General features: G+C 67.0%; 62 protein-coding genes (2 of these 62 cut by a window edge). 34 read left to right on the forward strand and 28 right to left on the reverse strand.

The window, feature by feature from the left end; genetic code table 11:
* The 5 genes in view from EG854_RS03550 to EG854_RS03570 are tightly spaced (at most 28 nt apart) and all read right to left on the reverse strand, a layout consistent with a single transcriptional unit that may run on beyond the window.
* Positions 1-63, reverse strand: the beginning of a protein-coding gene (locus EG854_RS03550) for a sulfite exporter TauE/SafE family protein (protein ID WP_123286357.1). Its footprint begins 732 nt before the window's first position; the window shows 63 of its 795 coding nt (coding positions 1-63); its start codon is at positions 61-63; its stop codon lies beyond the left edge, outside the window.
* A 10-nt stretch (positions 64-73) separates the two neighbouring features.
* Positions 74-481 (reverse strand): protein tyrosine phosphatase family protein, encoded by a 408-nt coding sequence (locus EG854_RS03555; RefSeq protein ID WP_123286358.1) that lies wholly within the window; start codon positions 479-481, stop codon positions 74-76.
* Between the two features lie 28 nt (positions 482-509).
* Positions 510-926, reverse strand: a complete 417-nt coding sequence (locus EG854_RS03560; RefSeq protein WP_123286359.1) for a DUF6691 family protein — start codon at positions 924-926, stop codon at positions 510-512.
* Between the two features lies 1 nt (position 927).
* A complete protein-coding gene (locus EG854_RS03565; RefSeq protein ID WP_123286360.1) occupies positions 928-1356 on the reverse strand; it encodes a YeeE/YedE family protein in 429 nt (142 codons plus the stop codon).
* A gap of 11 nt (positions 1357-1367) precedes the next feature.
* Entirely contained in the window at positions 1368-2309 is a 942-nt protein-coding gene (locus tag EG854_RS03570; RefSeq protein ID WP_123286361.1) for an MBL fold metallo-hydrolase, read from the reverse strand.
* A gap of 75 nt (positions 2310-2384) precedes the next feature.
* Between EG854_RS03570 and EG854_RS03575 the strand changes: the two genes are divergently transcribed.
* The gene (locus EG854_RS03575) at positions 2385-2762 is read left to right on the forward strand and encodes a metalloregulator ArsR/SmtB family transcription factor (RefSeq protein WP_241153114.1); all 378 of its coding nucleotides are present in this window, start codon (positions 2385-2387) and stop codon (positions 2760-2762) included.
* Here the strand turns inward: EG854_RS03575 and EG854_RS13345 are convergent.
* Positions 2750-2875 carry a hypothetical protein gene (locus tag EG854_RS13345; protein ID WP_260155102.1) on the reverse strand — a complete coding sequence of 42 codons (126 nt, stop codon included), beginning with the start codon at positions 2873-2875 and terminating at the stop codon, positions 2750-2752. The two genes, EG854_RS03575 and EG854_RS13345, sit on opposite strands and share 13 nt — an antisense overlap.
* 61 nt (positions 2876-2936) lie before the next feature.
* On the opposite strand from EG854_RS13345, the gene EG854_RS03585 reads away from it, so the two are divergent.
* The 5 genes from EG854_RS03585 to EG854_RS03605 all read left to right on the forward strand — a co-directional run bounded on the left by EG854_RS03585 (position 2937) and on the right by EG854_RS03605 (position 5881).
* A complete protein-coding gene (locus EG854_RS03585) occupies positions 2937-4094 on the forward strand; it encodes a hypothetical protein (protein WP_164461811.1) in 1158 nt (385 codons plus the stop codon).
* A 70-nt stretch (positions 4095-4164) separates the two neighbouring features.
* A complete protein-coding gene (locus tag EG854_RS03590; protein WP_123286363.1) occupies positions 4165-4512 on the forward strand; it encodes an ArsC family reductase in 348 nt (115 codons plus the stop codon).
* Between the two features lie 94 nt (positions 4513-4606).
* Positions 4607-5032: a hypothetical protein gene (locus EG854_RS03595; RefSeq protein ID WP_123286364.1), complete on the forward strand. Its 426-nt coding sequence runs from the start codon at positions 4607-4609 to the stop codon at positions 5030-5032.
* A gap of 20 nt (positions 5033-5052) precedes the next feature.
* Positions 5053-5595 carry an RNA polymerase sigma factor gene (locus EG854_RS03600; protein ID WP_241153115.1) on the forward strand — a complete coding sequence of 181 codons (543 nt, stop codon included), beginning with the start codon at positions 5053-5055 and terminating at the stop codon, positions 5593-5595.
* Positions 5582-5881, forward strand: a complete 300-nt coding sequence (locus EG854_RS03605) for a hypothetical protein (protein ID WP_123286365.1) — start codon at positions 5582-5584, stop codon at positions 5879-5881. The genes EG854_RS03600 and EG854_RS03605 overlap by 14 nt, the downstream gene beginning before the upstream one ends.
* On the opposite strand, the gene EG854_RS03610 is transcribed toward EG854_RS03605, so the two are convergent.
* Positions 5868-6683 (reverse strand): endonuclease/exonuclease/phosphatase family protein, encoded by an 816-nt coding sequence (locus EG854_RS03610; protein WP_123286366.1) that lies wholly within the window; start codon positions 6681-6683, stop codon positions 5868-5870. The two genes, EG854_RS03605 and EG854_RS03610, sit on opposite strands and share 14 nt — an antisense overlap.
* Positions 6684-6821: 138 nt before the next feature.
* On the opposite strand from EG854_RS03610, the gene EG854_RS03615 reads away from it, so the two are divergent.
* The 9 genes from EG854_RS03615 to EG854_RS03655 all read left to right on the forward strand — a co-directional run bounded on the left by EG854_RS03615 (position 6822) and on the right by EG854_RS03655 (position 14319).
* Complete coding sequence (locus EG854_RS03615; protein ID WP_123286367.1) at positions 6822-7223, forward strand: DUF6249 domain-containing protein; 402 nt, start codon at positions 6822-6824, stop codon at positions 7221-7223.
* Between the two features lie 26 nt (positions 7224-7249).
* Entirely contained in the window at positions 7250-7810 is a 561-nt protein-coding gene (locus EG854_RS03620; protein ID WP_123286368.1) for an RNA polymerase sigma factor, read from the forward strand.
* Positions 7800-8219 (forward strand): hypothetical protein, encoded by a 420-nt coding sequence (locus EG854_RS03625; RefSeq protein WP_123286369.1) that lies wholly within the window; start codon positions 7800-7802, stop codon positions 8217-8219. Before EG854_RS03620 ends, EG854_RS03625 begins: the two co-directional genes overlap by 11 nt.
* Positions 8220-8298: 79 nt before the next feature.
* Positions 8299-9135: a 3-methyl-2-oxobutanoate hydroxymethyltransferase gene (gene panB / locus EG854_RS03630; protein WP_123286370.1), complete on the forward strand. Its 837-nt coding sequence runs from the start codon at positions 8299-8301 to the stop codon at positions 9133-9135.
* Positions 9136-9250: 115 nt separating this feature from the next.
* Positions 9251-10030, forward strand: coding sequence for a tetratricopeptide repeat protein (locus EG854_RS03635; RefSeq protein WP_123286371.1), 780 nt, complete (start codon positions 9251-9253; stop codon positions 10028-10030).
* A gap of 23 nt (positions 10031-10053) precedes the next feature.
* Positions 10054-11430, forward strand: a complete 1377-nt coding sequence (locus EG854_RS03640) for a PQQ-binding-like beta-propeller repeat protein (RefSeq protein WP_123286372.1) — start codon at positions 10054-10056, stop codon at positions 11428-11430.
* 40 nt (positions 11431-11470) lie between these two features.
* The gene (gene der / locus EG854_RS03645; protein WP_123286373.1) at positions 11471-13096 is read left to right on the forward strand and encodes a ribosome biogenesis GTPase Der; all 1626 of its coding nucleotides are present in this window, start codon (positions 11471-11473) and stop codon (positions 13094-13096) included.
* A gap of 35 nt (positions 13097-13131) precedes the next feature.
* The gene (locus EG854_RS03650; protein ID WP_123286374.1) at positions 13132-13638 is read left to right on the forward strand and encodes a lysozyme inhibitor LprI family protein; all 507 of its coding nucleotides are present in this window, start codon (positions 13132-13134) and stop codon (positions 13636-13638) included.
* Positions 13639-13644: 6 nt separating this feature from the next.
* Positions 13645-14319, forward strand: coding sequence for a hypothetical protein (locus tag EG854_RS03655; protein ID WP_123286375.1), 675 nt, complete (start codon positions 13645-13647; stop codon positions 14317-14319).
* Here the strand turns inward: EG854_RS03655 and EG854_RS03660 are convergent.
* The 9 genes from EG854_RS03660 to rpsF form a co-directional block, all read right to left on the reverse strand.
* Positions 14291-15031 (reverse strand): SDR family NAD(P)-dependent oxidoreductase, encoded by a 741-nt coding sequence (locus EG854_RS03660; protein WP_123286376.1) that lies wholly within the window; start codon positions 15029-15031, stop codon positions 14291-14293. The genes EG854_RS03655 and EG854_RS03660 overlap by 29 nt on opposite strands.
* 3 nt (positions 15032-15034) lie before the next feature.
* On the reverse strand, positions 15035-16540 hold the full coding sequence (gene purF / locus EG854_RS03665; RefSeq protein ID WP_123286377.1) for an amidophosphoribosyltransferase: 1506 nt from the start codon (positions 16538-16540) through the stop codon (positions 15035-15037).
* 33 nt (positions 16541-16573) lie between these two features.
* The gene (locus EG854_RS03670; RefSeq protein ID WP_123286378.1) at positions 16574-17167 is read right to left on the reverse strand and encodes a CvpA family protein; all 594 of its coding nucleotides are present in this window, start codon (positions 17165-17167) and stop codon (positions 16574-16576) included.
* A gap of 165 nt (positions 17168-17332) precedes the next feature.
* Positions 17333-18709, reverse strand: coding sequence for a DNA repair protein RadA (gene radA, locus EG854_RS03675; protein ID WP_123286379.1), 1377 nt, complete (start codon positions 18707-18709; stop codon positions 17333-17335).
* Positions 18710-18783: 74 nt separating this feature from the next.
* Positions 18784-19818, reverse strand: a complete 1035-nt coding sequence (alr, locus tag EG854_RS03680; RefSeq protein WP_123286380.1) for an alanine racemase — start codon at positions 19816-19818, stop codon at positions 18784-18786.
* A gap of 57 nt (positions 19819-19875) precedes the next feature.
* Positions 19876-21357, reverse strand: a complete 1482-nt coding sequence (locus tag EG854_RS03685; RefSeq protein ID WP_123286381.1) for a replicative DNA helicase — start codon at positions 21355-21357, stop codon at positions 19876-19878.
* 154 nt (positions 21358-21511) lie between these two features.
* Positions 21512-22096 carry a 50S ribosomal protein L9 gene (gene rplI, locus EG854_RS03690; protein WP_123286382.1) on the reverse strand — a complete coding sequence of 195 codons (585 nt, stop codon included), beginning with the start codon at positions 22094-22096 and terminating at the stop codon, positions 21512-21514.
* 1 nt (position 22097) lies between these two features.
* Complete coding sequence (gene rpsR / locus EG854_RS03695) at positions 22098-22385, reverse strand: 30S ribosomal protein S18 (protein ID WP_123286383.1); 288 nt, start codon at positions 22383-22385, stop codon at positions 22098-22100.
* A gap of 11 nt (positions 22386-22396) precedes the next feature.
* A complete protein-coding gene (rpsF, locus tag EG854_RS03700; RefSeq protein ID WP_123286384.1) occupies positions 22397-22771 on the reverse strand; it encodes a 30S ribosomal protein S6 in 375 nt (124 codons plus the stop codon).
* A gap of 258 nt (positions 22772-23029) precedes the next feature.
* On the opposite strand from rpsF, the gene EG854_RS03705 reads away from it, so the two are divergent.
* The 3 genes from EG854_RS03705 (at position 23030) to EG854_RS03715 (ending at position 25949) form a co-directional block, all read left to right on the forward strand.
* Entirely contained in the window at positions 23030-24403 is a 1374-nt protein-coding gene (locus EG854_RS03705; protein ID WP_123286385.1) for a class II 3-deoxy-7-phosphoheptulonate synthase, read from the forward strand.
* A gap of 7 nt (positions 24404-24410) precedes the next feature.
* Positions 24411-24962 (forward strand): prephenate dehydratase domain-containing protein, encoded by a 552-nt coding sequence (locus tag EG854_RS03710; protein WP_123286386.1) that lies wholly within the window; start codon positions 24411-24413, stop codon positions 24960-24962.
* Positions 24963-25199: 237 nt separating this feature from the next.
* The gene (locus EG854_RS03715) at positions 25200-25949 is read left to right on the forward strand and encodes a chorismate mutase (protein ID WP_123286387.1); all 750 of its coding nucleotides are present in this window, start codon (positions 25200-25202) and stop codon (positions 25947-25949) included.
* 8 nt (positions 25950-25957) lie between these two features.
* On the opposite strand, the gene panC is transcribed toward EG854_RS03715, so the two are convergent.
* Positions 25958-26818, reverse strand: a complete 861-nt coding sequence (panC, locus tag EG854_RS03720) for a pantoate--beta-alanine ligase (protein WP_123286388.1) — start codon at positions 26816-26818, stop codon at positions 25958-25960.
* Positions 26819-26949: 131 nt separating this feature from the next.
* Here panC and EG854_RS03725 point away from each other — a divergent pair, with 131 nt between their 5' ends.
* The 3 genes from EG854_RS03725 to EG854_RS13435 all read left to right on the forward strand — a co-directional run bounded on the left by EG854_RS03725 (position 26950) and on the right by EG854_RS13435 (position 28749).
* Positions 26950-27555 carry an SPOR domain-containing protein gene (locus EG854_RS03725; RefSeq protein WP_164461813.1) on the forward strand — a complete coding sequence of 202 codons (606 nt, stop codon included), beginning with the start codon at positions 26950-26952 and terminating at the stop codon, positions 27553-27555.
* Positions 27556-27658: 103 nt separating this feature from the next.
* Positions 27659-28486, forward strand: coding sequence for a division plane positioning ATPase MipZ (locus tag EG854_RS03730; protein WP_123286390.1), 828 nt, complete (start codon positions 27659-27661; stop codon positions 28484-28486).
* Positions 28483-28749: a hypothetical protein gene (locus EG854_RS13435; RefSeq protein ID WP_375782284.1), complete on the forward strand. Its 267-nt coding sequence runs from the start codon at positions 28483-28485 to the stop codon at positions 28747-28749. Before EG854_RS03730 ends, EG854_RS13435 begins: the two co-directional genes overlap by 4 nt.
* Here the strand turns inward: EG854_RS13435 and EG854_RS03740 are convergent.
* The 3 genes from EG854_RS03740 to EG854_RS03750 all read right to left on the reverse strand — a co-directional run bounded on the left by EG854_RS03740 (position 28746) and on the right by EG854_RS03750 (position 31643).
* Entirely contained in the window at positions 28746-29237 is a 492-nt protein-coding gene (locus tag EG854_RS03740) for an FKBP-type peptidyl-prolyl cis-trans isomerase (RefSeq protein WP_123286391.1), read from the reverse strand. The two genes, EG854_RS13435 and EG854_RS03740, sit on opposite strands and share 4 nt — an antisense overlap.
* A 40-nt stretch (positions 29238-29277) precedes the next feature.
* Positions 29278-30600, reverse strand: coding sequence for a D-alanyl-D-alanine carboxypeptidase (locus EG854_RS03745; protein WP_123286392.1), 1323 nt, complete (start codon positions 30598-30600; stop codon positions 29278-29280).
* 182 nt (positions 30601-30782) lie between these two features.
* Entirely contained in the window at positions 30783-31643 is an 861-nt protein-coding gene (locus EG854_RS03750; RefSeq protein ID WP_123286393.1) for a hypothetical protein, read from the reverse strand.
* A 494-nt stretch (positions 31644-32137) separates the two neighbouring features.
* On the opposite strand from EG854_RS03750, the gene EG854_RS03755 reads away from it, so the two are divergent.
* The 4 genes from EG854_RS03755 (at position 32138) to clpA (ending at position 36181) form a co-directional block, all read left to right on the forward strand.
* Positions 32138-32530, forward strand: coding sequence for a hypothetical protein (locus tag EG854_RS03755; RefSeq protein WP_123286394.1), 393 nt, complete (start codon positions 32138-32140; stop codon positions 32528-32530).
* A gap of 228 nt (positions 32531-32758) precedes the next feature.
* Entirely contained in the window at positions 32759-33229 is a 471-nt protein-coding gene (locus tag EG854_RS03760) for a phasin family protein (protein WP_123286395.1), read from the forward strand.
* Positions 33230-33526: 297 nt separating this feature from the next.
* Complete coding sequence (gene clpS, locus EG854_RS03765; RefSeq protein ID WP_123286396.1) at positions 33527-33856, forward strand: ATP-dependent Clp protease adapter ClpS; 330 nt, start codon at positions 33527-33529, stop codon at positions 33854-33856.
* 15 nt (positions 33857-33871) lie between these two features.
* Entirely contained in the window at positions 33872-36181 is a 2310-nt protein-coding gene (gene clpA / locus EG854_RS03770; protein ID WP_123286397.1) for an ATP-dependent Clp protease ATP-binding subunit ClpA, read from the forward strand.
* Positions 36182-36255: 74 nt separating this feature from the next.
* Here the strand turns inward: clpA and EG854_RS03775 are convergent, their stop codons facing one another.
* A complete protein-coding gene (locus EG854_RS03775) occupies positions 36256-36561 on the reverse strand; it encodes a CsbD family protein (RefSeq protein ID WP_123286398.1) in 306 nt (101 codons plus the stop codon).
* A 96-nt stretch (positions 36562-36657) separates the two neighbouring features.
* A complete protein-coding gene (locus tag EG854_RS03780) occupies positions 36658-37425 on the reverse strand; it encodes a pseudouridine synthase (RefSeq protein WP_123286399.1) in 768 nt (255 codons plus the stop codon).
* Between the two features lie 266 nt (positions 37426-37691).
* Between EG854_RS03780 and EG854_RS03785 the strand changes: the two genes are divergently transcribed.
* Positions 37692-38189, forward strand: coding sequence for a type 1 glutamine amidotransferase family protein (locus EG854_RS03785; protein ID WP_241153116.1), 498 nt, complete (start codon positions 37692-37694; stop codon positions 38187-38189).
* A gap of 24 nt (positions 38190-38213) precedes the next feature.
* On the opposite strand, the gene EG854_RS03790 is transcribed toward EG854_RS03785, so the two are convergent.
* A complete protein-coding gene (locus EG854_RS03790; RefSeq protein ID WP_123286400.1) occupies positions 38214-38840 on the reverse strand; it encodes a DUF938 domain-containing protein in 627 nt (208 codons plus the stop codon).
* 217 nt (positions 38841-39057) lie between these two features.
* On the opposite strand from EG854_RS03790, the gene EG854_RS03795 reads away from it, so the two are divergent.
* Positions 39058-40905, forward strand: coding sequence for a phosphoenolpyruvate carboxykinase (GTP) (locus EG854_RS03795; protein WP_123286401.1), 1848 nt, complete (start codon positions 39058-39060; stop codon positions 40903-40905).
* Between the two features lie 48 nt (positions 40906-40953).
* Positions 40954-41922, forward strand: coding sequence for an NAD(P)/FAD-dependent oxidoreductase (locus tag EG854_RS03800; protein WP_123286402.1), 969 nt, complete (start codon positions 40954-40956; stop codon positions 41920-41922).
* A gap of 20 nt (positions 41923-41942) precedes the next feature.
* Here the strand turns inward: EG854_RS03800 and EG854_RS03805 are convergent, their stop codons facing one another.
* Positions 41943-42677 (reverse strand): energy transducer TonB, encoded by a 735-nt coding sequence (locus EG854_RS03805; RefSeq protein WP_241153117.1) that lies wholly within the window; start codon positions 42675-42677, stop codon positions 41943-41945.
* A gap of 149 nt (positions 42678-42826) precedes the next feature.
* Between EG854_RS03805 and EG854_RS03810 the strand changes: the two genes are divergently transcribed.
* Together EG854_RS03810 and spbR are read left to right on the forward strand one after the other, a co-directional pair.
* Positions 42827-43615 carry a transglycosylase SLT domain-containing protein gene (locus EG854_RS03810; RefSeq protein WP_123286403.1) on the forward strand — a complete coding sequence of 263 codons (789 nt, stop codon included), beginning with the start codon at positions 42827-42829 and terminating at the stop codon, positions 43613-43615.
* Positions 43616-43713: 98 nt separating this feature from the next.
* The gene (spbR, locus tag EG854_RS03815; protein WP_123286404.1) at positions 43714-44859 is read left to right on the forward strand and encodes a SpbR family protein; all 1146 of its coding nucleotides are present in this window, start codon (positions 43714-43716) and stop codon (positions 44857-44859) included.
* 55 nt (positions 44860-44914) lie between these two features.
* On the opposite strand, the gene EG854_RS03820 is transcribed toward spbR, so the two are convergent.
* The 3 genes from EG854_RS03820 to EG854_RS03830 all read right to left on the reverse strand — a co-directional run bounded on the left by EG854_RS03820 (position 44915) and on the right by EG854_RS03830 (position 47426).
* Entirely contained in the window at positions 44915-45391 is a 477-nt protein-coding gene (locus tag EG854_RS03820) for an Hpt domain-containing protein (RefSeq protein WP_123286405.1), read from the reverse strand.
* 62 nt (positions 45392-45453) lie between these two features.
* Positions 45454-46236 carry an NAD kinase gene (locus EG854_RS03825; RefSeq protein ID WP_241153118.1) on the reverse strand — a complete coding sequence of 261 codons (783 nt, stop codon included), beginning with the start codon at positions 46234-46236 and terminating at the stop codon, positions 45454-45456.
* A 50-nt stretch (positions 46237-46286) separates the two neighbouring features.
* On the reverse strand, positions 46287-47426 hold the full coding sequence (locus EG854_RS03830; RefSeq protein ID WP_241153119.1) for a DUF2336 domain-containing protein: 1140 nt from the start codon (positions 47424-47426) through the stop codon (positions 46287-46289).
* A gap of 179 nt (positions 47427-47605) precedes the next feature.
* Here EG854_RS03830 and EG854_RS03835 point away from each other — a divergent pair, with 179 nt between their 5' ends.
* From EG854_RS03835 to EG854_RS03850, 4 genes are all read left to right on the forward strand, one after another.
* A complete protein-coding gene (locus tag EG854_RS03835) occupies positions 47606-48370 on the forward strand; it encodes a class II aldolase/adducin family protein (protein WP_123286406.1) in 765 nt (254 codons plus the stop codon).
* Positions 48371-48372: 2 nt separating this feature from the next.
* A complete protein-coding gene (locus tag EG854_RS03840) occupies positions 48373-49155 on the forward strand; it encodes a hypothetical protein (protein WP_241153120.1) in 783 nt (260 codons plus the stop codon).
* Between the two features lie 116 nt (positions 49156-49271).
* On the forward strand, positions 49272-50363 hold the full coding sequence (locus tag EG854_RS03845) for an efflux RND transporter periplasmic adaptor subunit (RefSeq protein WP_123286407.1): 1092 nt from the start codon (positions 49272-49274) through the stop codon (positions 50361-50363).
* On the forward strand, positions 50363-53530 hold the full coding sequence (locus EG854_RS03850; RefSeq protein WP_206423377.1) for an efflux RND transporter permease subunit: 3168 nt from the start codon (positions 50363-50365) through the stop codon (positions 53528-53530). The genes EG854_RS03845 and EG854_RS03850 overlap by 1 nt, the downstream gene beginning before the upstream one ends.
* Before the next feature lie 3 nt (positions 53531-53533).
* Here EG854_RS03850 and EG854_RS03855 read toward each other — a convergent pair whose 3' ends face one another.
* Positions 53534-53711, reverse strand: the final stretch of a protein-coding gene (locus EG854_RS03855; RefSeq protein ID WP_123286409.1) for a c-type cytochrome. 308 nt of this gene lie beyond the right edge of the window; 178 of the gene's 486 nt are visible here — the last part of the coding sequence; its start codon lies off the right edge, out of view; its stop codon occupies positions 53534-53536.

Raw genomic sequence — 53711 nt, forward strand, 5'->3', positions numbered from 1 at the left:
GGAAAAGCCGACCAGCGACCCGGCGGCCGCGCCGAGCCCGTACTGCAAGAGGGAAAGGTCCACGCGGGACTCCTTAGAGCCGGGGACGCAGGCCCGACAGGTCATAGCCGGCGTCGCGCGCGGCGGCGATCAGGGTGTCGGGGTCTGAAGACGGCGCCCTGGACAGCGCCCACAGCATGGCAGTCCGGGTGCCGCTGCGACAGAAGCCGAAAATCGGGCCGGGCAGGGTGTCGAGGGCGTCGGCCATGGCTGCGACGTCGTCCGGGCCGATGCCGGCGCCGGTGACGGGGATGTGGCGGAAGGCGAGGCCGTGCTTTTCGGCAGCGGCCTTCATGTCTGCCGCGCTGGGCTGACCGGGCTCCTCGCCGTCGGGGCGGTTGGAGATGATCGCGCGAAAACCGGCGGCGGCGACGATGGCTACCTCTTCCGGTGCGATCTGGGGTGAGGTGCTGAGACCCTCGTCAAGCGGGCGTCCGGCCATGATGTCCTCCGTTGATTGTCTTGTTGCGTCAGGCCGAGCGGCCTGCAGTGAAGCGGAACAGTGTCATGCCGGCCAGCATGGCGACGACGAAGATCGCGGCCTGCCAGCTGGCGGTGGTCAGGGCCGCCAGCGCCGGGCCGGGGCACAGGCCGACCAGTCCCCAGCCGAGGCCGAACAGGATGGCGCCGCCGATCAGGGGCCGGTCGATCAGGCGGCTGGCCGGGACCCGGAACTCGTCAGCCAGTACGGGGGCGTGCATCCGCCGGTGGATCAGATAAGCCAGCCCGGACGGGATCAGGGCGCCGCCCATGACGAAGGCCAGCGACGGGTCCCAGTCACCGGTCACGTCCAGGAAGGCCAGGACGCGGGCGGGATTGACCATGTCGGAGATGATCATGCCGGCGCCGAACAGCACGCCGCAGAGAATGGCGATGAGCAGGCGCATCTCAGATCATCCCCGTCAGATGGCGGGTGACGAAGACGGTCAGGGCCGCTGTCGCCATGAACAGGCCCGTGGCCGCAAGCGAACGTGGCGACAGCCGGGCGATGCCGCAGACGCCGTGGCCGCTGGTGCAGCCGGACCCCCAACGGGTGCCGAACCCGACCAGCAGTCCGCCGACGATCAACAGCGGCAGACTGGAGGTGACGAAGACCTCGGGCGTGCGGATCACCAGACCGGCCAGCAGGGCCCCGCCCAGCAGACCGCCGAGGAAGCCGAGGCTGAGCCCGCGAGGGCCGCTGCCGCCCAGACGCAGGCCACTGGCCATCAGGCCCGAAATACCGGCCACGCGGCCATGCATCAGCAGGAACAGGCCAGCCGAAGCGCCGACCAGCAAGCCGCCGGTCAGCGGCCAGATATAGGAGATGGGCTCCATAAGCTCGGGTCCTAAAGGGTGTTGAGGGGCAGCTTGAGGTAGCGGGTGCCGTTCGATTCCGGCTCGGGCGGGCGGCCGCCGTTCATATTGACCTGAACCGACGGCAAGATCAGCCGGGGCATGGCCAGGGTCGCGTCCCTCTGGGTGCGCATGGTGACGAACTCGTCCTCGCTGATGCCTTCGCGCACGTGGATATTGCCGGTGCGCTCGGCCCCGATCGTGGTTTCCCAGGCGAACTCGGTGCGGCCCGGGGGCGCCTTGTAATCGTGGCACAGGAACACCCGCGCCTCGTCCGGCAGGCTGAGCAGCCGATGGATCGAGCGATAGAGGGTGCGGGCGTCGCCGCCGGGGAAGTCGCAACGGGCGGTGCCATAGTCGGGCATGAACAGGGTATCGCCCGGGAAGACCGCATCGCCGATCACATAGGCCAGACAGGCGGGGGTGTGACCGGGTACATGCAGAACCGTGGCCTCAAGCGTGCCGACGGTGAAGCGGTCGCCGTCGTTGAACAGCTGGTCAAACTGGCTGCCGTCGCGACGGAATTCGGTGCCTTCGTTGAAGATCTTGCCGAACACCTCCTGCACCGTCACGATTTCATGGCCGATGGCGAGGCGTCCGCCCAGCTTTTCCTGAAGATAGGGGGCGGCCGACAGGTGGTCGGCGTGGGCGTGGGTTTCCAGCAGCCATTCGATGGTCAGGTCCTCGGCCTCGACATGGGCGACGAGCGCATCGGCCGAGGCATGGGAGGTGCGGCCCGACGGCGGGTCAAAGTCGAGGACGCTGTCGATCAGCGCCGCCTTCTTCGTCGCCGGGTCATGCACGATATGGCTGACGGTAAAGGTGGCCTCGTCGAAGAAGGATTTGACGATCGGTCGTTTGGCGGGATCCGCAAGGGCGGCGGTGATCGCCGCGGCGGCATGATCGCGGGCGGTGTCGGGGGAGGGGGCGGACATCAGAAATCTCCGTGCTGTGGAGACCCGATATAAACAGTTTCATAATTACTGCAAGTATGTAATTATCTGGACGTGATGACCCAGCTTCCCCATATGGACGCCATGAGCGCCGAGACCCTTCCCCTGCCTGACGTACAGGCCATGGTCCGTCTGAAGGCCAAGGCCCCGGAGGCCGCCGACCTGCTTCGGCAGATGGCCAATCCCACGCGTCTGCTGATCCTGTGCCACGTTGTGCATCAGGAGCGGGCGGTCGGCGAGATGGAACGCGACCTGGGACTGAAGCAGCCGGGCCTGTCGCAGCAACTGGCCGAGCTGCGTCAGGCCGGTCTGGTCAAGACCCGGCGGGAGTCGCGCTCGATCTACTATTCCATTGCCGATGCGCGGGTGCAGGCCCTGATGGGTATGCTCCACGACATCTTCTGTGCCGTGCCGGACGACGATCAGCCGGCGTAGGCGGCCTCGAGCGCGGCGATGTCCAGCCGCTTCATCTCCATCATGGCGTGAAACACCCGCTTGGCCCGCGCCGGGTCGGGGTCTGACAGCATGGCCGGCATGACCAGTGGCATTTGACCTATGTCGATTTGGCTTTAACGTTCGCTGGCTGGCACGGAGCGGGGGGCAACAGCCATGTTGAAGGTCGGCTCTCAGCTCCGTCCCCGTCGCAACAAGCGCCTGCCAAAAACGCCTGTCGGGTGGCTTGTCACATGCCTTCTTGGGCTGCCGGTCGCTGTGCTGTTCCTGGGAGCCCTCGTATCTCTCACCGCAGGCGCATCCTATCTGGGCTATCTCGCGTCAAGGGCAACGGTATTTGATACATGGGGCGCTCTGAACGTCGTCTCGACGGTGCTGGCGCTGATCGCCGTCGTGGGAACGGCCTTGGCGGTGTGGCGCCTCCGGATGGTCACTGCTCTTCTCCTTGCGGCGCTCCCTATCCCGGCCACATTCGTCATCGAAGGCAGCCGCTGTGACACGCCCGCCTCGTGTCAAGCTATGGGCTGGGCAGCCCTGCCTCCAAGCGCTTTCGATTGGCAGGTCCGCATCCGGCCAGTCACGGATCCGAATGAGGCCAGGGCCATTGCGTCCAGTGCGCTTTTTGAAGCGAAGGTGGAGGACGGCCCTTACCTAGAGAAGCGGTTTGGCGATCACTGGATCGTTTCCACGATCGATGACGACGGCTGGCCCGGCGCAAAGGCCGTCAGGATCGATACGCGGACCGGCCGGACGGCCTTCGTGACCTGCCCGGGGGACAGGATCCAATGCGGCATGGAGCGCCCCACAGTTTCGGACGGCCAGCGCGTCTATCGAAACGCCCAGCTTGGTTTGAGTGCGGTTTTTCCCGCATCCCTCCCGGTCTGCACGACACGATACGATGGCGGAGAACCGTTGGGCTTCCATGCCATGGTGCGTGCGCCAGACATACCGTGCGAGACGCTTGATCTGTCCCGTGAGATGGGTGTCGAAGTCGTGCGGTGGCGTCGGAACGGATGCACAGATCTGGAGGATCCATCTGTGCCATGGCGTCCCCTGACTCCCGAAACGTCAAAGCTGTTCAGGGGCCAAAGGATCACGCTGGGCGGCGTTCCAGCATTGGCGTGCGAAGTGCGAGAGGAAGGTCATATCTCGATCATCCTGTATGCGTCCCCTCCATCAGGCTCCGATCTTGGCGAGAGTTACGCCGCTTACGTGATGACCACGCCTGCGCACCTGAACGAAGACATTCGAGCGTTTGAGGTATTCCTTCGAAACGTCAGCCTCGGGGCTGCGGCTCGCGAGCAGGCTGGCTGAATCTCCGCTATGAATCGGAAGCGGACGCGGCGCCTATGGCGCATGGCTGACATTCGTTGTGGGGACTGAGATGGCAATGATTCTTTACGGCATTCCGAACTGCGACACGGTCAAGAAGGCGCGGGTGTGGATGGAGGGGCAGGCGCGCCCCTACGCCTTTCACGACTACAAGAAGGCGGGCGTCGAGGAGGGACGGCTGCGGGGCTGGGTCGAGCGTGCTGGCTGGGAGAAGCTGCTGAACCGGGCCGGGACGACGTTTCGCAAACTGCCTGAGGCGGACAAGGCCGATCTGGATTCTGACAAGGCCGTGGCCCTGATGCTGGCCCAGCCCTCGATGATCAAGCGACCTGTGCTGGAGGCGGGCGAGGTTCTGCTGGTCGGGTTCAAGCCGGAGGAATGGAACGCCGCGCTCGGATAACGTCGCGCGCCCCTGCATCCAAACCGCCGCAGGGTGACGACTACACCATGACAGGCCCGTCGATGACCGATCGGGCCTATGCGGAGATCGAGAGATGGAAGACCTGTTTCGTTCGTACTGGTGGTTGCTGTTCCCGATGGCGTGGTTCGTGTTCGGCGGCTTTTCCAGTTGGCTGAACTATCGCAAACAGCGCGAGACGCTGAAGTTGCTGAAGACCTATGCCGACAAGGGGCAGGAGCCGCCCGAGGCCCTGCTGCGCGTGCTCGACAAGCCGATCGATTCCGACAGCGAGCTGTGGGCCGGCGCGACGGCGTCGGGCAGTGGTGGTGACGACGGCACCTGGTTCACCGTGGTGCTGATGGGCTTGCTGGCGGCAGGGTTCGGCTATGCCAGCTGGACGAATATGTACGGCCAGTCGGACGCCTTTCTGATCGTGGCCATGGTACTGGGGGCCGTTGGCGTGGCCTGCCTCGTGTCCGGCCTGATGAAGCTGGGGCGGCGGCGAAGCAACCGATCCTGAGGTCCGTGTGGGGCAGGGCTGTGATCGACACCCGATCCGATGCCGAACTGGTCGCGGCCGCCCGTTCCGGGTCGGACGCGGCCTTTTCGCGTCTGGTCGAGCGGCATCAGGCGGCACTGCGCGGGTTTCTGCGGCCGCTGATGGGCGGCGGCTGGGCCGAGGCCGACGATCTGGCGCAGGAAGCGCTGGTGATCGCCTGGCAACGGCTGTCGGAGCTGAAGCGGGCCGAGGGCTTTCGCACCTGGCTGATGGGCATCGCCTGGCGCAAGGCGTTCAGCCGCATCCGATCGACACGGCGGGGTTCGGCCCGGGATCTGGCCTGGCTGGAGGGGCAGGGGGTGCCGGCGGGCGTCCAGCCCGAGGACGCCCTTTCGCTGGACCGGGCCCTGTCCGGCCTGTCGCCGCCGGAGCGGGCCTGTGTGCTGCTGTGTCTGGCGCAGGACTGGTCGCATGCCGAGGCGGCGACGGCCTTGAATCTGCCGCTCGGGACGGTCAAGTCTCACGTCAGCAGAGGTCGGGCCCGGCTTCTGTCAGTTCTGGGAGGCGCCCATGACGCCGGATGACACACTGAAAGCCTTCCTCGCGGCCGGAACCCCCGGGCCGCGTGATGCGACCTTTGAGCTGGCCGTGGCCGAGCGCGTGGCGCGCCGCCGTTTCTGGATGAGCCAGCTGGCGCTGCTACCGTGGGTGCTGGTGGCCTGTCTGTTGACCGTGTTTGCCCTGCCGGTGCTGAGGGTCATGGGGCCTGCGCTGGCGCCGCTGGCTGAACAGGTTGGCATGATCGGCGGGGTGGCGGCGCTGACGCTGGTGACGGCGGGCCTGCTGGTGCGGCGGTTCAGGCCGTCCTGAAGCGCGCCGCCTTGGCGAAGTGGTCGGAGGGCCACACCTCGCCGACCGGCTGATCGCCGACAATCGCGGCCTCGACCGGGGTGAAGGCTGCGGCCTCATACAGGATATGGTCGATCTGCACCGAGCGGTGGCCGAGCGCAGTGTTGAGCGTGGTGCGGTCGGCCTGATCCGGATGCAGGGTCCACAGGGCCTCGGAAAAGCGGGCGCGCAGCGGGGCCATCTCGGGGTTGTCGAGGGGCGCGTTCAGATCGCCCATCAGGATTAGCGGCGTGCCGTCGTCGGGCAGCCAGTCCAGCAGGTGGCCGATCTGGCGGGCACGGATGGCGCCGCCCTCGGGCGTGTGGTGGAAGTGGGTGTTGGCGATGTCGACTACCGTGCCGTCTGCCCGGCGGCAGCGGATGCGCTGGGCGGTGCGGTAGTCGTCCAGTGGCTCCAGCTTGACCCAGTCGTAATCGAGGATCGGTAAACGCGTCAGCAGGGCATTGCCGTAGCGGCGGGGCTGATCCTCGGCATCGACCGAGCTGAACACCATCTGCATGCCCAGCCGGTCGGCGAGCGTCCGGGCCTGATTGGGCAGGGCGTCGCCGTCCTGAAGCACTTCCTGCAGGCCGATGACGTCAGCGTTGGTCGCGCGAAGGGCCGCCTCGATCAGCGGCAGGCGCGCGGGCCAGTCGCCCTGGTCGTGCCAGATGTTGAAGGTGGCGACCGTCAGGCCGGAGGCGTAGCCACCGGCTCGACCCGTCGCGCAGGCGGCGAGCGACAGGGCGGGGAGGGCGGCCAGCAGGCGACGGCGGGTGGTCATGACGCGATACTCCGTACGGCCGGCGGCAACCTTACGAAGATTTCACCCGGGGCGACGCATCTGTTCAACCCTGTCAGCGCCTCTTCCCCCATAGAAGCCGGGAACATTCTGTTTCAGGCCGCTTGAGAGGATCAAACCATGGACGAGGGCATCGTCGCCATTTTCATCGTCGGGACCATCTTCGCCGCTATCGTGGCGATCGTTGTCGGACCCAGCTATCTGAAGAGTCGCGAGCGTCGGGAGATCCAGACGACGGTTCGCACCGCCATCGACAAGGGCCAGCCCCTGCCGCCCGAGGTGATCGAGGCGCTGAGCAAGGACATCACAAAGAATCTGCCGTCGCGCACCAAGGACATCCGCCGCGGAATCATCTGGCTGGCTGTAGGTATCGGCATCGCCGGTTTCAGCCTGATCAATAATCTGGGCGAGCGCGAGTGGAGTGACCATGTCGGCGACGGTATGCTGGCCTTCGCCGTCATTCCGGCGACCATCGGCCTGGCCTTCCTGATCCTGAGCTTCTTCAACAAGAACAGGGACTGAGGCCGGGATCGAAGGGGGACACGACCATGACCCAACCCGGCCTGTCCGACCGGCACGATGTGGAGCTGGCCGCCCTGGCGGCGGCCAGCGACCGGCGGGCGTTCGGCGAACTGGTGCGGCGACATTCGTCGACCGTGCGGGCACTGCTGCGGCGGATGGGGGCCCAGCCCTCGCTGGCCGATGACATCGCCCAGGATGCCTTCATCCTGGCCTATGAGCGGTGCACCGAGTTTCGCGGCGAAGGCACCTTCGCGGCCTGGGTCAAGCGTATCGCCGCGCGCCTCTATCTCAAACGACGCGAGAAAGAGGCGCGCTATGTTTCGGAAGATTCGGCAGAAGATCAGGTGTCGAGTGTCGATCCCCTTGGCCGGTTCGACCTGGATGCGGCCCTGCAGACCCTGAGCGAGGCAGAGCGCCTGTGTGTGTCCCTCGGCCACGGGGCCGGGATGACCCATCCGGAGATCGCGGCTGCCCTAAATTTGCCGCTTGGAACGGTGAAGTCTCATGTCAAACGTGGTCTGGATAAACTCCGCCAGATACTCAATCCCGGGGCTGGCGAAACAGGGAGGGACTCGCATGTCGGTTGATGAATTCGATCCCTTCATCGAGCGCGCCTTTGACCGGACGCCGCCGATGCCGGACACGGCCCTGTTCGTGGCCGATCTGGACGCCCGCCTGCAGAGTGGCGCTCGCTTCCGCGCAGTCGGTCTGGGGATTGCGGGTGCGATCGGCGGGGTCGTGGCCCTGCGCGAGATGCTGACCCTCGACATGGATCTGGGCGGCGCCGAGGCCCTGCCGGGCGTGGACGCGGCGCAGGCGGCGGGCCAGTCGATCAATCTGGATGTGGCCTCGGCCCTTCAGGCGGCGCTGGAGCGCTGGGGCGTGGCGGATCTGGCTCTGGGCGGTCTGGGCAGTATGCAGATGTTCTGGATCGCGGCGGCGGCCGTGGCGGCCCTGGCGCTGGCCGGCGTGGTGCGCCTGTCGCAGGACGTCTGAGCCGGACGCCACGGCCTGCGGGTGACGTGGTCCCCCGGGGCGGTTATGCTGCAATGCGAAAGCTGTCCCGGAGCCGACCATGTCCAGCCAGAAACAGGAAACCGTCCGTCGCCTTGCCGCGCCGGATATCCAGTCCCGCAAGGGCAAGGAGCCGCTGGTCTGCCTGACCGCCTATGACGCGCCGACGGCGGCGCTGCTGGACGAGCATTGCGACCTGCTGCTGGTCGGCGACAGCGTGGGCATGGTGGTGCACGGCCTGCCCAATACGGTCGGCGTGACGCTGGAGATGATGATCCTGCACGGGCAGGCCGTCATGCGCGGGGCGAAACGGGCCATGGTCGTCGTCGACATGCCGTTCGGCAGCTACGAAGGCGGCAAGGAACTGGCCTATCAGAACTGTGCCCGCGTGATGAAGGAAACCGGGGCGCAGGGGGTCAAGCTGGAAAGCGGCCCGACCGTGCCCCAGACCATCGCCTATCTGGTGGAGCGCGGCATTCCGGTGATGGGGCATGTGGGACTCAGGCCCCAGGCGGTGCTCACCGAGGGGGGGTTCAAGGCCAAGGGCAAGACCGAGGACGAGCGCCTGCGCGTCATGGCCGAGGCGGAGGCTACCGCCGACGCCGGGGCCTTTGCCGTGGTGATCGAGGGTGTGGCCGAAGGTCTGGCCGGCGAGATCACCCGCGCCATCACTGTGCCGACCGTCGGGATCGGGGCCTCGGCCGAGTGTGATGGCCAGATTCTGGTGACGCCGGACATGCTGGGCCTGTTCGACTGGACGCCCAAATTCGTGCGCCGGTATGGCGATATGCGGGGCCATATCCTGTCCGGCGTGGCAAGCTATGCCGAAGATGTTCGTGCCCGCCGTTTTCCTGCCGAAGTCGAGACCTATTTCTCGCGCAAGCCGGTCGCGTCGTAGCGGTTTTTCGCTGCGGACAGATTATGCGCTTTTTCAATGGGGGCGTCTCGACCCGGGCCGAAAATGGTCTAGGGTCGCGCCGAACTCAGATTAACGACTTGGGGCGTGCTTTTTCGTGACGGATATCTTCGAGCAGGTCGAGGAGGAGCTTCGCTCCGACCGCTATAAGCGACTGGCCAGAACGTGGCTGCCCGTGGTGGGCGGCATCCTTGTGCTGGCCCTGATTGCGGCGCTGGGGTGGTGGGGCTGGCAGTCGTACCAGACGTCGCGCGCCGCCAATGCGTCTGTCGCCTATGAGCGGGGCATCGAGGCCTTGCAGACCAATGATCTGGCTGCCGCCGAATCCGCCTTTGCCGAGGCCGAGCGTGAGGGCAATGGTGCCTACAAATCCATGGCGCTGGCCCAGCGCGCCGGTCTGGCCCTGGCCGCCAACCGTGTCGACGAAGCCATCGAACTGCTGGACCGGTCGGCCAGGGCGGTCGGCGATCCGCTGCTGTCCGACTCCTCGGCGTTCAAGGCCGCCCTGCTGGTGATGGACACCGACGCTACCTATGAGGACATCGAGGGACGCCTGACGCCGCTGACCCGCGAAGGTCGCCCGTTCCGGCCCCAGGCGCTTGAAGCGATGGCCATGGCCCAGCTGCAGTTCGGTAAGAACACTGAGGCCCGCGCGACCTTCGTTCAGCTGCAACTGGGACAGGACGTGCCCGACACGGTTCGCCAGCGCGCCCAGGCCGCGATCGCCATGATCGACGGTGGCACGCTCGGCTCGCTGCCCGGCACCCTTGCCGCCCAGAAGGCTCCTCCGGAGGTGGTCTCGCCGCAAGAAGCGGGCGCTTCGCCTGAGGCACAAGCCCAGGCACCGGCGTCGGCCCAACCGGCCCCCGCCGAATGACGTCCACGTTCAGGAGTATGTCTATGAACCGGTTCGCCAGAACGCTGCTCGTCTGTGGCGCGGCCCTGTCAGTCGCTGCTTGCGGGACCGTCAGCAGTCTCCTGCCCTTCAGCCTCGGCCGCTCGCCGGATGCGGGGCCGGTCGCCTCGCAAGGCGAGCGTCTGTCGGTACTGGAGTTCGATCAGGCCATGGTGCCGTCGCCGGCGCTGGCGGGGCGTGACTTCTTCATCCCCGGTCCGCAGGCCGCCGTGTCCTGGCCGATGCCGGGCGGCAATGCCGAGAATGCGGTCGAGCATGTGATTGCGGGTGCTGACTTCACCATCGCCTGGCGGCGCAACATCGGGGCAGGCTCGGCCCGGACCCGCCAGGTGATGTCCCCGGCCGTGGCCGAGAACGGTCGCATCTTCGCCCTGGACGCCGAGCATACGGTGTCGGCCCTGGATGCGCAGAGCGGATCCGTCATCTGGCGCGCCTCGGTCAAGCCCGAGGGCCGCGAGGGCGGTGGCTTTGGTGGTGGCGTCGCCCTGAGCGGCGGCAAGGTGTTCGTCTCGTCCGGCTATCGCACCATGACGGCCTTTGACCAGACCAGCGGTGCCATGCTGTGGCAGACGCCCGTCGATGTGCCGATCCACGGCGCCCCGACTGTGGCCGGATCGCGGGTCTATGTCGTGGATCTGGACAACCAGGTCATTGCGTTCGACGTGAACACCGGCTCGGTTGAGTGGTCGTACCGTGGCATCGTCGAGCCCGCGCGGATCATGCGGGCTTCCAGCCCGGCCATCACCGGGGATACGGTGATCGCCCCCATGTCGTCGGGCGAGGTCTTTGCCTTTCGCGCCACCACGGGCCAGCCGGTCTGGCAAGAAGAACTGTCGCGCACGACCCGCACCAGCGCCCTCTCGGAAATCCGGGACGTCGCCGGTCGCCCGGTGATCAGCCGTGGCTTCGTCTATGCGGCCAGCCATTCCGGTGTGCTGGCGTCGATGGATGTCCGCACGGGCGAGGCCCGCTGGCAGGTGCCAGTCGCCGCCGTCAACGCGCCGCTGCCGGTCGGCGACGTGGTCTATATCGTGTCCAAGGCGGGCGAGCTTAGCGTGCTGAACCGCGAGACGGGTCAGGTCTACTGGACCAAGGACCTGAACGAGGGCCGGGTGCGTCAGGAGGGCGGCTTCTTCGGCTTTTTTGATCGCACGGTGCGTCCGTCGTGGTCGGGGCCGCTGCTGGCGTCCAACCGTCTGGTGCTGACCAACTCCGATGGCGAGCTGGTGGGGCTGAACCCCAAGACGGGCGAGGTCATCTCGACCCTGAACCTCGGGGCGGCATCCTATGTGGCGCCGACGGCTTTCAACGGGGCCATTCTGGTCGTCACGGATCGCGGTGAGGTGATCAGCGTCCGCTGATCCGCCTTTCGGCTACAAGAGAAACACGCTAGACGCCGCTATGGCCTTGAAACTCGCCATTGTCGGCCGCCCCAATGTGGGCAAGTCCACCCTGTTCAACAGGCTGGTGGGAAAACGCCTGGCCCTGGTCGACGACCGGCCGGGGGTTACGCGCGATCGTCGCTATGCCAAGGGCAGTCTCGGCGATCTGGAACTGACCCTGATCGACACGGCCGGATTCGAGGACATCACCGACGACAGTCTGGAATCGCGCATGCGCGAACAGACCGAGGCGGCGATCAGCGACGGCGACCTGATCCTGTTCATGGTCGATGCCCGCGAAGGCGTGACCCCACTGGACCGCATCTTTGCCGAACGGCTGCGGCGTCAACCCAAGCCGGTCGTGCTGGTCGCCAACAAGTCCGAGAGCCGGGAAAGCGGTGGTGGCGTCGGCGAGGCGCATGCATTGGGCTTTGGCGAGCCGGTGGCGCTTTCGGCCGAACACGGTGAGGGGATGGCGGACCTGTATGCCGCCCTTGTGGCTGCTGCTGGGCAGGAATCCTTCATCGCCGACGAAGAGGACGACGCCGACAAGCCGATCCGCATCGCCATCATCGGTCGCCCCAATGCCGGCAAGTCGACCCTGATCAACCGGTTGATCGGTGAGGATCGCATGCTGACCGGTCCCGAGGCCGGCATCACCCGCGACTCCATCTCGGTCGACTGGGAATATGAGGGGCGGAATATCCGGTTGGTCGACACGGCCGGCATGCGCCGCAAGGCCCGCGTGCAGGAGAAGCTGGAGAAGCTGTCGGTCGCCGACACCATCCGCGCCATCACCTTTGCCGAGGTGGTCGTGCTGGTGATGGACAAGGACAATGCCTTTGACATCCAGGACCTGCAGCTGGCCGATCTGGTCGAGCGCGAGGGCCGGGCCATTGTCTATGTGGCCTCGAAGTGGGACCTGGAAGAAGAACCCCAGGCGCGTCTGGCCGAGCTGACGCGGCTGGCGGACAGCAAGCTGTCCCAGCTGCGCGGCACGCCGTTCGTGGCCCTGTCGGCGCATTCGGGCTGGGGCGTGGACCGGTTGATGCCTGCCATCATCAAGGCCCATGAGACCTGGTCGGTGAAGGTGAAAACCCGCGACCTCAACGACTGGCTGGCTGTGGCCACGCAGCGGCACCCGCCCCCCGCCGTTGACGGCAAGCGGATCAAGCCGAAATACATGGCCCAGACCAAGGCTCGCCCGCCGACCTTTGTGCTGTTTGCCAGCCGGGCATCATCGATGCCCGAGACCTACAAGCGTTATTTGATCAATGCCTTGCGGGAGAGTTTTGACCTTCCGGGTACGCCCATGCGCCTGACCGTCAAATCGGGCGGGACCAATCCCTATGCCGAGGGCGGCGCCAAGTCGGGGCCGGAACGCTACAAGGGGGCCGCCAAGACCGCACCGCGCCGGATCAAGAAGGCCGAAAAGGCCGAGGCCCTGTCCAACCTGCCCGGCAAGGCGCTGGAGCAGAAGAAGGCCGGTGGCCCCAAGCCGAAGATCGTCAGCGGCCTGAAGGCGCGGTCGTCCAAGAAGGCCGGTCAGAGCGTGGCGGTGCAAAAGGGCGCCCGCGGCGGCGCCCGCCAGGTCAGCCGCTCCGGCCGCATCCGCACTGGCCAGAAGCACGCGCCGAAGAAGTAGGGTAAGGTCTGCCGGATCGAGCTGGAGAACCGACCATGCTTTCCACCCTGATATTGCTGGCCCTGCTTCAGGCTGACCCCGTCAGTTGTCATGAGGTCGCCACCAACGACCGCCTCGCCTGTGGGCGCCGCGCCGTCGAAAAGGCAGAGGCGCGCCTAGCGGAATTCGACGTCACCGATTGCGCGGAGGCGATGACCACACTCGAGATGAACGCCTGTGGTGCCCTCGACCTCGCCCGCGCCGAAGAGCAGATGTTTCGCTATCTCGGTTTGGCGCTCGAACGTGTCAGTCGCTCGGACCAGGAAGCCACCGGCCCGGACCCCGTGGAGAGCGCACGCTATCTGGAAGCGTCCCAGCTTGCATGGGCAGAGTACGCCAATCAGGCTTGCCTGGCTGTCTATGAGCATTGGAAAGGCGGCACCATTCGGGGCATCATGTGGCAGGGCTGCCGGATCGAGCTGACGCGGGAGCGGACGCACACGATCTGGGCCAACCATCTGACCCACATGGATAACTCACCCCCGGTCCTGCCGGAGCCCTAGATCGAGATGTCCAGAGGTGTCGCAGTTCTACTGACGTTGCTGGTGCTGGCCGCCGCCGTGTTTACCGGCTGGTACAGTAACCGTCGGGTCCTCTATTTCCCGCCCGAGTTTCAAAAGCAGGTCAACGACTGCGAGCTCCAAGGCGTTCAGTCTCGCGAACAGGTTCAGGACGACTTTCAAGCCGCCTGGTTCTCAGGCGTGCTCGGCGATCTGGAAGAGCCGTCGCTGTTTCAGCGCCCTGATGGCTCTCTACGGTCCGTACGCCTCACCCTCATTCCCAGCTTTCACCCCCCGTTCTCGGTCAGGGTCGACACGCGTGCCGATGGCCGGATGGTAATGACCGAGAAGCGCCTCGCACCTTTGGATTACAACTGGAAGAGGGAAGGACGGTTCTCGGGAGAACGCGTACGCCTGCTGTCTGATAGCGAAGCTCAAGCCCTGAACTCGGTCCTAGCCGAAACCGGACTGGGCGAGGTGCGGTCGACGGGCTGTAGCGACGGTGTGCTCGACGGAATGTCGTGGATCGTTGAAATTTCCGATCCCGAGCACGGGTACCGGTATCACTATCGCCAGTGGGCACAGGACGAACCGGTTCGCGACTTCGGCCAGCACATGCTGGGTCTGGCGGGGTGGGACGACCTGCCTCCGGAACTCAGGCCTTTGAAGCCTTCCAATCCTTGAAGCTCACCATCACGGGCGGCACCTTGTCGCCCCGGGCGAGATCGACGATCAGGGGCGCGATTTCGGACGGATGAGGCAGGGTCTCGGGATCCTCACCGGGATAGGCCTGGGCCCGCAGGCGGGTCCGCATACGGCCGGGGTCCAGCACGGTGGCGCGGATCGGGGTGGACTCGATCTCATCGGCCCAGCAGCGCACGAGAACCTCGGCGGCGGCCTTGGTCGCGGCATAGCTGCCCCAGAAGGCTTTGGGCGCACTGACCAGGCTGGTGGTCAGATGGATGGCGCGGCCCGCGTCTGAGGCGCGCAGCAGCGGCTCCAGCGAACGGATCAGGCGATAGACCGCGGTCAGATTGACCTTTTCGATCTTGGCGAACTGGCGCGGGTCCGCATGGGCCACCGGGGTCAGGCCCTCGGCCCCCATGGTGGCGGCGGTGTTGACCCAGATGTCCAGCCGCCCGAACCGCTCGTAAAGCGCCCCGCCCAGCCGGTCGATGGCGCCGCCATCGACCAGATCGAACGGGATCAGAGTGGCGTGCTGACCGGTGGCGGCAAAGATGGCGTCGTCCAGCTCTTCCAGACCGCCCTGGGTGCGGGCCGTGGCCACGACGTGGGCGTCGGCGCTGGCGAGTCCGAGGGCGGCTTCGTAGCCGATGCCGCGCGAGGCACCCGTTACCAGAGCGATACGGTCTTTCAGCACAGGGGTCTCAACCATGAATCAGGCGCTAACCAGCAGGGACAGTTGACGCGGGGAGGCGTCGCGGCCGCCCTCCGCGATCTCGCGGTCGAGCAGGCGCGTCGGATAGTCACCGGTGAAATAGTGGTCAGTGAACTGGGGATTGGCGGGGTCGCGCGGACCCGCCTCCATGGCGGCATACAGGCCGTCGACCGACAGGAAGCCGAGGCTGTCGACCTCGAGCAGCGCCCGCATTTCCTCAGGCGTCTTGTTGGCCGCCAGCAGCTGTTCCCGCTCGGGCATGTCGATGCCGTAAAAGTCGGGATAGAGGATCGGGGGGCTAGCCGAGCGCAGGTGAACCTCGGTGGCGCCGGCGGCCCGCACGGCCCGGACCAGCTTGACCGAGGTCGTGCCGCGCACGATCGAGTCGTCGATCAGTACGACGCGCTTGCCCTCAAGGACCGAGCGGTTGGGGCTGTGCTTCATGCGCACACCCTTCTGCCGGGCGCCCTGGCTGGGCTGGATGAAGGTGCGGCCCAGATAGTGGCTACGGATGATGCCCATCTCATAGGGGATGCCGCTGGCCTGCGAATAGCCGAGCGCGGCGGGCACGCCCGAGTCGGGCACAGGCACCACAACATCGGCGTCGATTGCGTGCTCGCGGGCCAGGCCGTGGCCCATGCGCTTGCGGACCTCATAGACCGAACGCCCGTTCACCACGCTGTCGGGGCGGGCGAAATAGACATACTCGAACAGACAGGGCCGGGCGGCGCGCGCCGGGAAGGGCTTGAGCGAGCGCAGGCCGTCCTCGTCGATCACGACGACCTCGCCATGTTCGACATCGCGGACGAAGGTGGCGCCCATGGTGTCGAGCGCGCAGGTCTCGGACGCCAGCACCCAGGCGTCGCCAAGACGGCCCAGGACCAGCGGGCGGATACCCAGCGGGTCACGCGCGCCGATCATCTTCTTGGGTGTCTGGGCGACCAGGGCATAGCCGCCCTCGATCCGGGCAAGGGCGTCGATGAAGCGGTCCACCACCCGGGCCTTACGGCTGCGGGCGATCAGGTGAAGGATGACCTCGGAGTCGGAGGTCGACTGGAAGATGGCGCCCTCGGCGACCAGCTGGTTCCGCAGGAACAGGAAATTGGTCAGATTGCCGTTGTGGGCGACGGCGATGCCGCCCGTGTCCAGATCCGCGAACATCGGCTGGATGTTGCGCAGGAAACTGCCGCCCGAGGTCGAATAGCGGGTGTGGCCGACCGAGGCGCTGCCAGGCAGGCGACCGGTCAGGTCGGTGCTGCCGAAGGCCTCGCCGACCAGTCCGACGTGACGTTCGGTATGAAAATGGGTGTCGGCGACACTGGCGATGCCGCAGGCTTCCTGTCCGCGGTGCTGCAGGGCGTGCAGACCCAGGGCGACGATCGAGGAAGCTTCGTTCCCGGGGGCGCCCCAGACGCCGCAGACGCCACACTCCAGACGCAGCTGGTCATCGTCGCTCTCGCGCTCGGGCCAGTGGTGGATAACGGGATCGGCGAGGCGGTGGGACATCGTCGGCGGCTCCGATGACCTGGGAAGAAACAACTAGCGGGCGGTATCGGGCGAGTTAGGCCCTGTTTGTGTTTTCGGCAAGGCATCGTCGCCGGAAAACCCTTGGCGTACGGACGAATCGACGACGGGGGCGAGGGCGTCGGCGCCCCTTCCGATACCCGGCAGCACGAACTGGATGGCCCGCGCTGCGCCGGCGCTGAGTGAGTAAAGACTGGCCTCACCCAGCCAGCGCGGGGTCTTCTCGCCCGGCATGGCGGCCACCACGACCAGATGGATGGCACCCAGCAGGACGAGGGCACGCGTCAGCCCGACAAAGATGCCGAAGATACGGTCGATCCCGCCCAGATGCGGATGGGCCTGGGCCCTGCGCGACAGGGTCGAGCCAAAGATGCGAACGCCGAAATAGACCAGCAGGAAGGTGGCCAGGGCCGCCAGCAGCGTGCCGGCCCAGTCCGGATCAATCAGCGCCTTGCCCACCGGGGCCGACAGCGGCAGGGCAATCAGGGCGATGAAGGCCGCCAGCACAAAGCTGAGCAGGGTCAGCAGCTCACGCGTGCCACCGCGAATCCAGCCCGCCGCGCCGGACGCCAGAAGGATCACTACGGAAAAGACGTCCCAGGCGGTCATGGCGTCTCCTCCCCATTGCAAATGGGGAGGGGGACCGCGAAGCGGTGGAGGGGCTCTTTTTGCCCCACTGACTTGCTCGTGCTCGTCACACAACCCCTCCGTCTCGTCGGCTGCGCCGCCGATCCTCCTCCCCATTCGCTGCGCGAACAGGGAGGAGACAAGCGTCTAATAACGGTTTTGCGAGATTCGTTCGACCGCTTCGGCCAGACGGCTGAGCGAGGTCGCGGCGATGTCGGTCGGCTCGTGGCTGAGCGGCGGGCAGAGCGCCTTGTCAAAGCCCAGCTTCATCGCCTCGCGCAGGCGGGCCTCGGCGCGGCCCACGGCGCGAACCTCGCCCGACAGACCGATCTCGCCAAACACCACACAGCCCTTGGGCAGGGGCACATCGCAGACGGAGCTGATCAGGGCCGCAGCGGCAGCGAGGTCGGCGGCGGGCTCATTGATCTTCAGCCCCCCGGCCACATTCAGATAGATGTCGCGGTCGCCAAAGCCGAGGCCGCAGCGTGACTCCAGCACCGCCAGCACCATGGCCAGACGACCTGAGTCCCAGCCCACCACGGCGCGGCGCGGCGTGCCATAGGCCGAGGGCGCCGACAGGGCCTGGATCTCGACCAGCACCGGCCGGGAGCCCTCTATGCCGGCAAAGACGGCGGTGCCCGGCTCGCGCTCTGACCGGTCACCGTTCTGGTCCCCGAGGAACAGGGCCGAGGGGTTGGTGACCTCGCGCAGGCCGGTGTCGCCCATTTCAAACACACCGATTTCGTCGGTCGCGCCAAAGCGGTTCTTGCCGGCCCGCAGCACCCGGAACGGGTAGCCGCGCTCGCCCTCGAAATTGAGCACCGCATCGACCATGTGTTCGACCACGCGCGGACCGGCGACCTGTCCGTCCTTGGTCACGTGGCCGACCAGGATCATCGCCGGGCCGCCCGCCTTGGCCAGCCGCACCAGCTCCGAGGCACAGGCCCGCACCTGCACGATCGAGCCGGGCCCGGCCTCGTGCACATCGGACCACAGGGTCTGGATGGAATCGATGACCACCAGATCGAAGGCCTCACGCTTCAGCGTCGCCACGATCTCGCGCAACGCCGTGGCCGAGGCCAGCGCCACATCGGCCTGGGCCAGACCCATGCGGCGGGCGCGCGAGCGGATCTGTTCCACGGCCTCCTCACCCGACAGATAGGCGACCCTGGCCCCCTTAAGCGCCGCGCGGGCACAGACCTCGAGCAGCAGGGTCGACTTGCCGACGCCGGGGTCCCCGCTGATCAACAGGGCCGAGCCGGGGACCAGCCCACCACCGCAGACACGGTCGAACTCGCTGACCCCAGTGATCAGGCGGGCCGGTTCCGGGCTTTCCGACTTCAGATCCTCGAACTGGATGCCGCGCGCGCGCTTGGTGGCCGCGGGCTTGAGGGCTCCCGGCGGCGCACCACCGACCTCCTCGGTCAGACAGTTCCACTCGCCGCAGGCCGAGCACTGACCGGCCCATTTGGCATGGACGGCCCCGCAGACGCGGCAGATGTATTGGGATGAGTCACGAGCCATGCGAACGGCTTACACCGATTTCCGCGCGCGGCGCAGAGGGTCAGATATTGCCTGCGACCGATCCTGACGTAGGCTTAGCCGGTATAGGTGCGGTCCACCCGGCCGCCGACCGAGGTCAGCAGCTCATAGGCGATGGTGCCGGTGTCGCGCGCGGCATCGTCGATCGGGCGGTTGGAGCCGAACAGCTCGACCCGGTCGCCCTCGGCCACCTCGAGACCGGTGACGTCGACCGCCAGGGCATCCATGGAAATCCGCCCCAGAATGGGCCGCAGATGCCCGGCCACGAAGACCTGACCCCGGGGGCTGGTGGCGCGCATCACCCCGTCGGCATAGCCCGCGCCGACCGTGGCGACGGTCAATGGCCGTTCAGCAACCGCACCTCGGGCGTAGCCGACGCTTTCTCCCACCGGCACCTGACGCACCTGCAGGATGGGGGCGCTGAAGGTCGCGACGGGCCGGATGCGCGGGTCCGGCCGCCCCTCGGGTCCGCCGCCCCACAGGCTGATTCCGGGGCGCACGGCATCGAAGGCGTAGTCGGGGCCGAGGAAGCACCCCCCCGAATTGGCGAAGGAAGCGAGGGCATCGGGATAGCGGGCGCGCAGGGCCGCGAAGGTCTCGCGCTGGCGGGCGTTCATCGGGCTGTCGGGATCATCGCCACAGGCCAGATGGCTCATCACCAGCGCGAGACCGGGGAAGGGGGGCGGCGCCTGCTCGGGGCGGAACCCCAGTCGGTTCATGCCGGTGTCGATGTGCAGGCCACACGGTCCGCCGCCCGCCTCCTGCCAGCGGGGCAGCTGGTCGGCATGGTTGATCACGGGACGCAGGTCGGCCTCACGCAGCGCCATAGCCGCACCCTCGGTGCAGCCGTCCAGCACATAGACGATCGGGTGGGCACCCATGGCCTCGCGCAGGGCCAGCCCCTCGGACAGACGGGCGACGAAGAAGGTCCGCGCCCCCGCCAGCATCAGCCGCGTCACACAGGCCTGCATCCCCAGCCCATAGGCATCCGCCTTGACAACCGGCTGCACCGGCCGCCCGGTCAACCGTTCGAGGAAGGCGTGGTTGGCAGCGAGCGCGTCGAGATCGACCGAAAGGCGGGCACGGGTCATCGGCCACTTATGCCGCAAGTGCGAAGGGCACGGAAAGCCCCCGTCTCGATCCCGGCCTCAATCGCCGTATTGATTGTCGTAGCGGTTGTCGTGGGCGAGGTTGCCGAAGCGGGTGGTGTCGGCGTCGAAGGACAGGCGGACGGTGCCGATCGGGCCGTGGCGCTGCTTGCCGATGATGACCTCGGCGACGTGCTGCAGCTGGTCCATGTCCTGCTGCCACTTCAGGTGTTCCTCGGTGCCCTCGCGCGGTTCGGAGCGGCCGAGGTAATAGCTTTCGCGATAGACGAACATGACCACGTCGGCATCCTGTTCGATCGAGCCGGATTCGCGCAGGTCGGACAGTTGAGGCCGCTTGTCGTCTCGGCTTTCGACCTGACGCGACAACTGCGACAGGGCCAGAACAGGCACGTTCAGTTCCTTGGCCAGGGCCTTGAGGGCGCCGGTGATCTCGGAGACCTCCTGCACGCGGTTCTTCTGATTGTTGGCGTCGCCTACGGTCAGCAGCTGCAGATAGTCGACGATGATCAGGTCGAGGCCGTGCTCCTGACGCTTCAGGCGGCGAGCGCGGGCGGCCATCTTGGAGATGGCCAGGCCGCCGGTGGCGTCGATGTAGAGGGGGCTTTCGCCAATCTCGATGGCCGCGTCACGCAGGCGACCATAGTCCGAGGCGTCGATCTCGCCCTTGCGCAGGCGGTCCGACGAAATGCCCGATGCGTCGGCCAGGATCCGCATGGCCAGCTGTTCCGCGCTCATTTCCAGCGAGAAGAAGGCGACCACGCCGCCCGAGACGGTCTTGCGTCCCTCGGGCGTCGGCTCCCAGCGATAGTTGCGCGCGACATTGAAGGCGACATTGGTGGCCAGCGACGTCTTGCCCATCGAGGGGCGGCCCGCGAGGATCAGCAGGTCGGAGGGGTAGAGGCCGCCCAGCTTCTGGTCGAGGTCATCCAGTTGCGTCGCCAGACCCGCCAGCTTGCCGTCGCGCTGATAGGCTTCCCCCGCCATCTGAACCGCGCCGGCCAGGGCCTGGGAAAAGCTGACAAAGCCGGATGACGGCTTGCCGGTCTCGGCCAGGGTATAGAGCGACTGTTCTGCGGCTTCGATCTGGTCGAGGGCAGGGGTTTCCGGATCCGGCGCGGCCCGGCTGATGTCGCCACCGATGCGGATCAGCTCGCGCCGAAGGGCCAGGTCGTAGATGACGCGGGCATAGTCGGGCGCATTGGCCGCGGGCGGGGCGCGGTCAACCAGATCGGCCAGATAGCGCAGGCCGCCGAACTGTTCGAAGGCGGGATCCTGTTTGAAGCGGCCCATCAGCAGGGTCGGCTCGGCCAGCAGGCCCTGACGGATGTGATCCTCGATCACATCATAGAGGCGCTGGTGGAACGGCTCATGGAAATGGCTGCCGCGCAGTTTGTCGGACAGGCGCTCAAAGGCGGCATTGTCGAACAACAGACAGCCCAGCAGCGCCTGCTCGGCCTCGAGGTTATGGGGCAGGGACTGAGGACCGGAGTCCGACAGCGACAGGGGGGCAAGCGCGTTCATGGGTTAACTCTTAACCGCCTCTGCGTCAGGTGCGGTCGCAAAGCTGTCGATAGTCTGTCCGCGCTGTGGACGGATGAATTCCGGCCACGAAAAAGGGGATGCACCGACCGGCGCATCCCCCTCATTCATCGGCAGTCAGTCGGGTGGGAGGCGATCAGGCCTCTTCGCCCAGGCCGTCTTGCTGGCCAGCGCCGCCTTCGATCATGTCCTGGGCAGCCTGTTCGGCCGCCTGGCGCTCATCGTCGAACTGCGAGCGGATGACGTCTTCACCCTTGGCCTGACGTTCGGCTTCGTCGGACGAACGGGCGACGTTCATCTTGACGGTAGCCGCGACCTCGGCGTGCAGGCGGACCTGCACCTCGTGGACACCCAGCACCTTGATCGGAACGTGCAGCACGATCTGGCTACGCTCGACCAGGCCACCTTCGGCGCGGATGGCCTCGGCCACATCGCGACCGGCGACCGAACCGTACAGCTGGCCGGTTTCGCCGGCCTGACGGATCATGACGTAGGTCTGACCGTCGATCTTGTCGGCGATCTTCTGGGCTTCGGCCTTGTTCTTGTCGTTACGGGCCTCGATGGCGGCGCGTTCGACTTCGAAGGCTTTCAGGTTGGCGGACGTCGCGCGGCGAGCCTTGTCGCGCGGCAGGAGGAAGTTACGGGCGAAGCCGTCCTTGACGGACACGACGTCGCCGATGGCGCCGAGGTTCTCGACGCGTTCAAGCAGAACGACCTTCATATCACTTCACCACATAAGGCAGGAGGGCCAGGTAACGCGCGCGCTTGATGGCCTTGGCCAGCAGGCGTTGCTTCTTCTGCGACACGGCCGTGATCCGCGACGGGACGATCTTGCCACGCTCGGAGATGTAGCGTTGCAGCAGCTTGACGTCCTTGTAGTCGATCTTCGGCGCGTTATCGCCGGAGAACGGGCAGACCTTGCGACGACGGAAGAACGGACGACGGGCGGGGCCGTCGCCTACCGGGGCGCCCGGCTTGGGGGCCGCGTTGGAGGATTGGGTATCGGTCATGGGGCCGGTCCTTATTCCGAAGCGTTGGAGGAATCGTCGCGGGTCGAGCGTTCACGCTCGCGCTCACGACGGGCCAGAAGCGGCGACAGTTCCAGGTCGAGTTCCTCGACGCGGACGGTCAGCCAGCGCAGCACGTCTTCGTTGATCGACAGCTGACGCTCGACCTCGGCCATGGCGGCCGGGGGGCAGTCGATCGCCATCAGCGAATAGTGAGCCTTGCGGTTCTTCTTCACGCGATAGGTCAGGTTGCGCAGACCCCAGTATTCGATCTTGGCGACAGCTCCGCCGCCTTGTTCGATAAGGCCCTTGATCGTTTCATTGAGGGCTTCGGCCTGTTGCGCGCTGATGTCCTGGCGCGACATGACCGTGTGCTCGTATAGAGCCATTCGTCATCTCCCTTGTAGGGTCTCGGCGCTCGGATGACCGGGTAAGTCGACCGAACGATGGCTCCCGAAGCGGCGGCAGGGATGACTTCCCGTACCCTTTGGTGTTCCGTTTTCGGGACCGAAGCCCTGGAAAGCGGCGGCGTATAGGGGGTTTTCGGCCAAACAGCAAGCGTTCCCGGGCTGTGAATACCACGGCCTGCGACGGAATGGTCTCAACGGTTTATTGTTCGGGAAGCATCGACACTCTATCTTCGCCGTATGACCCAACGCTGGACGCCTGATAGCTGGAGATCGAAGCCTGTCGTGCAGATGCCGACGGACTATCCCGACGCGGGCGCCCTGGCCGGCGTCGAGGACGAACTGCGTGCCCTGCCGCCGCTGGTATTCGCCGGTGAAGCGCGGCGCCTGACCGACCGGCTGGCCCAGGTCGAGGCGGGCAATGCCTTCCTACTGCAGGGCGGCGATTGCGCCGAAAGCTTCAAGGAGTTTTCGACCGACAACATCCGCGACACCTTCCGCCTGATCCTGCAGATGGCGGTCGTGCTGACCTTTGCGGGCCGCAAGCCGGTGGTGAAGGTCGGCCGCATCGCCGGCCAGTTCGCCAAGCCGCGCTCGTCCTCGGTCGAGATGATCGATGGCGTCGAGCTGCCCAGCTATCGCGGCGACATCATCAACGGCATGGGCTTTAACCCGACCGAGCGGGTGCCGGATCCGCAGCGCCTGCTGAAAGCCTATCACCAGTCGGCCTCGACGCTGAACCTGCTGCGCGCCTTTGCCGGAGGCGGCTATGCGGACCTCTACAACATACATCGCTGGACGCTGGGGTTCGCCGCCGACAACTCGTATGGCGCGCGCTATCGCGAGCTGGCCGACAAGATTGGCGAGGCCCTGGCCTTCATGGAAGCGGTCGGGGTGACCCCGGAAAGCCATCCTGACCTGTCGCGCGTCGAGGTCTTCACCAGCCACGAGGCCCTGCTGCTCAATCTGGAGTCGGCGCTGACCCGACTGGACGGGGCCAGCGGCGAATGGTTCGACACCTCGGCCCACATGGTCTGGATTGGGGAACGCACGCGCCAGCCGGACGGCGCCCACGTCGAGTTCGCCCGGGGCATCAAGAACCCGATCGGCCTGAAGTGCGGCCCGACCATGGAGCCGGAGGACCTGTTGCGGCTTCTGGACATCCTCAACCCCGACAACATCCCCGGCCGGATGACGCTGATCGGGCGGTTCGGCTCGGACAAGGTGGGCGAGCGCCTGCCGCGGCTGATGCGCGACATCAAGGCCGCCGGTCGCCGGGTCGTCTGGTCGATCGACCCCATGCACGGCAACACGCTGAAGGCGGGCAACGGCTACAAGACCCGGCCGTTCGAGCGGATCCTGAGCGAGGTCCGGACCTTCATCGATGTGGCCGAGTCCGAAGGCGTGCACCCGGGCGGCGTGCATCTGGAGATGACCGGCCAGAACGTCACCGAATGTCTGGGCGGGGCGCAAATGCTGACCGAGGACGACCTCAGCAGCCGTTATCACACCCATTGCGACCCGCGCCTGAATGCCGACCAGGCGCTGGAGCTGGCCTTTCTGGTCGCCGAGCGACTGAAATCCGGGCGGCAGTCCCGCTCGGCCGCAGCCTGAGGTCGCGATGGCCAAAGGATGCGTGGCCTATCAGGGAGCTCCGGGATCCTTCAGTCATGAGGCCTGCGCCGTGCTGCGCCCCTGGGATGAAGCCATCGGCCACGACACCTTCGAGGCCGCAATCCAGTCCGTCCACGGCGGGCGGTGCGACTGCGCCCTGATCCCCGTCGAGAACTCCCAGATCGGAGACGTTCAGCCGGCAAGACGGCTGCTCGATGCTTCGGGACTGGATATGCTGGCCGAGGTGTGGCGCCCGATCCGGCTGGCGCTGATGGCCCCCCGCGGCGCCCGCCTGTCAGATGTGCGCACGGTGGAAAGCCACCCGGCGGCGCTGGGGCAATGCATGGGCACAATGGCGGCGCTGAACCTCACGCCGGTCGAAGCCTTTGATACAGCCGGCGCGGCCCGTGCGGTCGCCGAAGCGGAAGATCCGACCCGGGCGGCGCTTGCACCCGCCGGCGCCGCCGAGATCTACGGATTGTCGATTTTGCGCAACGACATGCAGGATTCCGCCGATAACCGCACGCGATTTGTCCTGCTGGGGCGCAAAGGCGCTTGACGGCGCACGAATTCTGCGGGCATCACCGATCCATGGCCTCCAAGCGCGCCCTGACTGCCGCTTTTGACGCCCGCGATTTCGCGGCGTCGGCCCCCTATGCCTATGGCGTCTATTTCTACGGCTTTCGATACGCCGGCTGAGGCGTCCGGACCTTGCTCCTGACCTCTCACCGGCGACCGCTCCTGATGGAGCGGCGGACCTCGGCCTCACCGATCCTCCCCTTCGAAAGTTCTGTAAATGACCCTGACCCTTGTGAAATCCCCCGACGAAGCCGCTGAAACCGAACCCCTGACCCTGGCGGCGCTGCGGCACGAGATCGACCTGCTCGACAGCGAAATGGTGGCCCTGTTCCAGAAGCGGCTGGAGCTAGCCGACCGCGTGGGGCGCGCCAAGGATGCCCCGACCGGCGGCTATGTGAAGCTGCGACCCGACCGCGAGCAGGCGGTGCTGGCCCATGTGCTGCAGGGCGCGCGACCGGACACCCGCGATGCCGTCGAGGCCCTGTGGCGCGAGGTCGTCGGCCATGGTTTGGCGCGTCAGGGCCAACTGTCGGTCCGGGTCTGGGCCCCGGTCGAGCCGGCGCGCGCCTTTGATGCGGCCCGCCTTCGCTTCGGCCGCGCCGCCGAGCTGAAGACCGAGCGCGATCCGCAGGCTGCCCTGGCCTTCGCCGCAGAGGGCAAAGGCGTCGCCGTGCTGGCCATCAACGCCGGCGACCCGTGGTGGATGGGCCTGCGCCGCGAATGGGCGGCCCTCAGCGTGTTCGAGGGGTTCGGCAGGGACATTCCGACGTCGCTCGCGGTCGGGCGGATCGATCCGGGGGCCCTGCCGCGCGGGGACCGGGTGCTGGTCACTGCCGGGGGCGATGCGGGTGACGGATCGGGCGCGGGACGTCGCGGGCTGGACACCCACCACGGCTGGACCCTGTCGCTGACCTCGGCGCCGGTCGTGCCCGGGGGCCCGGAGGGCTGCGTCGGCGCCATCGCCTGAGCGGCCGGTCAGGCCGCCATATTGTCGATCAGCCGGGTCCGCCCCAGCCAGGCGGCGGCCAGTATCCGCATCGGCCGATCGACGGCGGCCTTGAGCGGGTTGAGTGTCTCCGCATCGCGTACCGCGACATAGTCCACGCTGGCAAAGCCGTCGACGAGCAGCGCCGCGCCGGTCTCTTGCTCCACGGCGTCGATGGGATCGCCAGCACGGACGCGGGCCGCAGCGGCGGCCAGACGACCGTTCAGCCGGCGGGCGATGTCGAGCTCGCCCTCGCTGAGATAGGCGTTGCGGGAGGACAGGGCCAGGCCCTGCCCGTCGCGCTCGGTCGGCACGCCGACGATGCGCGTTGGGATGTCGAGATCGGCGACCAGACGAGTGATGACCCGCAGCTGCTGGTAATCCTTTTCGCCGAACAGGGCGACGTCCGCCTGGGCCTGATTGAGCAGTTTGGCGACCACGATGGCGACGCCCGCGAAGAAGTGCGGGCGGTGATCGGTCTCCAGCCCGAGGGCGGGTCCGTCCATGGCGATGCGGGTAGCGAAGCCGGCCGGGTACATGGTTGACGCGGTCGGCGCGTAGAGCAGGTCGCAACCGGCCTCAGCCAGCAGCGTCGCATCGCGCTCGAGCGTGCGCGGATAGGTGCCGAGGTCCTCGTGGGCGGCAAATTGGGTCGGGTTGACGAAGATGCTGGTGACCACGTGGCGCGCCTCCAGCCGCGCCTGCTCGACCAGCCGCAGGTGGCCATCATGCAGGGCGCCCATGGTGGGCACGAAGGCCACCGTCTCGGCCGCTGCGTGCCAGCCGGCCACGACGCGACGCAGGTCGGCGGGGGACGCGGCGCGGAGCAGGGACGGGGCAGCTGAGTCCATGGTTGAAACCGGGTTTACCTTCTCGCTTAAGCCTACTTGTGCACGGGGCTGCAACAGAGGGCGGGTAGGGTGGCCTTATGACGTCCGCAGAAGTCCTTCGTCCAGTGCAGAAGCACAGCGTTGTACGGGCCTTGACCCTGGGTCTGGCCCTCAGCGCGAGCGGCTGCGGCTGGGTCGAGCATGATCCGCACCGCTTTGAGCAGATGGCCGAGCGCGTCGCCGCCATTCCCGTCAGCCTTGATCGGCCCGGCAAGGGGCAGCTGGAGACGCCGATGAAGGCCCGTGACATGGGCCTGAGAGAGGCGCGACGCGACGCGGTCCGGGTCGAGGTCATGGATCCCCACCAGCTCTGGGAGGCTCGTGACGGGCCCATGGAGGGGCTGGTTCAGGCCGCCGCTCCAGCGATTGCCGAGGCTGCCGTCGATGAGGTCGAGAAGCGCGTGGCCGCGGCGGTGCCGCAGTTGCGCGCCCGTCCGGTTTCGACGCACCGTGAGGCAGAGGATGCCTCGCTGGTCCAGCTGGGGGCGTTCGGCAGTGAGGCCTCGGCCCGCACGGCCTGGGCTCGTATCCGCTCGTCCGCGCCCGAGGCCCTCGCCGGTCTGACGCCGCGCTTCGAGCCAGTGACGGTCGATGGCCGCTCGCTGGTCCGCCTGAAGGTGGCCGTGCCCGCGTCGGGTGCCGCCGCCGTCTGTGCCGCCGCGCGCATCCGCGATCCTTGGTGCCAAAGAGGCACGTGAGACCGGGAACGGCCTCCCGCTGACGATGAGCCGTTGACCGCGACCCGGTCGACCCCGATTTTGCGGCCGGGCCCCGCATGAGTCGCGGGCTAGGGCAGAGTGCATGAACCAGCCGAGAGTCATCGTTGTCGGGAACGAGAAGGGGGGGGCCGGCAAGTCCACCCTGGCGATCCACATCGCCGTCGGCCTGCTGTACTCGGGCCGCAGCGTGGCGCTGCTGGATCTCGACCTGCGGCAGCGGTCGATGGCGCGCTTCTTTGACAACCGCAAGGCCTGGATGCTGGCCAACGGGCAGAAGCTGCCCCTGCCGGTCGAGCCCGATCTGGGCGACGGCAAGGCGCTGGCCAGGGCCGGCGAGGAGGAACAGCTGGCCCGCTTCGAGGAGGCCTTCGCCGAGGCCCGACGCCTGGCCGATGTGGTGCTGATCGACACGCCGGGTGGGGACACCGCCCTGTCGCGACGGGCGCACGGGCTGGCCGACCAGATCGTCACGCCGATGAACGACAGCTTCGTCGACTTCGACCTGCTGGGGCAGGTGGACCCGGTCACGCTGGATCTGATCCGGCCCTCGATCTACTCCGAGAGCGTGTGGGAGGCCCGCAAGAACCGGGCGATCGCGGGCGGCACGCCGATCGACTGGGTCGTGGTCACCAACCGCCTGGCGGTGGCGGCGGCGCGGAACCGGCTGCGGCTGACGGACCGCCTGAAGAAGCTGGCCAAGCGGATCGGCTTTCGCATCGGGCCGGGCCTCAGGGACCGGGTCATCTACCGCGAGCTGTTCCCCTTTGGCCTGACGGTGGCGGACCTGTCGAACGACATCCGGCCGGTGGCGGTGTCGCTGGCCCATGTGGCGGCGCGGCAGGAGATGCGGTCGCTGATGGTGGCGCTGGGGCTGGAGGGGGCCGAGGCGGCCTTTGATGTGACAGAATGATCCTGCTGGCGGTCCTTGCGGTGGGGGTGGCCTTCTGGGCGCTGGTCCTGCTGGGGCGGCGGGCGGATGCGAACCGGCGGCAGGGGGCGATGCCCTTGGAGCAGGCCCGGTCCCTGCTGGGGGTCGGCACGGACGCGACCCCGGCCGAGGTCAACGCCGCCTGGCGCCGGCTGATGGGCCGGGCCCACCCGGATCAGGGTGGCACCGAAGGGCTGGCGGCCCAGCTGAACGCCGCGCGCGACGCCCTGCTGAAGCGCCGCTAGAGAACCGCCAGCAGCTCGACCTCGAACAGCAGGACGGAGTTCGGCGGGATGTCGCCGCCGACCCAGCGGTCGCCATAGGCCAGCGCGGCCGGGATGACGAACTGATACGTCTCGCCCTCGCGCATCAGGGCGACGCCCTCGGTCCAGCCCTTGATGACGCGGTTCAGCGGGAACTCGGCCGGTTCGTTGCGGCTGTACGAACTGTCGAACTCACGCCCGTCGATGAAGGTGCCGCGGTAGTGGACGCGGACGGTGTCGGTGGCCGCGGGCTGGCGGCCATCCGGGTTGGCGCGGCCGACGCGGCGGAACTGCAGGCCGCTGTCGGTGGTGGTCCAGCCGCGCCGCCCGTCGTTCCAGGCGAGATAGGCGGCCTGTCCGGCCTCCCAGCCTGCCTGGCTGGGGACGACGTCAGGGGCGGGCGCGGCGGTGGCGCAGGCGGTGAGCGCCAGGGCGGCCAGCGAAATCAGGGCGATACGGTGCAGCTTCATGCGGTGACGCTATCAGGCCGGCTTGTTGAGGCAAGCGGGATCAGTCGGGGCGCACGACCATACAGGTGACATTGCGGGCCGAGAGGGTCTCGCAGGCGGCGCGGGCGTCGGCTTCGGTAAAGCCGGTGAAGCGCGACCGGTACCAGCCCGAGGCCTCCTCGACCGACTGGCCGCTGCCCCGGAAGGTGGAGCGGAAACGGCGATTGACCTCGGTCAGCCAGTCGGCGGCGACGGTGCGGTCACGGAAGGCGCCGACCTGGACGCTCCAGGTGCTGGCGGCCGGGCGGCGGGCGGGTGTGCCACTGTTCAGGCTCGCGGTCGTACTGGAAGGCAGGACGGCCGGGCCCGAAGTCAGGACCACGTCAGGATCACGATCCCCCATGGCCTGGGCGAGGGGGGCGGGGGGTTCCGGTGTGACGGAGGCATAGACGACCGGAGGCGCCGACGGGACCGGGGCGGGCCCGATGCCATAGCCCTTTTGCTCAAAATAGAGCTGGGCGACCTCGATCCGTTCTCCGCCCGCGCGCTTTGCGGCAATCTCGAAGCCGGTATCCATCAGTTCGGCGACGTGGGCGTTGCGGGTGGCGCTGGAGCGTCCGCCCAGCACGACGGTGATCAGGCGACGGCCGTCCCGCACGGCCGAGGCGGCGAGGTTGTAGCCCGAGGCATTGATGTAGCCGGTCTTGATGCCGTCATAGCCCTGACCCGAGCGCAGCAGGCCATTGGTGTTGCGATAGTCGCGGCCCTGATAGGTCCAGCTGGAGACGCCGAAGAAGCGGTAATATTGCGGATAGTCGCGCATGACGGCGCGCGACAGGACGGTCAGGTCGCGGGCCGTGGTGATCTGGCGGCTGTCGGGCAGGCCGTTGGCATTGACGAAGCGGCTGTTGGTCATGCCCAGCGACTCGGCCTTGAGCGTCATCATGGCGGCGAAGCGGGCCTCGGACCCGGCGACATGTTCGGCTAGGGCGGTGGCCATATCATTGGCCGAGCGCAGGGCCGTGGCCTGGATGGCGTCTGCGACGGTGATGGTCTGGCCCGCCGCCAGCCCCAGTTTGGACGGCGGCTGAGAGGCGGCGCGCGGCGAGACGCGGATGACGTCGTCCAGCTGGATCCGGCCCTCGGTGATCGCCTCGAACACCAGATACAGGGTCATGACCTTGGTGATGGAGGCCGGATAGCGACGGCTGTCGGCGTGGCGGGCGAACATGACCTCGCCGGTTTCGGCATCGACCACAATTGCGGCGTAGCGCAGGTTCTCGCGGCTTTCCGCGGCCGGGGTGAACGCGCCGGGCAGGGGGCCGACGGTCAGCAGCGACAGGGACAGGAGGAGGACGACCGTACGCCGGAAGAACAGGGTCATGAGCGGTTTCTGCCTTACTGGATCAATACCTACGCATACACACACGGCGTCAGGGCCGCACAGGCGGAAAGGCCTTACCCTATCATGAAGATCAGGGGTTTCATCGGGGTTAAGGCGCGATCAACAGACTTGTGATGAGGCGAGTGGCGAGTGGCGAGTGGTGAGTAGTGAGTAGGGCAGGGTCATCGGTCGGGCGGGAAAATACCGTCTGAAGGGTCTGAATGGTCTGAAGGGTCTGAACCGGCCTTCCTCATCTCCTCCCCGCTCGCGGGGAGGTGGCGCGGCGCATGTTGCGCCGTGACGGAGGGGTTCTGGTCGGGGAGCTGGGGGATGTGCGCGGGGCGAAGATCCCCTCCACCACTTCGTGGTCCCCCTCCCCACCCGGGGTGGGGAGGAGACGAAGCGTCCTCCCGCAATTTACCGTCTGAACCGTCTGAACCGTCTGAATGGTCTGACTTGCCGGCCAACGCGCGGGCCATCGCCTCGATTTCAGCGACCTGGGCTTCGAGGGCGTCCATGAGGGGGTTGGGCGCGGGTACCGGCTGCGGCACCGGTTTCGCCACCGGCTTCCTGGCCATGTCCAGCAGGGTGCGGTGCAGGCGCATCCAGCGGCCGGCTTCGGTGGCGTGGCCTTTGAGGATGGCGCGGTTCAGGCGGATCAGGGCGTGGTTGGCCATGTCGGTATAGTCGGGCAGGCCGGCCTCAAGCTCGGCGTCGAGGTCGACGGGTTCGGGTTCCGGCTGGTCCTGACGGCGCCAGCCTTCGGAGGCGGCGCGGTTGCGCAGGGTCGAGACCCGCATGCCATAGCGGTCGCAGACGACCGAGGCGGACTCGCCCGCCAGATAGTCGGCCCGGGCGCGGGCCCAGGTCTCGTCCGAGGCGCGGTGATGGCCGGAGCGACCGGATGCGCGGGAGCGGGGCTCGCGCTCGGCAAAGATGCCGGCGCACTCCTCGTCGATCGAGGCGCGGTCGGGGTCATAGCCGGGCCAGTCGTTGGGCCAGTAGCCATCGGTCTGGGGGTCGTGGGTGTCGTGCGGGTCCATGGGGTCCTCCCTGTGCTCAACCGACCAGTGTGCGGGGGCGGTGAGGTGAGGCGGGGAGAATGACGGTCGCGGCGGGCAGGGTGTTGGAAAGGCGAGGGTTTGTTGCCGGAGATGTGCGGGTTGGGGGGCCTAGCTGAGCATTCCCGCCCGTTGATCCTTCGTCTTTCGTCATCCTCCGGGCCGCGAAGCGGAACCGGGGGACCCAGCGGCGCGCGAGAGCGCGACCCTGTCACGGGTGCGCCTGTGTCCAGCTTTCGCCTTCGGCGCCGCTGGGTCCCCCGGTCTGCGCCGCGCAGGCGCGGCTTGCCGGAGGATGACGAAAGAAAGAAGGGGACTTTAAAAGGGGTTCATCACAGCGGACACAGCGAAGACACGGCGGTCACGGCGGGGGTGGTGCGGCGTCCGATGCCGTAGCCCCGCCGGAGTGGTCCGTGCGGACTCTACGAATGCCCACGATGGGTGGAAAGCTGATGCTGCCGTGATAGGTCTTGTTGATGATCCTACTCACTCTCTTCGCGGGCATCCTTGCCGCATTCCCAGGACAGCCAGACGACATGGGCGTCTGTGATGTGACCGAACTGGCTCAAGTCCGTGTCGAACCGCTTCGACTGGATGGCAGACGGTTTTGCGGCGAGGTTGAGGTCCGGCAGTTGAACGATTTATTGATATTGATGCCGCCCGGAACCGATCTTCTGACCTCGGAAAACGAGACAATCGTTCTGCCGCACGAATGGCCGGAGAGAGTCCCGCTTCATGAAGGACTGTATCGGATCGAGGGCTATATAAAAGTCGACCCAGACTGCTTCGATGAATCAAAAGAGCAATGCGTGCCCATTGATCGTCCAGTTTTCTTCGACGTTGATCTCGCGGAGCCCCGAATCCGCTAACGCTACCAGCGGCAGTCCTGACACGTTCAGACTCGCGGAATGGGGGTTCTTTGGGTCGGGAGCGGACCCCTTCCCGGGAGCCTGCTAGCCCCAAAATGGTGCGCTGCACAAAAACCCCTTGCATTCCCTTCGCACTTGCACCATATGGCATATCAACGCCCCGGAGTTATGCGTGGGGTGGACCTTTCAGAGCGGCGCAGGCCGCCACCCGAACCAGGAGATGTGACCATGGCTGACACCGCCGAAACCACCAAGAAGACCGTCGAGAATGCGACCGCCAAGGCCCAGGCCCAGGCTGAAAAGATCCAGGCCGCCGGTGCGCAGGCCGTGCGTGAAGGCATGGACAAGTCCATGGCCTCCATGTCGGAACTGAGCGTCCAGGCCAAGAAGAACCTGGACGCCGTGGTCGAGTCGGCCACTGCTGCCCAGAAGGGCACCGAGGCCCTGACCAAGCAGGCCGCCGCCTATTCGCGCAAGTCGTGGGAAGACGGCATCGCCGCCGCCCAGTCGCTGACGCAGGCCCGTTCGGTTCAGGAAATGATCGAACTGCAGACCAGCTTCACCAAGTCGGCCATCGAGCTGTACGTGGCGGAAATGAACAAGGCTGCTGAAGTCATGACCGCTTCGGTCAAGGACAGCTTCAAGCCGATCAACGAGCGCGTCACCGCCTCGGTTGAGAAGTTCCAGGCCGCTCGCTAACCCCGAGCTTCCTGACGGAACATGGACGGGCCCCGGTGGAAACGCCGGGGCCCGTTTGCGTTTGGGAATATCCTCCATCCGTCTTCCCGGCGAAGGCCGGGATCCAGGGGGTTGGGCTTGTTCGGCTGAGTAGGCGGCAGTGCGCTTGGCTCTGGGCCCCGGCCTGCGCCGGGGAGACGGAGAACAAGGAAGTAAACGGAGAAATTGCTGTCGCCAACAAGGAGGTGTGACTGGACGTCCCTTCAAATCCCGACATGATGACCTATCTGACTGTCTCTTCCCCGATCCGGACTTCGAATGCCCAAATCACGGCCTGATGAGAATGGTGGAGGTCTCGGTGCCGCCGTCGTCACCGAAACCCGGCCCAAGCTGAAAAAGCCGTCGCTGTATCGCGTTCTGATCCTGAACGACGACTACACGCCGATGGAATTCGTCGTCTATGTGCTGGAACGGTTCTTCGGAAAGAGTCGCGATGACGCGACTCGCATCATGCTCTCGGTGCACCAGAACGGTGTGGGAGTGTGTGGCGTCTTTACCTATGAGGTGGCCGAAACCAAGGTCGCCCAGGTGATAGAGACATCCCGGCGGCACCAGCACCCCCTGCAATGCACGATGGAAAAGGACTGAGAGGAGCCTTACCCGATGCCTTCGTTTTCCCGTCCTCTCGAAGAGACGCTGCACCGCGCGGTCGCCTATGCAAATGAGCGCCGCCACGAGTATGCGACCCTTGAACATCTGTTGCTGTCGCTGATCGACGACCCGGATGCCTCGGTCGTCATGGGCGCCTGCAATGTCGATCTGGCGGCGCTGAAGGTGGCGCTGACCCTGTATGTCGACAACGATCTGGCCGCGCTGACGACGCCGGACGGCGACGACGCCAAGCCGACCGCCGGCTTCCAGCGCGTGATCCAGCGCGCCGTGATCCATGTGCAGTCCTCGGGCCGCGAGGAGGTGTCGGGCGCCAATGTGCTGGTCGCCATCTTCAGCGAGCGCGAGAGCCACGCGGCCTATTTCCTGCAGGAGCAGGACATGACGCGCTATGACGCGGTCAACTATATCGCCCACGGCATCGCCAAGCGGCCGGGGTCGGCCGAGACCCGTCCGGCCAAGCCGACCTCTCCCGAGGATGCCGAGGATGCCGCCGCCGCCAAGTCGGGCGGAGAGGCGCTGGAGGCTTACTGCGTCGACCTCAACGAGAAGTCGCGCCAGGGCAAGGTTGACCCGTTGATCGGTCGCCAGAGCGAGGTGGATCGCTCGATCCAGATCCTGTGCCGGCGGACCAAGAACAATCCGCTGCTGGTCGGCGATCCGGGCGTGGGCAAGACGGCCATCGCCGAGGGTCTGGCGCGCAAGATCGTCAATGGCGAGGTGCCGGATGTCCTGAAGGACGCGACCATCTTCTCGCTGGACATGGGCTCGCTGCTGGCCGGGACGCGCTATCGCGGGGACTTTGAGGAGCGGCTGAAGCAGGTCGTGAAGGAGCTGGAGACGCACGACAACGCCATCCTGTTCATCGACGAGATCCATACGGTGATCGGAGCGGGGGCGACCTCGGGCGGGGCCATGGATGCGTCGAACCTGCTGAAGCCGGCGCTGGCGTCAGGGACGCTGCGGTGCATGGGCTCGACGACCTACAAGGAATACCGCCAGCATTTCGAGAAGGACCGGGCCCTGGCCCGCCGCTTCCAGAAGATCGACGTGCATGAGCCGACGGTCGAGGACACGGTCAAGATCCTGCGCGGGCTGAAGTCGTACTACGAAAGCCACCACAAGCTGCGCTACACGGAGGCGGCGATCCGCACGGCCGTCGAACTGTCGTCGCGCTATATGTCGGACCGGAAATTGCCGGACAAGGCGATCGATGTGATCGACGAGGCGGGCGCCAGCCAGATGCTGCTGCCCGAGTCGCGGCGCAAGAAGACCATCGGCCAGAAGGAGGTCGAGCAGGTCATCGCCAAGATGGCGCGCATTCCGCCGAAGTCGGTCTCCAAGTCCGACACCGAGAGCCTGAAGGAACTGAAGGGCGATCTGGAGCGGGTGGTCTATGGCCAGGAGCAGGCCATCGACCAGGTGTCCTCGGCCATGAAGCTGGCGCGAGCCGGCCTGCGCGAGTCGAACAAGCCGATCGGCAGCTTCCTGTTCAGCGGGCCCACGGGCGTCGGCAAGACCGAGGTGGCCAAGCAACTGGCCGCGACGCTGGGCATCGAGATGCTGCGCTTCGACATGTCGGAATACATGGAACGGCACACGGTCAGCCGGCTGATCGGGGCGCCTCCGGGCTATGTCGGGCATGACCAGGGCGGGCTGTTGAGCGACGCCGTCGACCAGCATCCGCACGCCGTGGTGCTGCTGGACGAGATCGAGAAGGCTCACCCGGATGTCTACAACATCCTGCTGCAGGTGATGGACAACGGCATGCTGACCGATGCCCTGGGCAAGAAGGTCGACTTCCGCAATGTGGTGCTGATCATGACCACCAATGCCGGGGCGGCCGACAATGCGCGGGCGGCGATCGGCTTTGGCCGGGGCAAGGTCGAGGGCGAGGACGACAAGGCCATCCAGCGCCTGTTCACGCCCGAGTTCCGCAACCGGCTGGATGCGATCATCACCTTCAAGGCGCTGGGCGCGGACACCATCCGCCAGGTGGTGACCAAATTCATCCTGCAGCTGGAAGTGCAGCTGGGCGATCGCAACATCACTCTGGAACTGACGGATGAGGCGACCGACTGGCTGGCCAAGAACGGCTTTGATGAACTGTATGGCGCGCGGCCGCTGGGCCGGGTGATCCAGGAGCACATCAAGAAGCCGCTGGCCGACGACATCCTGTTCGGACGCCTGACCAAGGGCGGGCACGTCAAGGTGGCGCTCAAGGACGGCAAGATCGTCTTCGACATCTCGGGCACCGAGACGGCGGCGAAGCAGGCTGCGGATGCGGACGCCGACGCGGACTGACGGCGGATGGCAGACATGAAAAGAGGCCCGGGGTTCGTGCCCCGGGCCTCGATCAATTCCGGTGGTGACTGTGCCTAGCGACGGCGGCCAAGAGCGCCGAGCAGCACGGCCAGACCGGCGACGATGCCGGTGGTCAGCAGGGGCTTGCGGCGGGCGAAGTCGAGGCCTTCCCGGGCCTTGCCCTGATACTGGGTCGGGGCCTTGTCGATGAGACCGTCGAGGCCGTCGATGACGCGGCCATAGGCGTCGCGGGCCTTGCCCTTGTACTCGGTCAGATGGCCCTCGACCTGCTGCTTGCGGTCGCCGGTCAGGCGGCCCAAGGCGGAACGGGCCTTGCCGAGCGTCTTCTCGCCGGTGCCTTCGATACGTTGGTCGGTCATGCATGTCTCCTGATGCGGATGGGGAGGGGTCTCCCAACAAGCGCATGCAAGAGGTGGGAGTTCCACCGACGACCTGCGACATCGCAGCGCTGCCGGTCAGGCGGAGGGGCGCCCCGTCAGAGCCGCGCGCTCGGCCGCGGTCATGTGACGCCAGCGACCTTCGGGGAGGCCGTCCAGGGTGATCGGGCCGATGTGGGTGCGCCACAGGTCCATGACGCGCAGGTCCAGCATTTCGCACATGCGGCGGATCTGGCGGTTGCGGCCTTCGCGCAGCACGAAGCGGAGGCACAGGGGGCCGATCTGCTCGACCTCGGCGCGCTTGAGGTTGCGACCGTCCAGCGACAGGCCGAAGCGCAGGCGGGCGATCTTGGAGTCCGTCAGGGTGCCGCGCACCCAGACCTGATAGGTCTTGGGCAGGTCGGCGTCCGGGCCGATGACGGCCTTGGCCACCACACCGTCGGTCGACAGGATCAACAGGCCGCGCGAGTCCTCATCCAGCCGTCCGATCGGGGGCAGGCTGTCGCGTGAAGAGGGCAGGGGGCCGTCACCCAACTGGGCCGCGGCCGTCAGCAGGCGGGCCGCCGGGATCTTGCCGGGTTCAGGCTGTCCCGAGACATAGCCCATGGGTTTGTGCAGCAGGAGGGTGACGGCCGAGTCGAGCTTGTCCTGCGCGGCGCTGGCCAGGGTCAGGGTCTGGCCGGGCAGGATCTTGCGCCCCGCGTCGAGCACGGTTTCGCCGTCGAGCGAGACCAGACCCTCGGCGATCAGGGCGTCGGCCTCGCGCCGCGACGACAGGCCGGACTGACCCATGAATTTGTTCAGGCGGACCGGTTCGGTGCCTGTGTAGGTGCGGCTGAGCGACATGGGCCGGGTTTATCCTGTCGCAGGTGGGCCCGCCAGCGGCGTGTGGAGCTTGAGATCTTCGGCTCGGGCGCGCAAGCACGATGGCCCGCGCTCGCGTTGACTTTGAGTATCGGCTCCCTATATCAAGCGCATACCAATTGAACCGCGCACGCTTCGCGGCCGTGATTCCAGATCACGGTCGTCGATCCTGTTTTTCCTGCGGTGAACTCCTGTCCAGATTTCTGGATGTATGAGGGTTTTGCGTGCCAACAACAGAAGGACTTGTTTTGAAAGCTCAAGCTGCCAAGAAAACCCCCTATCGCAATCGCTTCCAACGTGTGCCGACGCGGGCCCGGATCGGGCTGGCCATGCGCCGGGATATGAATTTCGGCCCTCTGGGCGATGTCGAGCCGATGATCCAGGCCGGTGGCCTGTCGATCGCGCCGATCTCAACCGGTGACGCCAGCCTGCACGTCAATGGCGTGACGGTGCTGCCGACGGCCAAGGCCGGGGATCTGGAGAGCGGCGACCTGAAGGCGCTGGTGGTGCCGGGTGGCCATTCGGACGAGGCCGGAGACAAGGCCGTGCGTGAGCTCGTGGACATGGCCAGGAGCAAGGGTCTGCCGGTCATCGCCTTTGGCGAGGGCGTGGTGCATGCGACCCGCGCAGCCGGGGCCAATCCGTCAGACTATGTGGATGCGCCCGCCGTGGTTACGGATGGCGACGTCGTGACCATGCTGGCCGACCGGGATGCCCTGTCGGCGGCGACCGCCCGCATCGGCTGAGTTGCCGCTCGGCTGAAGGGGCGTTCAGACCGAGCGGAACAACAGGCCGAGATTGTTGGCGGGCAGGGCGGCGCGATGCGTGAGCCTCAATCCGTTCAACCGGGCTTCTGACACGACGTCTTCGAGGGCGCGCAGACCCCACGCCGGGTCGCGCGCCCTCAGGCTTTCATGGAAGGCCAGATTGCTGGGCGCGGTCTCGACGTCGGCTTCGGTGTAGGGGCCGTAGAGGGCGAGCAGGCCGCCAGGACGGGGAAGGCGTTCGCCCGCCAGCTTCATCAGGCCGACGGTCGCGGACCAGGGGCTGATGTGGATCATGTTGATGCACAGGGCGACGTCGAAGGTGCCGTCCGGCCAGGTCGAGGGGTCGGCGGCGTCAAGCCGGAGCGGCGGCAGGAAGTTGTCGGGACCGTGCGTCCTTCTCCATGCCTCCAGAGCCTTGATCGCATCTTCGTTGAAGTCGGTGGGCCGAACGGTCAGGCCCGGGTGGGTCCGGGCGAGGGCCAGACCATGGCCACCGGTGCCGGTCGCGATCTCGAGCAGGCGTCCCTTCGCAGGGAGGTGAGGGGCGAGGAACCCCAGAATATGGGGCAGGTTTCGTTCGCCGGCCGGGGTTAACAGGGCGGGATCGTGTGCGGGAGCGGCAGCCGTCAAAAAATATTCTCCATCACATTCCTGCCGGAGGTAACCGGTTACAGCCGCGTGGCATGCGGGATCGCGAGGGGCTGTGTGGCACGATCGGTGAAAACTTGCAGCAGTTGACCTTTCCGGCCCGACGTTGTTCTAGCGTGTAACAGAGCGTGATCCTCGCGCTCACTGGGGGCAGTCCGGCGAAGATCGGCGCTCCCGTCTGACGTTCAGGAGCGCTTACATGGCCCAATCCCCCATTGCCGGATTGCATCCGGCCCCGACCCGCCATGCCGAACTGGTGGCTTGGGTTGAGCGGATCGCCAGCCTGACCAAGCCCGACCGGGTGCACTGGTGCGATGGCTCCGAAGCCGAGAAGGCGGCGATCGTCGCCGACCTGATCGACAAGGGCACGCTGCGGGCGCTGGACCCGGTCAAGCGTCCGGGCAGCTATTATGCCGCCTCGGACCCGCGTGATGTGGCGCGCGTCGAAAGCCGCACCTTCATCTGTCCCGCCGATCCGAAGGACGCCGGGCCGACCAACAACTGGGCCGAGCCGACCGAGATGCGCGCGCGGCTGGACGGTCTGTTCGACGGCTGCATGGTCGGGCGGACGATGTATGTGGTGCCGTTCTGCATGGGGCCGCTGGGCTCGGAGATCAGTGCGCTGGGCGTCGAGATCACCGACAGCGGCTATGTGGCCGTGTCGATGGGCATCATGACCCGCATGGGCAAGGACGCGCTGGACGCGCTGGGCGAGGACGGGGTGTTCGTGCCAGCCGTGCATACGCTGGGCGCGCCGCTGGCCGACGGTCAGGCCGATGTGCCGTGGCCCTGCAATGAGGACAAATGGATCGTGCATTTCCCCGAGACGCGGGAGATCTGGTCCTATGGCTCGGGCTATGGCGGCAACGCCCTGCTGGGCAAGAAATGCTATGCGCTGCGCATCGCCTCGGTCATGGCCCGCGACGAGGGCTGGCTGGCCGAGCATATGCTGATCCTGAAGCTGACCGATCCGCAGGATCGGGTGAAGTATGTGGCCGCAGCCTTCCCGTCCGCGTGCGGCAAGACGAACCTGGCCATGCTGCAACCCTCGATCCCCGGCTGGAAGGCCGAGACGGTCGGCGACGACATCGCCTGGATGCGGTTCGGCGACGACGGGCGGCTGTATGCGGTGAACCCGGAAGCGGGCTTCTTTGGCGTGGCGCCGGGCACCAGCCGCAACACCAACAAGAATGCGCTGGAGACTCTGGCGACCAACACCGTCTTCACCAATGTGGCGCTGACGGCGGACAATGATGTGTGGTGGGAGGGCCTGACGAAAGAGGCCCCCGAAGGCCTGACCAACTGGAAGGGCCAGCTGCACGATCCGGCCTCTGGCGAGCCTGCGGCCCATCCCAACGCGCGCTTTGCCGCCCCCGCCGCCCAGTGCCCGACGATTGCGCCGGAATGGGAAGACCCGAAGGGCGTGCCGATCGACGCCATCCTGTTCGGCGGGCGCCGCGCGTCGGCCGTACCGCTGGTGACCGAGGCGTTCGACTGGGAGCACGGGGTGTTCCTGGGCTCGACCGTGGCGTCCGAAGGGACCGCGGCGGCCGAGAACAAGGTCGGCGAGCTGCGCCGCGACCCGTTCGCCATGCTGCCCTTCTGTGGCTACAACATGGGGGACTATTTCGCCCACTGGCTGGCCATGGGCAAGAAGAGCGACCCGGCGAAGCTGCCGCGCTTCTACTTCGTCAACTGGTTCCGCAAGGGCTCGGACGGCAAGTTCGTGTGGCCCGGCTTTGGCGACAATGCCCGCGTGCTGAAGTGGATCAGCGAGCGACTGAACGGCGAGGCCGAGGCGGTGCGGACCCCGGTCGGTCATGTGCCGACGCGCGAGGCGCTGGACCTGGACGGGCTGGACCTGTCGGAGGCCGATCTGGCGACCCTGCTGGACGTCGACGTCGAGGTCTGGACCGAGGAAGCCTCGCGAATTCCGGCCTTCTTCGAGACGTTCGGGGATCGCATGCCGAAGACCCTGTGGGACCAGCACAAGGCGCTGGAGCAGCGGCTGTCGTCGGCGCGCAGCGCCTCCATGGCGGCCGAATAGGGCACGCCCCGGCTTGATTTCAGGACGCACCCGGTCGATGCACCGGGCGTGACCTCCTCTTGCGACATTGCCGTCATCGGCGCGGGCGTGCTGGGCCTGTGCGTCGCCGCCGAGCTGCGCGCGGGCGGGCGAGACGTCGTGGTCGTAGACCCGGGCGGGGCCAATGCTTCGTCGGTGGCCGCCGGCATGATCGCGCCGGCGATGGAGAGCCTGCTGGACCCGTGGGAGGCTGATCCGGTGGGGCGGGCGGCCGTGCTTCGCGAGGCGCGCGACCTGTGGCCGGAGTTTGCCGCGCGACACGGGATTGCGCTGATCCGGGACGGGGTGGACTGGATCGGGCCGGATGCGGACGGGGTGATTGCGCGGCTGGCGGCGCTGGGCTTTGCGGCCGAACGGACGGAGGCGGGCGCTTTCTGCCCCGAGGATTGGCGGATTGATCCGGGCCCGGCGCTGGCGGCGCTGGGGCAGGGGGTTGAACGGTTGCCGGGCCGGGTGGCGGCGGTGCGTTCGGCCGGAGAGGCGTGGCAGTTGACGCTGGCCGACGGCGCCGGGGTTTCTGCGCGGGCGGTGGTGCTGGCGTGCGGGACGACGTTTCCCGACCTGCCCGAGACGGTGATGCGGGCGGTGAGAGACGTTCACGCGATCGGGGGGCGGCTGGCCTTTACGCCCCGGCGGCTGATCGAGCGTCCGGCGCGCTTTGTCGGCGGCTATGCGGTGCCGGCGGGCGAGGGCACGGTGATCGGCGCGACCATGGAGGCGGGCGGGCTGGTGGCCGACGCCTCGGGCTTGCAGGACAAACTGCTGGACGGGGCCCGGGCGGGGCTGGGTCTGGCGGAGATCAGCCCGGTGGAGTGGCGGATGGGGGTCAGGGGCGCGACTGAGGACGGCCTGCCACTGACGGAGGAGGTGATGCCGGGCCTGCACCTCGCCTTGGCCCCGCGCCGCAACGGCTGGCTGATGGGGCCTGCCGTTGCCGCGCAGACGGTGGCCGGGATCGAGGGCCGTCACACCGGCTGACAGCCCCCGACCCCTTCAGCCTAGTCCGGCAGGGTGAAGCGGATGCCGACGGTGACGCGGGCGCCGCCGACGGCTTGGCCGTCCACGGTGCGCGGGCTCATGCGGAAGTCGCGGGACAGGCGGGTGGCTGCGCGGCCAAAGCCGTAGCCACCGGGGGTCTCGCTGACCACCTGACAGTCGGTGAGGCTGCCGTTGACGCGGACCGAGCAACTGAGCGTCGCTGAGCCCGTGACGTTCGCCGTGATGGCGCGCTCCGGATAGGCGCGCATCAGGGCCTCCCCGGACGGTTTGCGGACCCAGTCGGGGTTGGTGATGGTCGGCGGACCGGCGGGCACCTCGGCCGGGGTGGTACCGGTGCCCTCGGTCGTCGGGTTGGGGATCGGCTTTGTCAGGGTGATGGCCGGGCCGGTCGCCTGGGTCGGAATGTCCGGAATGACGACGGTCAGCGTTTCCGTCGTCGGGACGGTTTCCAGCGGACGATGGATCGGCGGGTTGGGGGCGGGCGGCTCGGGCGCGACCTCGGGCTCGGGCGGAGGCTGCCTGTAGAATTCGAGCTTGATCGTGGAGTCCGGCTCGGACGGTGCGGTCAGGGGCAGTTCGAAGCGCTGATAGTAGAGGGCAATGCCGACGCCGACATGGGCGGCCAGCACGATCGCCACTGCGGTCAGGGTGGTGGGGGTCAGCTTCCACCGCGGCGTTTCACCATAGTCGAGGGGGCTGACCAGACCGGGGCCACCGGCGTGATTCATCATCATGGACGTCTCTCCCTTATGCCGTCCCCACAGCACACCCTGAGGTGAAGGGGGCGCTGACCTTGCGGCAAGTTTAAGGCGAGCCCGGCGTGCGACGATCACGGTTCGGTGGGTTAAGATTCAATTAACCATGTCAGCCCAGCCTCCGGGTCATGACCATCAGTGCGATTCCCTCCCAGGGCGGTGTCGAGGCAGCCATTCGGCGCGCCTCTGCCTCGACGGGTGTGGACTTTGATTTCCTGATGAAGACGGCCCAGCGCGAGAGCGCCATGAACCCGTCGGCACGGGCGCGGACGTCGTCGGCGGCCGGCCTGTTCCAGTTCATCGAGCAGACCTGGCTGTCGACACTGAAGCAGCATGGCGGCAAGCACGGATACGGCCAGTATGCGGACCTGATCTACAAGGGGACGGACGGGCGCTGGCGCGTGGATGGCGCGGCACGGAATGTGGTGCTGGACCTGCGCTATGACCCGGTGGCGGCCTCGGCCATGGCGGGCGAGTTGACGGCGTCGAACGCGGCCTATCTGCGCGGGCGGATTGGGCGCGAGCCGACGGCGGGTGACCTTTATGCCGCGCACTTTCTGGGACCGGCGGGGGCGGCCAAGCTGGTCGAGGCGGTCATTACGCGGCCGGGCGCCAGCGCGGCGGCCCTGTTTCCCCAAGCGGCGGCGGCCAACCGCTCGATCTTTTACCGGGACGGACGCCCGGCCACGGTCGGTGAGGTCTATGCCAATCTGACCAGCAAGGCGGGGCAGGGCATGCCCGCCAGTCCGTCGTCGGCGCCGGTGATCGACGCCCTGTCGCCCAAGGACCGGATGGTGGCGGATCAGATGGACCGGATGCGTCAGGATCAGGGCCTGCTGGCGCTGTTGCTGGGTCAGGAGGGCGAAGAAGGCAATGCCGGGTTTATGCGGGCCTTTGTCGGCACGGCTGACGCCTGATCCAGCACGGTTGGTAAACTGTGCATTAAGCCTGTCGCGCGCATGCTTCGGATCGGGAATCGGAGCACACCGGTTCGTATAGCCTAGCTGAGTCCGACATGACGGCCTATCGCGCCCGCCTTACCGAGTTCGACATCCGCCGACTGATCAAGTCGACCGACGAGGACGAACGCGCGGCCGCGACTCACAAGCTTTGCCGGAACATGGAGCGGGTCGAGCTGACGCCGGAGGACCGTGAGGCGGCCGAGAAGATCCTGCGCGTTCTGGCCCATGATGCGGCGGAACTGGTGCGGCGCGCGATGGCGGTGACGCTCAAATCATCGGACCTGATCCCGCGCGATGTGGCGCGGCGGCTGGCGGCGGATGTGGACAGTGTGGCCCTGCCGATTATCGGCTTTTCGCCCGCCTTTTCCGACGAGGACCTGATCGAGATCGTCAAGGCGGGGTCGACCACCCGGCAGGTGGCGATCGCCGCCCGGCCCCGGGTGTCGCGCGACGTCTGTCAGGTGCTGGCCGAGACCGGCAGCCGCGAGGCGGTGCGGACGCTGGCGGCCAATGACAACGCCGATCTGGCCGAAGACGCGATGAATGTGGTCGTCGACCGGTTTGCCGATGCCTCCGAAGTGCTGACCGCCCTGTCCTATCGCCAGGTGCTGCCGCCGGACATTACCGAGCGGCTGGTCGCCCATGTGTCGGAAACGGTGCGCGAGCATCTGATCAGTCGCCATGCCATCGCGCCCGAGGCGGCGATCCGTCTGTCGGCCCATGCGCGCGAGCGGGCGACGCTGGATCTGGTCGACCAAGCGGCCACCACGACGGACATGGCGACCTTTGTCTCGCGGCTGAACGGGCGCCGGGCGCTGACGCCGTCGCTGTTGCTGCGGGCGCTGGCGCGCGGGCAGCTGACCTTTGTCGAGCACGGGCTGGCCGAGCTGGCCCAGACGCCGCACGCGCGGACCTGGCTGATGGTGCATGACGCCGGGCCGCTGGGGCTGAAGGCCATCTATGACCGGGCGGGTCTACCGCCGCGCCTGTTCCAGGCGTTCCGGTCGGGGATCGATACCTGGCGGGCGCTGCAGGCTGAGGGCGCGGATTTCACCGCAGAGACCTTCCGCCAGCGCATGCTGGAACGCTTCCTGACGCAGCGGCCCAATGTGCCGCGCGAGGACCTGGCCTATCTGATGGAGCGGCTGGACCGCGCGCCGATGCCGGTGGACGCGCAGCGGGCCGCTAACGCGGCCTGAGGCCTTTGCCCCGCCGGGCAAAGGTGTCTTCGAGGATCAGGGCGGTGCGGCGGGATCAGGCCGCGTGTTCGGCGACGCGGGCTTCGAGCGTTTCGGCCAGGGTCTGGCCGACCGGGTGATCGTCGGTCTGGATCTTGTCGCGGACGACGGCGCGGATGGCGTCGATATGGGCATCGACCAGCACGATGGGCGCGGCCATGCGCTTTTCCGGGGCGTCCATCAGCTTGCACAGCGAACCGGCGAGGCGGGTCACCAGCGGGTACTGATAGGTCGTGCCGAGGCCCTTGAGGTCGTGGGCGCGGAAGTAGAGGGCCTCGGCCGTTTCGGTATTGTAGCCCTTGTCGCGGATATCGGCCTGGGCCTTGTCGAGCTTTTCGATTTCGTCCTGCAGCCATTGGGCGAACTGGGAGGACATGGCCTGCAGGGCTTCCTCGGCCTTGGCGATGGCCTTGGCGTCGACGCCGCCGAATCCACCACCGACCTTCAGGCGAAGGGTGTTGGGGGGACGAATGACCTGTGCCGGACCGCTCATCGGCTGCTCCTGTAGAAATCTGGCCGTGATCATGCCCGGGGCGTCTTAAGAAGCCGTGACCGTCAGCCCGTGAATTGCTCGGCGAGCACCCGTTCCTCGAACGAGCGGCCGGGATCGAACATCATGGTCAGGTTGATGTCGCGGCGCTCGCACACATCGACCCGGCGCACGCGACGGACCTCGAAACTGTCGGCGGTGGCGCTGACCGGGCGCTTGTCGGCCTCGAGGACCTCGAAGCTGACCTGGGCCTCGTGGGGCAGCAGGGCGCCGCGCCAGCGTCGGGGGCGGAAGGCACTGATCGGCGTCAGGGCCAGGATGCGGGCATCCAGCGGGATAATGGGGCCGTGGGCCGAGAGGTTATAGGCGGTCGAGCCGGCTGGCGTTGCGATCAGGCAGCCGTCGCAGCTGAGCTCCTCCATCCGCACGCGGCCGTCGACGCGAATCCGCAGCTTGGCGCTTTGCCGGGTCTGGCGCAGCAGGGAGACCTCATTGATGGCGAGGCCGCTGTGGGTGGCGCCGCTTTCGCTCCAGGCGTCCATCTGCAGCGGGTGGATGACGGTGCGGTCGGCGGCGATCAAGCGCGGTAGCAGATCGTCCTCGTCATAGTCATTCATCAGAAAGCCGACGGAGCCGCGGTTCATGCCGTAGACGGGCGTGCCGCGCGCCAGATTGACGTGCAGGGTCTCGAGCATGAAGCCGTCCCCGCCCAGGGCGACAATGACGTCGGCCTCGGTCTCGGGCACATGGGCGTAGCGGTCGCGCAGACGGGAAAGCGCGGCCTGGGCCTCGGGACGTTCGCTGGCCACAAAGGCGAGCCGGGGAGCGGGAGGAGGGGTCACGGTCACAGGTGAGACCGGGGGTGCCGACTTGTCAAACGTCCATTGCCGGTCTGCGGTCAGGCGGCCGGGGCTGTGCCGTCGCCGATAAGGGCGCGAAGGGCTCGCGCGGCGGACTGGGGCGACAGGGCGCCCCGCAGCCAGACGGCGTTGCCGGCCTCACCGGGCGGGCCGCCGTTCAACTGACGGATTTCGTAGAGCAGGGGCGGAAAGACCGCGCGATCAATCCCGACGGCCGCGCAGGCATAGTAGAGGGCTTCCGGTGTATTGTGCGTCAGGCAGGCCTTCACCTGGGCCATGGAGAAGCCACCGAGGACAACGAGGGCATGCTGGAACAGGCCCAGCTTTTTCTCGCGGATGGCCCGGATCAGATAGCCGGGGCGAAGCTGACCGGCGGCCTGAAGTTTCAGCACCAGACGTCTGTCCATCTCGTCGCGGTCCTCGTCGACCGGGGGCGGAGGTGTGCCCATACCGAGCGAGGTGAAGGCCGTCTGCACGGCATCCTCGACGGCGTCGTCGAGCCGGATGTCGGTGATGGCGAAGCGTTCGGCCATCGACTCGCGCAGGGCGGTGCCGATCCAGCTGTACAGTTGCCGGGCCATGGATTCGTCGAGCCGGGGATGGCGGGCGAGGGGCGCGCGCAGGGCCGCGAGGCGCCGTGAATGTTCGACGAGGCGGCGCAGACCCTCGGCACTGATTTCTGCCGTGGCGTTGCCGGCCAGAGCCGTCAGGGGAGCGGGGTGGGCCTGATCCAGAATGGCATCGGCGACGCGAGCGCTGAGGTTAGGGCGGCGGGCCACCTCGATCTGATGTTCCAGACTGGCCTGGACGAGCACGGCCAGCAGGTCCTCATCCTTGAGGATCGGGCTTCGGGCGAGGATGGGGCGGGCGATCTCAATGTCGTCGAGCGCCAGAATATTGACGAGGGCGGGCGGCGCCCAGGTGGCTGTCGCCAGACGCTCGGAGAGGGCCTTGCGGATATCGTGTTCGGCCTGACGGGCCAGAACCAGGAAGATGTCGGTCAGGACCGGAGACAGATCCTGGCTGGTGGCCGGGTGCTGGTCGCACAGGGCCATGACGCCCATCAGAAGTCGCTGCCGGTCCTCAAGGGACCGGCTGTGGGCGAGGGTCAGCAGGTCCGTCATGGCCGCGCCGGGTGGCTGAAGGGGGCCTGTGTCTTCCAGGGCGACTGCCGTCACGATCGACAACTCCCGACACCTCAAGCCGACGACCGACTCGATACGATGTCAGGACGACTATCCGGCCAAGGCGGTGAAGACAGGGTTAACCACATCTTGCCGAGCTCTGCCGTGTCGCGCTGCGGCTTGACCGGATGGCCATACGGCGCGAGTTTCGCCTCGAAACGAGGAGACAGCCCATGGCAGACGGAGCCCCCGCATCGCTGAAGTCGCGCGTGTCCGAGGCCGAATGGCAGGCGCGCGTCGATCTGGCGGCCCTGTATCGTCTGGTCGCCCTGCATGGCTGGGACGACATGATCTTCACCCACATTTCTGCGCGGGTGCCGGGGCCGGAGCATCACTTCCTGATCAACCCGTACGGCTATTATTTCGAGGAAATCACGGCCTCGTCGCTGGTGAAGGTCGATCTGGACGGCAACATTGTTCAGGAGACAACCAACTTCATCAATCCGGCCGGGTTCACCATCCATTCGGCCGTGCATGCGGCGCGCGAGGATGCGCACTTCGTCATCCATCTGCACACGGTGGCGGGGGTCGGTGTGGCGGCGCAGCAGCATGGCCTGCTGCCGGTCAGCCAGAACGCCTGTCTGTTGCAGCATCAGGTGGCCTATCACGGCTATGAGGGGCTGGCGCTGAACCACGATGAGCGCGAACGTCTGGTGGCAGATCTGGGCGACAAACCACTGATGCTGCTGCGGAACCACGGCACGCTGGCGGTCGGTCAGACGGCGGCGGCGGCCTGGGTCGGGATGTTCTTCCTCGAGCGGGCCTGCGCCCAGCAGATCGCCGCCCTGTCGGCGGGCCGCGACAATGTGCTGATCGCCCCGGATGCGGCGCAGAACGAGACGAAAGAACAGGGCAAGGGCATTGGCTTCATCTCGGCGCTGGCCTGGCCGGGCGCGCTGCGCATGCTGGACCGCAAGTCGCCTGGCTACGACGCCTGATCATGGGGCGGGGGCTGGGCATAGGTCTGGTCCTTGCCGGCACGCTGGCAATGGCCTTTCCGGCAGCGGCCGGGCCCTGGACGCGTGAGCAGGCAACGGCGCAGTTCATCCTGAAATATGAAGTGATGCGGGCCGAGCGGGGGTTCGACCTGGATGGCAACAGCCAGCCCCTGCTGGCGGAGCGGCGCGACAGCAGCTTGAGCCTCTATGCCGAATACGGCCTGACCGACCGGCTGATGCTTGTGCTCAAGACCGACTGGCAAAGCGGCTCGGACGCCTTTGTCGACTATGAGGGGCGGGGGCCGCTGGAGATCGGCCTGGCCTGGCAGGTCTATCGCGATCCGGCGAATGCTGTGGCGCTGCAGGTCAGCTATGCCGACGGCGGTGAGGGACGGAATGCCGGCTATGCCGCGCCGGGCGAGGGGACGGCCGACTGGGAGGTGCGGCTGTCGGCGGGACGGTCGGTGACGCCGCCGCAGCCTGTACTGGGGCTGCAGTCTGTGTTCGTCGATGTCCAGGGTGCGCGGCGGTTCCGGCAGGGGCTGGAGGACGAGACGCGTGTCGATGTGACCCTGGGCGGAAGATTCGGTCGGGACTGGATGGTGCTGGGCCAGCTGTACGGGGGGCAGGTGGACAACGGCGGGCCGCGCTGGCTGTCGGCCGAGACGTCGGTGGTGCGGGATCTGGGTGACTGGAGCCTACAGGTTGGATGGCGGACGGCGCTGGACGGGCGGGAGACGCCGCAGTCTGAAGGCTGGCTTGTGGGAGTCTGGCGACGGTTCTGACCCTGCGACGGAACACCGCGCCGGAATCTGCAACCTGATGCGTTCCTGATTAGTAATTGCGTCTGGCTGACAGACCGCTATGTGCTGCCCGTATTGCTGCAGGGACTTTCCGACACGTGATCAAGCGCCACTTCCTCCTCGTCGCCGCTGGCGTTCTGGTCTTGCTGATGGCGGTCGCCGTCATCGTCCGGCTGTTGTTTGCCGATGACGGCGGCGGTCAGGGCGGGCCGGGGGGTGGCCGGGGCGGCGCCCAGGAAGTCGCGGCGTTTGAAACGACCGAGCGGACCTTTTCTGACACCCTTCAGCTGGTCGGCGTTGCGCGGGGGCAGCGGTCGGTCGAGATCGCTTCGACCAACACCGAGCTGATCACGCGGGTGCTGTTCCGTGACGGCCAGTCGGTAAGGGCCGGCGCGCCGCTGGTCGAACTGCAGGCCCGCGAACAGGAAGCCGGGATGATTGAGGCTCGGGCCCGCGTGGAGCAGGCCCAGCGGGACTATGATCGCAGCAAGGAATTGGTCGATCGGGGAATCGCGCCCCGGGTCAATCTGGAGCAGGCCGACTCGGCGCTGAAGGCCGCCCAGGCGTCGCTAGAAGCGGCTGAGGCGCGCCGGGGTGAGCGCGTGATCCGCGCGCCCTTTTCTGGGGTTCTGGGCCTGACGACGGTCACGCCGGGCACGCTGGTCGGGCCGGGCACGGTGATCACGACGCTGGACGACATCAGCACCATCCGCATCGATTTCCCGCTGCCCGAGCGCTACCTGTCGCGGGTCCAATCCGGCACGCCGATCAGTGCGACGGCCGACGCCTTCCCCGGCTCGCAGTTCACGGGCCGGATCGCGCGGGTCGATACGCGGATCGATGAGGTGACCCGCTCGGCGACCGCGCGCGCGGAACTGCCCAATCCCGAGGGCCGGATTCGTCCAGGCATGTCGATGCGGGTGACCGTTCGGCAGGGCCAGCGCCAGAGCCTGGCCGTACCGGAGTCCGCTATCCAGTATGAGGGCGAGGGGGCCTTCGTCTATCGCATCATGCCCGCCGAGGCGGGGCAGATCGCCCAGCGCATCGAGGTCGAGACCGGAGTGGTCGAGGATGGCTATGTCGAGATCCTGTCGGGGCTCGACGCGGGTGAGACGGTCGTGGCCTCGGGCCTGAACCGGATCCAGCCGGGCGCGCCGGTCACGCTGGCCGGACGGAGCAACGGCCAATGATGCTATCCGACATCGCCGTCCGCAGGCCCGTCTTTGCCGCCGTTGCGGCCATCGTGCTGTGCGTGATCGGGGCGGCGGCGTTCTTCTTCGTGCCGGTGCGCGAACTGCCCGATGTGGACCCGCCGATCGTGTCGGTGACCACCAGCTATACGGGGGCCTCGGCCGAGGTGATCGAGAACCGGATCACGGAGCCGGTCGAGCAGCAGATTGCCGGTATCCAGGGCGTCGAAAGGATCACGTCATCCAGCCGCGACGGGCGTTCGAACGTCCGCATCGAGTTCTCGCTGGATACGGACCTGGACGTTGCGGCCAACGATGTGCGCGATCGGGTGTCGCGGGTGACCGGTCAGTTGCCGGATCAGGCCGATCCGCCGCGGGTGTCCAAGTCGGACGCGGACTCCCAGCCGATCATGATCGTCTTCCTGCGCTCGTCGGAGATGGATCGGCTGGAACTGACCGACTATGCGGAACGGTCGCTGACCGAGCGGTTCGCCACCCTGCCGGGCGTGGCCGAGGTGCGGATCTATGGCGAGCAGCGCTATGCGATGCGCGTATGGCTGGACGCCGATGCGCTGGCGGCGCGCGGTCTGACCGTATCGGACGTCGAGAGCGCCCTGACGTCCCAGAATATCGAACTGCCTGCGGGGACACTGGAGTCGACCGACAAGGACTATACGATCCGGGTAGCCCGCAACTATGCCACGGCTAGCGACTTCGCCAACCTGCCGATATTGAATGGCGGGTCTGCATCCGGGTCGGGCATATCGGGCGCGGTTGCCGGCGGCTATGTGACCCGACTGGGCGACATCGCCCGCATCGAGGAGGCCCCCGAGGACGACCGCCGCCTGTTCCGGGGCAATGGTCTGGATCAGATCGGTCTGGCCATCACCCGACAGTCCCAGGCCAACGACCTGGCCATTTCCGAAGGCGTGCGCGCCATGATCGAGCAGGTCAGCCCGACCCTGCCCGAGGGGGCGGAACTGGTCATTGGATCGGACAACTCAGTGTTCACCTCACACGCCATTGATGAGGTCTGGATCACCGTCGGCATCGCCCTTGGGCTGGTGGCGCTGGTCAATTTCATCTTTCTGGGAACGCTCAGGGCGGCGCTGATCCCGTCGATCATCGCGCCGATCTGTCTGCTGTGCATCTTCATCGTGCTGGCGGCCTTCGGCTTTTCGCTGAACCTGTTGACGCTGCTGGCCATGGTGCTGGCCATCGGACTGGTCGTCGACGACGCCATCGTCGTGACCGAGAACATCCAGCGTCGCCTGGACCATGGCGAGCCGCCGCTGGTCGCCGCCGAGCGCGGCACGCGTCAGGTGTTCTTCGCCGTTGTCGCCACCACGATCGTGCTGCTCTCGGTCTTTGCACCGCTTCTGTTCCTGCCCGGCTATGTCGGACGGCTGTTCGTGGAACTGGCGGCGGCCATCGCCGGGGCCGTGGCCTTCTCGGCCTTCCTGGCGCTGACCCTGTCGCCGATGCTGGCTTCGAAGCTGTTGCGGCCCGCCAGCGGTTCGGGTTTCGTGGCGCGCAAGGTCGACGCGGGCATGGACCGGCTGAAGACCTCCTATCAGCACTCGCTGAACGCCATGCTGGGGGTTCGCAAGGCGCTGATCGCCACCATCGCCGTGGTGGTGTTTGTCGCCCTGGGGGCCGTCGGCATGTTCATGACCCTGCCCAGCGAACTGGTCCCGCCCGAGGACCGCGGCAGTATCTTCATCCGCGTTCAGGGCCCTGAGGGCGCAGGCTATGACTATACGCGCGACATCATGATGGGCATCGAGCCCATTCTGGCCAGCTACGCCCAGACCGGCGAGGTCGAGAGCTATTTCATTTCTGCCCCCGGCTGGGGCGGGGGCAATAATGGCGGCAACGCCAGCCTCAGCCTGACCGATTGGGGCGACCGTGAGCGCTCGGCTGACGAGATCGCCCAGGATTTGAACCGCCAGCTTCGGAGCCAGCCCGGCGCCCAGGTCAATGCCTTTGCCCGCAGCGGCCTGTCGCGCGGCGGTGGGGGCAACAGCGTCGAAATGGTCATGACCGGGCCCGAGTATGGAAGCATGTTCCAGTGGGTCCAGCCGATCATGGCCGCGGCCCTGGCCAACCCCAATCTGTCACGCCCACGCCTTGACTATGAGCCGAACTCGCCACGCCTGCTGGTCAATGTTGATCCGGAGCAGGCCGCCAATCTGGGGGTTTCGTCGCAGGAGATCGGGAGGACCCTGCAGACCATGTTCGGGTCGCGCCGGGCCACGACCTATATCAAGGGCGGGCAGGAATACGATGTCATCTTGCAGACCGAACGCGCCGACCGCGCCGCAGTCAGCGACCTGGAAACCCTCTATGTCGGCACGAGAGCGGGGGGCGTCGTACCGTTGTCGTCGGTGGTCGAGACCCAGACCTCGGGGGATACGCCGGACCGGCGTCGTCTGGACCGGCAGCGCGCGATCAGCCTCTCGGTTGACCTGAACCCCGGCTACACCGTCGGTGACGCCATCGCCTTTTTCGAGGCGGAGGTCGCGAAACAACCGCCCGGTGTCGCCACGATCCAGTGGGGCGGCGCGGCCCGTGATCAGCAGGAATCCGGCGGTGCCGTCGTTGCGGCCTTCGGTCTGGCGCTGCTGCTGGTCTTCCTGGTGCTGGCGGCCCAGTTCGAAAGCTGGATCACGCCGGCGGTCATCATGCTGACCGTGCCGTTGGCGGCGGCAGGCGGGCTGTTCGGTCTGGTGATGATCGGCTCCAGCCTGAATATCTATTCGCAGATCGGGCTGATCATCCTGATCGGGGTAGCGGCCAAGAACGGCATTCTGATCGTCGAGTTCGCCAACCAGCTGCGGGATCAGGGACGGTCTGTGCGTGAGGCCATTATCGAGGCCTCGGCCCTGCGTCTGCGCCCGATCATCATGACGTCGATCGCCACGGCCTTCGGGGCCTTGCCGCTGATGCTGTGGCAGGGCGCGGGGGCGGGCAGCCGCCAGACCATCGGCGTGGTGATCTTCGCCGGGGCGATGTTTGCGACTCTGCTGACGCTGTTCGTGGTGCCGGTGATCTATGGCGTTCTGGCGCGCTTCACGCGGTCGCCGGAATATACGGCCCGCAAGATCGAGGAATGGGAAGCGCAGGAAGTCGCAGCCAATGACGCCATGCCCAAGGCCGCGGAATAGAGCCTAGCGCGGCGAGGTCTCGATCTTGAGCCAGGCGATCAGGTCGCGGCGATCCTGATCGTCGGGCACGCCGGCGAAGCTCATCTTGTTGCCCGGCAGGAAGGTGCGAGGATTGGCCAGCCACTGGTCCAGCTGTTCGCCGTCCCAGGTGAAGTCGGCCGCCAGCAGGGCCTTGGAATAG

Origin of the sequence: Brevundimonas halotolerans, from assembly GCF_003730275.1 — a bacterium.
Classification (GTDB): domain Bacteria; phylum Pseudomonadota; class Alphaproteobacteria; order Caulobacterales; family Caulobacteraceae; genus Brevundimonas; species Brevundimonas halotolerans.

Bases quoted from the DNA above. Each gene is read 5' to 3' on its own strand.
- EG854_RS03555 (WP_123286358.1), bottom strand. From the start codon at position 481: ATGGCCGGACGCCCGCTTGACGAGGGTCTCAGCACCTCACCCCAGATC.
- EG854_RS03560 (WP_123286359.1), bottom strand. From the start codon at position 926: ATGCGCCTGCTCATCGCCATTCTCTGCGGCGTGCTGTTCGGCGCCGGC.
- EG854_RS03565 (WP_123286360.1), bottom strand. From the start codon at position 1,356: ATGGAGCCCATCTCCTATATCTGGCCGCTGACCGGCGGCTTGCTGGTC.
- EG854_RS03570 (WP_123286361.1), bottom strand. From the start codon at position 2,309: ATGTCCGCCCCCTCCCCCGACACCGCCCGCGATCATGCCGCCGCGGCG.
- EG854_RS03575 (WP_241153114.1), top strand. From the start codon at position 2,385: ATGACCCAGCTTCCCCATATGGACGCCATGAGCGCCGAGACCCTTCCC.
- EG854_RS13345 (WP_260155102.1), bottom strand. From the start codon at position 2,875: ATGCCACTGGTCATGCCGGCCATGCTGTCAGACCCCGACCCGGCGCGG.
- EG854_RS03585 (WP_164461811.1), top strand. From the start codon at position 2,937: ATGTTGAAGGTCGGCTCTCAGCTCCGTCCCCGTCGCAACAAGCGCCTG.
- EG854_RS03590 (WP_123286363.1), top strand. From the start codon at position 4,165: ATGGCAATGATTCTTTACGGCATTCCGAACTGCGACACGGTCAAGAAG.
- EG854_RS03595 (WP_123286364.1), top strand. From the start codon at position 4,607: ATGGAAGACCTGTTTCGTTCGTACTGGTGGTTGCTGTTCCCGATGGCG.
- EG854_RS03605 (WP_123286365.1), top strand. From the start codon at position 5,582: ATGACGCCGGATGACACACTGAAAGCCTTCCTCGCGGCCGGAACCCCC.
- EG854_RS03610 (WP_123286366.1), bottom strand. From the start codon at position 6,683: ATGACCACCCGCCGTCGCCTGCTGGCCGCCCTCCCCGCCCTGTCGCTC.
- EG854_RS03615 (WP_123286367.1), top strand. From the start codon at position 6,822: ATGGACGAGGGCATCGTCGCCATTTTCATCGTCGGGACCATCTTCGCC.
- EG854_RS03620 (WP_123286368.1), top strand. From the start codon at position 7,250: ATGACCCAACCCGGCCTGTCCGACCGGCACGATGTGGAGCTGGCCGCC.
- EG854_RS03625 (WP_123286369.1), top strand. From the start codon at position 7,800: ATGTCGGTTGATGAATTCGATCCCTTCATCGAGCGCGCCTTTGACCGG.
- panB (WP_123286370.1), top strand. From the start codon at position 8,299: ATGTCCAGCCAGAAACAGGAAACCGTCCGTCGCCTTGCCGCGCCGGAT.
- EG854_RS03640 (WP_123286372.1), top strand. From the start codon at position 10,054: ATGAACCGGTTCGCCAGAACGCTGCTCGTCTGTGGCGCGGCCCTGTCA.
- der (WP_123286373.1), top strand. From the start codon at position 11,471: ATGGCCTTGAAACTCGCCATTGTCGGCCGCCCCAATGTGGGCAAGTCC.
- EG854_RS03650 (WP_123286374.1), top strand. From the start codon at position 13,132: ATGCTTTCCACCCTGATATTGCTGGCCCTGCTTCAGGCTGACCCCGTC.
- EG854_RS03655 (WP_123286375.1), top strand. From the start codon at position 13,645: ATGTCCAGAGGTGTCGCAGTTCTACTGACGTTGCTGGTGCTGGCCGCC.
- EG854_RS03660 (WP_123286376.1), bottom strand. From the start codon at position 15,031: ATGGTTGAGACCCCTGTGCTGAAAGACCGTATCGCTCTGGTAACGGGT.
- purF (WP_123286377.1), bottom strand. From the start codon at position 16,540: ATGTCCCACCGCCTCGCCGATCCCGTTATCCACCACTGGCCCGAGCGC.
- EG854_RS03670 (WP_123286378.1), bottom strand. From the start codon at position 17,167: ATGACCGCCTGGGACGTCTTTTCCGTAGTGATCCTTCTGGCGTCCGGC.
- radA (WP_123286379.1), bottom strand. From the start codon at position 18,709: ATGGCTCGTGACTCATCCCAATACATCTGCCGCGTCTGCGGGGCCGTC.
- alr (WP_123286380.1), bottom strand. From the start codon at position 19,818: ATGACCCGTGCCCGCCTTTCGGTCGATCTCGACGCGCTCGCTGCCAAC.
- EG854_RS03685 (WP_123286381.1), bottom strand. From the start codon at position 21,357: ATGAACGCGCTTGCCCCCCTGTCGCTGTCGGACTCCGGTCCTCAGTCC.
- rplI (WP_123286382.1), bottom strand. From the start codon at position 22,096: ATGAAGGTCGTTCTGCTTGAACGCGTCGAGAACCTCGGCGCCATCGGC.
- rpsR (WP_123286383.1), bottom strand. From the start codon at position 22,385: ATGACCGATACCCAATCCTCCAACGCGGCCCCCAAGCCGGGCGCCCCG.
- rpsF (WP_123286384.1), bottom strand. From the start codon at position 22,771: ATGGCTCTATACGAGCACACGGTCATGTCGCGCCAGGACATCAGCGCG.
- EG854_RS03705 (WP_123286385.1), top strand. From the start codon at position 23,030: ATGACCCAACGCTGGACGCCTGATAGCTGGAGATCGAAGCCTGTCGTG.
- EG854_RS03710 (WP_123286386.1), top strand. From the start codon at position 24,411: ATGGCCAAAGGATGCGTGGCCTATCAGGGAGCTCCGGGATCCTTCAGT.
- EG854_RS03715 (WP_123286387.1), top strand. From the start codon at position 25,200: ATGACCCTGACCCTTGTGAAATCCCCCGACGAAGCCGCTGAAACCGAA.
- panC (WP_123286388.1), bottom strand. From the start codon at position 26,818: ATGGACTCAGCTGCCCCGTCCCTGCTCCGCGCCGCGTCCCCCGCCGAC.
- EG854_RS03730 (WP_123286390.1), top strand. From the start codon at position 27,659: ATGAACCAGCCGAGAGTCATCGTTGTCGGGAACGAGAAGGGGGGGGCC.
- EG854_RS13435 (WP_375782284.1), top strand. From the start codon at position 28,483: ATGATCCTGCTGGCGGTCCTTGCGGTGGGGGTGGCCTTCTGGGCGCTG.
- EG854_RS03740 (WP_123286391.1), bottom strand. From the start codon at position 29,237: ATGAAGCTGCACCGTATCGCCCTGATTTCGCTGGCCGCCCTGGCGCTC.
- EG854_RS03745 (WP_123286392.1), bottom strand. From the start codon at position 30,600: ATGACCCTGTTCTTCCGGCGTACGGTCGTCCTCCTCCTGTCCCTGTCG.
- EG854_RS03750 (WP_123286393.1), bottom strand. From the start codon at position 31,643: ATGGACCCGCACGACACCCACGACCCCCAGACCGATGGCTACTGGCCC.
- EG854_RS03755 (WP_123286394.1), top strand. From the start codon at position 32,138: ATGATCCTACTCACTCTCTTCGCGGGCATCCTTGCCGCATTCCCAGGA.
- EG854_RS03760 (WP_123286395.1), top strand. From the start codon at position 32,759: ATGGCTGACACCGCCGAAACCACCAAGAAGACCGTCGAGAATGCGACC.
- clpS (WP_123286396.1), top strand. From the start codon at position 33,527: ATGCCCAAATCACGGCCTGATGAGAATGGTGGAGGTCTCGGTGCCGCC.
- clpA (WP_123286397.1), top strand. From the start codon at position 33,872: ATGCCTTCGTTTTCCCGTCCTCTCGAAGAGACGCTGCACCGCGCGGTC.
- EG854_RS03775 (WP_123286398.1), bottom strand. From the start codon at position 36,561: ATGACCGACCAACGTATCGAAGGCACCGGCGAGAAGACGCTCGGCAAG.
- EG854_RS03780 (WP_123286399.1), bottom strand. From the start codon at position 37,425: ATGTCGCTCAGCCGCACCTACACAGGCACCGAACCGGTCCGCCTGAAC.
- EG854_RS03795 (WP_123286401.1), top strand. From the start codon at position 39,058: ATGGCCCAATCCCCCATTGCCGGATTGCATCCGGCCCCGACCCGCCAT.
- EG854_RS03805 (WP_241153117.1), bottom strand. From the start codon at position 42,677: ATGATGATGAATCACGCCGGTGGCCCCGGTCTGGTCAGCCCCCTCGAC.
- EG854_RS03810 (WP_123286403.1), top strand. From the start codon at position 42,827: ATGACCATCAGTGCGATTCCCTCCCAGGGCGGTGTCGAGGCAGCCATT.
- spbR (WP_123286404.1), top strand. From the start codon at position 43,714: ATGACGGCCTATCGCGCCCGCCTTACCGAGTTCGACATCCGCCGACTG.
- EG854_RS03820 (WP_123286405.1), bottom strand. From the start codon at position 45,391: ATGAGCGGTCCGGCACAGGTCATTCGTCCCCCCAACACCCTTCGCCTG.
- EG854_RS03835 (WP_123286406.1), top strand. From the start codon at position 47,606: ATGGCAGACGGAGCCCCCGCATCGCTGAAGTCGCGCGTGTCCGAGGCC.
- EG854_RS03840 (WP_241153120.1), top strand. From the start codon at position 48,373: ATGGGGCGGGGGCTGGGCATAGGTCTGGTCCTTGCCGGCACGCTGGCA.
- EG854_RS03850 (WP_206423377.1), top strand. From the start codon at position 50,363: ATGCTATCCGACATCGCCGTCCGCAGGCCCGTCTTTGCCGCCGTTGCG.